At 75.3% G+C, this 57,671-nt stretch carries 40 protein-coding genes (2 of these 40 cut by a window edge); 26 read left to right on the top strand and 14 right to left on the bottom strand.

Annotation, left to right across the window (positions count from 1 at the left end):
- Both ACIQI7_RS03160 and ACIQI7_RS03155 read left to right on the top strand, forming a co-directional pair.
- Window positions 1–7,808, top strand: the 3' end of a protein-coding gene (locus tag ACIQI7_RS03160) for an ADP-ribosyltransferase (RefSeq protein ID WP_401104577.1). Its footprint begins 16,207 nt before the window's first position; 7,808 of the gene's 24,015 nt are visible here — the last part of the coding sequence; its start codon lies off the left edge, out of view; the stop codon is at window positions 7,806–7,808.
- A gap of 27 nt (window positions 7,809–7,835) precedes the next feature.
- Window positions 7,836–8,483 (top strand): type VII secretion system-associated protein, encoded by a 648-nt coding sequence (locus tag ACIQI7_RS03155; protein ID WP_401104430.1) that lies wholly within the window; start codon window positions 7,836–7,838, stop codon window positions 8,481–8,483.
- A gap of 104 nt (window positions 8,484–8,587) precedes the next feature.
- On the opposite strand, the gene eccD is transcribed toward ACIQI7_RS03155, so the two are convergent.
- Window positions 8,588–9,937, bottom strand: coding sequence for a type VII secretion integral membrane protein EccD (eccD, locus tag ACIQI7_RS03150; RefSeq protein ID WP_401104427.1), 1,350 nt, complete (start codon window positions 9,935–9,937; stop codon window positions 8,588–8,590).
- Between the two features lie 294 nt (window positions 9,938–10,231).
- On the opposite strand from eccD, the gene eccCa reads away from it, so the two are divergent.
- The 7 genes from eccCa (at window position 10,232) to ACIQI7_RS03115 (ending at window position 24,841) form a co-directional block, all read left to right on the top strand.
- Entirely contained in the window at window positions 10,232–14,146 is a 3,915-nt protein-coding gene (eccCa, locus tag ACIQI7_RS03145; RefSeq protein ID WP_401104574.1) for a type VII secretion protein EccCa, read from the top strand.
- On the top strand, window positions 14,146–16,548 hold the full coding sequence (locus ACIQI7_RS03140) for a hypothetical protein (RefSeq protein WP_401104424.1): 2,403 nt from the start codon (window positions 14,146–14,148) through the stop codon (window positions 16,546–16,548). Before eccCa ends, ACIQI7_RS03140 begins: the two co-directional genes overlap by 1 nt.
- Before the next feature lie 224 nt (window positions 16,549–16,772).
- Entirely contained in the window at window positions 16,773–17,852 is a 1,080-nt protein-coding gene (locus tag ACIQI7_RS03135; protein ID WP_401104421.1) for a hypothetical protein, read from the top strand.
- A 164-nt stretch (window positions 17,853–18,016) separates the two neighbouring features.
- Window positions 18,017–18,454, top strand: coding sequence for a hypothetical protein (locus ACIQI7_RS03130; protein WP_401104418.1), 438 nt, complete (start codon window positions 18,017–18,019; stop codon window positions 18,452–18,454).
- A 79-nt stretch (window positions 18,455–18,533) separates the two neighbouring features.
- Window positions 18,534–20,015 carry a hypothetical protein gene (locus ACIQI7_RS03125; RefSeq protein WP_401104415.1) on the top strand — a complete coding sequence of 494 codons (1,482 nt, stop codon included), beginning with the start codon at window positions 18,534–18,536 and terminating at the stop codon, window positions 20,013–20,015.
- A gap of 147 nt (window positions 20,016–20,162) precedes the next feature.
- Entirely contained in the window at window positions 20,163–23,528 is a 3,366-nt protein-coding gene (locus ACIQI7_RS03120) for a right-handed parallel beta-helix repeat-containing protein (protein ID WP_401104412.1), read from the top strand.
- Window positions 23,525–24,841 carry a S8 family serine peptidase gene (locus ACIQI7_RS03115; protein WP_401104410.1) on the top strand — a complete coding sequence of 439 codons (1,317 nt, stop codon included), beginning with the start codon at window positions 23,525–23,527 and terminating at the stop codon, window positions 24,839–24,841. Before ACIQI7_RS03120 ends, ACIQI7_RS03115 begins: the two co-directional genes overlap by 4 nt.
- A 109-nt stretch (window positions 24,842–24,950) precedes the next feature.
- Here the strand turns inward: ACIQI7_RS03115 and ACIQI7_RS03110 are convergent, their stop codons facing one another.
- On the bottom strand, window positions 24,951–25,457 hold the full coding sequence (locus tag ACIQI7_RS03110; RefSeq protein ID WP_401104407.1) for an ArsR/SmtB family transcription factor: 507 nt from the start codon (window positions 25,455–25,457) through the stop codon (window positions 24,951–24,953).
- Window positions 25,458–25,514: 57 nt separating this feature from the next.
- Here ACIQI7_RS03110 and ACIQI7_RS03105 point away from each other — a divergent pair, with 57 nt between their 5' ends.
- Complete coding sequence (locus ACIQI7_RS03105; RefSeq protein WP_401104404.1) at window positions 25,515–26,426, top strand: S41 family peptidase; 912 nt, start codon at window positions 25,515–25,517, stop codon at window positions 26,424–26,426.
- 39 nt (window positions 26,427–26,465) lie between these two features.
- On the opposite strand, the gene ACIQI7_RS03100 is transcribed toward ACIQI7_RS03105, so the two are convergent.
- A complete protein-coding gene (locus tag ACIQI7_RS03100) occupies window positions 26,466–27,557 on the bottom strand; it encodes a vWA domain-containing protein (RefSeq protein WP_401104402.1) in 1,092 nt (363 codons plus the stop codon).
- Window positions 27,558–27,776: 219 nt separating this feature from the next.
- On the opposite strand from ACIQI7_RS03100, the gene ACIQI7_RS03095 reads away from it, so the two are divergent.
- From ACIQI7_RS03095 to ACIQI7_RS03080, 4 genes are all read left to right on the top strand, one after another.
- Window positions 27,777–28,358 carry a TetR/AcrR family transcriptional regulator gene (locus ACIQI7_RS03095; protein WP_401104399.1) on the top strand — a complete coding sequence of 194 codons (582 nt, stop codon included), beginning with the start codon at window positions 27,777–27,779 and terminating at the stop codon, window positions 28,356–28,358.
- The gene (locus ACIQI7_RS03090) at window positions 28,355–28,882 is read left to right on the top strand and encodes a dihydrofolate reductase family protein (protein ID WP_401104397.1); all 528 of its coding nucleotides are present in this window, start codon (window positions 28,355–28,357) and stop codon (window positions 28,880–28,882) included. Before ACIQI7_RS03095 ends, ACIQI7_RS03090 begins: the two co-directional genes overlap by 4 nt.
- Before the next feature lie 164 nt (window positions 28,883–29,046).
- The gene (locus ACIQI7_RS03085; protein ID WP_401104572.1) at window positions 29,047–29,790 is read left to right on the top strand and encodes a GNAT family N-acetyltransferase; all 744 of its coding nucleotides are present in this window, start codon (window positions 29,047–29,049) and stop codon (window positions 29,788–29,790) included.
- A 99-nt stretch (window positions 29,791–29,889) separates the two neighbouring features.
- Entirely contained in the window at window positions 29,890–30,372 is a 483-nt protein-coding gene (locus ACIQI7_RS03080; RefSeq protein WP_401104569.1) for a nitroreductase family deazaflavin-dependent oxidoreductase, read from the top strand.
- A gap of 14 nt (window positions 30,373–30,386) precedes the next feature.
- Here ACIQI7_RS03080 and ACIQI7_RS03075 read toward each other — a convergent pair whose 3' ends face one another.
- Window positions 30,387–30,764, bottom strand: coding sequence for a hypothetical protein (locus ACIQI7_RS03075; protein ID WP_401104394.1), 378 nt, complete (start codon window positions 30,762–30,764; stop codon window positions 30,387–30,389).
- A 469-nt stretch (window positions 30,765–31,233) separates the two neighbouring features.
- Between ACIQI7_RS03075 and ACIQI7_RS03070 the strand changes: the two genes are divergently transcribed.
- Entirely contained in the window at window positions 31,234–31,434 is a 201-nt protein-coding gene (locus ACIQI7_RS03070) for a hypothetical protein (RefSeq protein WP_401104391.1), read from the top strand.
- Between the two features lie 626 nt (window positions 31,435–32,060).
- Here the strand turns inward: ACIQI7_RS03070 and ACIQI7_RS03065 are convergent.
- Together ACIQI7_RS03065 and ACIQI7_RS03060 are read right to left on the bottom strand one after the other, a co-directional pair.
- A complete protein-coding gene (locus tag ACIQI7_RS03065) occupies window positions 32,061–33,587 on the bottom strand; it encodes a S8 family serine peptidase (RefSeq protein ID WP_401104389.1) in 1,527 nt (508 codons plus the stop codon).
- Between the two features lie 135 nt (window positions 33,588–33,722).
- Window positions 33,723–34,601: a helix-turn-helix transcriptional regulator gene (locus ACIQI7_RS03060; RefSeq protein ID WP_401104387.1), complete on the bottom strand. Its 879-nt coding sequence runs from the start codon at window positions 34,599–34,601 to the stop codon at window positions 33,723–33,725.
- Between the two features lie 179 nt (window positions 34,602–34,780).
- Here ACIQI7_RS03060 and ACIQI7_RS03055 point away from each other — a divergent pair, with 179 nt between their 5' ends.
- A complete protein-coding gene (locus tag ACIQI7_RS03055) occupies window positions 34,781–35,560 on the top strand; it encodes an NAD(P)H-dependent oxidoreductase (protein WP_401104384.1) in 780 nt (259 codons plus the stop codon).
- Between the two features lie 71 nt (window positions 35,561–35,631).
- Here ACIQI7_RS03055 and ACIQI7_RS03050 read toward each other — a convergent pair whose 3' ends face one another.
- On the bottom strand, window positions 35,632–36,750 hold the full coding sequence (locus ACIQI7_RS03050; protein WP_401104381.1) for a hypothetical protein: 1,119 nt from the start codon (window positions 36,748–36,750) through the stop codon (window positions 35,632–35,634).
- A gap of 272 nt (window positions 36,751–37,022) precedes the next feature.
- Between ACIQI7_RS03050 and ACIQI7_RS03045 the strand changes: the two genes are divergently transcribed.
- Together ACIQI7_RS03045 and ACIQI7_RS03040 are read left to right on the top strand one after the other, a co-directional pair.
- Window positions 37,023–37,400: a hypothetical protein gene (locus ACIQI7_RS03045; protein ID WP_387753720.1), complete on the top strand. Its 378-nt coding sequence runs from the start codon at window positions 37,023–37,025 to the stop codon at window positions 37,398–37,400.
- Window positions 37,401–37,693: 293 nt separating this feature from the next.
- A complete protein-coding gene (locus ACIQI7_RS03040; RefSeq protein ID WP_401104567.1) occupies window positions 37,694–38,323 on the top strand; it encodes a sigma-70 family RNA polymerase sigma factor in 630 nt (209 codons plus the stop codon).
- A gap of 167 nt (window positions 38,324–38,490) precedes the next feature.
- Here the strand turns inward: ACIQI7_RS03040 and ACIQI7_RS03035 are convergent, their stop codons facing one another.
- Entirely contained in the window at window positions 38,491–41,367 is a 2,877-nt protein-coding gene (locus ACIQI7_RS03035; protein ID WP_401104378.1) for a BTAD domain-containing putative transcriptional regulator, read from the bottom strand.
- Window positions 41,368–41,733: 366 nt separating this feature from the next.
- Here ACIQI7_RS03035 and ACIQI7_RS03030 point away from each other — a divergent pair, with 366 nt between their 5' ends.
- Both ACIQI7_RS03030 and ACIQI7_RS03025 read left to right on the top strand, forming a co-directional pair.
- Complete coding sequence (locus tag ACIQI7_RS03030) at window positions 41,734–44,373, top strand: BTAD domain-containing putative transcriptional regulator (protein ID WP_401104375.1); 2,640 nt, start codon at window positions 41,734–41,736, stop codon at window positions 44,371–44,373.
- Between the two features lie 266 nt (window positions 44,374–44,639).
- The gene (locus ACIQI7_RS03025) at window positions 44,640–47,063 is read left to right on the top strand and encodes an ATP-binding protein (protein ID WP_401104372.1); all 2,424 of its coding nucleotides are present in this window, start codon (window positions 44,640–44,642) and stop codon (window positions 47,061–47,063) included.
- Window positions 47,064–47,203: 140 nt separating this feature from the next.
- On the opposite strand, the gene ACIQI7_RS03020 is transcribed toward ACIQI7_RS03025, so the two are convergent.
- Window positions 47,204–48,496, bottom strand: a complete 1,293-nt coding sequence (locus tag ACIQI7_RS03020) for a serine hydrolase domain-containing protein (RefSeq protein ID WP_401104369.1) — start codon at window positions 48,494–48,496, stop codon at window positions 47,204–47,206.
- Window positions 48,497–48,848: 352 nt separating this feature from the next.
- On the opposite strand from ACIQI7_RS03020, the gene ACIQI7_RS03015 reads away from it, so the two are divergent.
- Window positions 48,849–49,745: an alkaline phosphatase family protein gene (locus ACIQI7_RS03015; RefSeq protein WP_401104366.1), complete on the top strand. Its 897-nt coding sequence runs from the start codon at window positions 48,849–48,851 to the stop codon at window positions 49,743–49,745.
- Window positions 49,746–49,755: 10 nt separating this feature from the next.
- On the opposite strand, the gene ACIQI7_RS03010 is transcribed toward ACIQI7_RS03015, so the two are convergent.
- A complete protein-coding gene (locus tag ACIQI7_RS03010; RefSeq protein WP_401104362.1) occupies window positions 49,756–51,105 on the bottom strand; it encodes an MFS transporter in 1,350 nt (449 codons plus the stop codon).
- Between the two features lie 86 nt (window positions 51,106–51,191).
- Here ACIQI7_RS03010 and ACIQI7_RS03005 point away from each other — a divergent pair, with 86 nt between their 5' ends.
- Complete coding sequence (locus ACIQI7_RS03005) at window positions 51,192–51,803, top strand: MarR family winged helix-turn-helix transcriptional regulator (RefSeq protein ID WP_401104358.1); 612 nt, start codon at window positions 51,192–51,194, stop codon at window positions 51,801–51,803.
- Between the two features lie 60 nt (window positions 51,804–51,863).
- Entirely contained in the window at window positions 51,864–52,448 is a 585-nt protein-coding gene (locus tag ACIQI7_RS03000; RefSeq protein WP_401104355.1) for a hypothetical protein, read from the top strand.
- Window positions 52,449–52,574: 126 nt separating this feature from the next.
- Here the strand turns inward: ACIQI7_RS03000 and ACIQI7_RS02995 are convergent, their stop codons facing one another.
- The 3 genes from ACIQI7_RS02995 to ACIQI7_RS02985 form a co-directional block, all read right to left on the bottom strand.
- Complete coding sequence (locus tag ACIQI7_RS02995; RefSeq protein WP_401104352.1) at window positions 52,575–53,642, bottom strand: trypsin-like serine peptidase; 1,068 nt, start codon at window positions 53,640–53,642, stop codon at window positions 52,575–52,577.
- A gap of 131 nt (window positions 53,643–53,773) precedes the next feature.
- A complete protein-coding gene (locus ACIQI7_RS02990) occupies window positions 53,774–54,859 on the bottom strand; it encodes a hypothetical protein (protein ID WP_401104349.1) in 1,086 nt (361 codons plus the stop codon).
- Window positions 54,860–55,009: 150 nt separating this feature from the next.
- Window positions 55,010–55,492, bottom strand: coding sequence for a DUF1348 family protein (locus ACIQI7_RS02985; protein WP_401104346.1), 483 nt, complete (start codon window positions 55,490–55,492; stop codon window positions 55,010–55,012).
- 100 nt (window positions 55,493–55,592) lie between these two features.
- Between ACIQI7_RS02985 and ACIQI7_RS02980 the strand changes: the two genes are divergently transcribed.
- The 3 genes from ACIQI7_RS02980 to ACIQI7_RS02970 all read left to right on the top strand — a co-directional run bounded on the left by ACIQI7_RS02980 (window position 55,593) and on the right by ACIQI7_RS02970 (window position 56,777).
- Window positions 55,593–56,156, top strand: coding sequence for a TetR/AcrR family transcriptional regulator (locus tag ACIQI7_RS02980; RefSeq protein WP_401104343.1), 564 nt, complete (start codon window positions 55,593–55,595; stop codon window positions 56,154–56,156).
- Window positions 56,157–56,425: 269 nt separating this feature from the next.
- The gene (locus tag ACIQI7_RS02975; RefSeq protein ID WP_401104340.1) at window positions 56,426–56,569 is read left to right on the top strand and encodes a hypothetical protein; all 144 of its coding nucleotides are present in this window, start codon (window positions 56,426–56,428) and stop codon (window positions 56,567–56,569) included.
- Window positions 56,562–56,777, top strand: a complete 216-nt coding sequence (locus ACIQI7_RS02970; RefSeq protein ID WP_401104337.1) for a hypothetical protein — start codon at window positions 56,562–56,564, stop codon at window positions 56,775–56,777. The genes ACIQI7_RS02975 and ACIQI7_RS02970 overlap by 8 nt, the downstream gene beginning before the upstream one ends.
- A gap of 4 nt (window positions 56,778–56,781) precedes the next feature.
- On the opposite strand, the gene ACIQI7_RS02965 is transcribed toward ACIQI7_RS02970, so the two are convergent.
- On the bottom strand, window positions 56,782–57,671 hold the 3' portion of the coding sequence (locus tag ACIQI7_RS02965; protein ID WP_401104335.1) for a DUF5685 family protein. 376 nt of this gene lie beyond the right edge of the window; only the last 890 of its 1,266 coding nucleotides appear in the window; its start codon lies beyond the right edge, outside the window — the gene reads right to left on this strand; its stop codon occupies window positions 56,782–56,784.

Genomic DNA, 57,671 nt, shown 5'->3' with positions numbered 1-57,671 from the left:
CGACCCACCCGATCACCGACCAGCGGGACCTCCAGCCCCTCGGCACACCCCGGCAGGCGCTCCACGCGACGCCCGAACACCGCACGCGGGCTGAGGAGTTCGAGGCCAGGCTGGGCGCCTACGCGTTCGCGCATCCGCAGGCCCGGGCCGCGGCTCGCAACGCCGTCGAGCGGCTCTACGAGGCCCTGGTGGCCGCCAACCCGGGCACCCCGGAAGGCGAGCTCTACAAGGTCTTCCTGAACAACGACCCGAAGCCGGAGCAGGGCTCCGCCGGACAGGTCGGTGAACAGCTCGGCCTGGAGGAGTTCCGCACCCTGATGCGGACCGGCAACACCCGGGAGCTGCTGACCGCCTTCTACAACGCGGCCTACGTCAAGGACTCCCCGCTCGGACTCAAGCAGGTGCTCCAGCGCCTGCTGGACGCCCCCGAGGCCGAGGCCGAGGCGCGGGCCGCGGCGATGAAGCTGGACCTGCGCGCGCTCAAGGAGCAGGCGGACTTCATCAGGAGCGGGGCGCGCTCCGTGCTGGAGATGGTGCCGGGCCTCAACACGATGTTCGCCAAGGACCACTTCGGCACGGGCACCGTCATCAAGCAGGGCGCGGAGCCGTTCAAGGCCGGCAAGGAGTACCTGGAGAGCCTGAACGCCCGCCAGGAGCGCGACCCCGCACCGCCGAACGACCTGACCGCGCAGGGGCTCCAGGACCGCGGCATGCCGCTGAGCGACCGGGAACTGGCCTACCAGCAGTCCGTCGGCGACGGCGTGGTGCTGACCTGGAAGCCCGGGCGGGCGCACTTCGTGCTCAACGAGAAGTCCGCCTGGTTCGGCGAGGCCCACCACGACAAGGGCATGCCGCTCAGCACCGGCATCTCGGCCACCACGGCGAAGATGCTGAACGCCTTCCGACTGCTCAAGGTCGAGGGCAGCACCTCGCAGGACATGCTGCTGGCCCTCGTCGGCTGGATGCTCCCGCTGGGCGACCACTCGCTGTACGAGATCCTCAAGGGTGCGCAGCTGCTGGGCGAGCTGCCCCCGGTCCCGTTGAACGCGCTGTCCGACGTGTCGGTGCTGTACCAGCACATCCCGGGCATCCCGCAGGACGTGGTGCGCGCTCAGCTGGGCGAGGGCGGCATGCTGCCGCACGAGGCCGCGTACCATGAGCTGCTGCGGAAGCCGCGTTCCGACGGCGGCTGGCGGGACGAGGTGGTGGGGAACTCGCAGCGCAACCGCGACGGGTTCACGACGGCCGCCAACGACCGCACCCGGGCGTCGAAGGAGGTGTCCGGCTGGCTGGACCGCAACCCGATGACCGCCCAAGAGGTGCTTGACCGGGTGACGCCCGCGCACTTCGACGCGCTGGCGGTCTACACCGGCGCCGCGTACCCGCTGATCAACGTGGCCCTGCGGTTCGGCCCGCTCACCCGGCGCAAGGCACTGGAGTACCAGATCTCGCAGCTGCTGGAATCGCCGGACCCGAACCGCCTGCCGACGATCCTCCGGCGCGACCCGCTGCTCGACCCGCTGCTCGCCAAGCTGCCCCGCGACCGCACCGCCCAGGACCGCAAGGACCTGGCGAAAGCCGTCAAGGAGCGGCTCCCGCAGATCGAGCGGGAGCTGCTGGCCCACGCCGAACTGATCTCCGAGGCCCTGGACAAGCTTCCCCCGTACTCCGGCGACCTCTGGCGCGGGGACCGGGTGGTGGGCCGGCCCGGAGGAGTCGCCAGGCGGCTGTCGCCCTCCTTCGGCGGGGACACCTTCACCAATCCGGACTTCGTGAGCACCAGCACGGAGGAGCGGACGGCGATGATGTTCATGCAGACCCGCAAGGAACTGCCGTTCACCTACCGGGCCCTGCTGCACTTCTCGCTGAGCGGCGGCGGCAGCGCCTTCGACATCCAGCCGTTCTCGGACAAGCAGGGCGAGGCCGAGGTCCTGATCCGGCCCGGCAGCACCTTCGACCTCGGCGAGCGCCTGAACCGCGAGTCCGCGGCGCGGGAGTCGTTCGTCCAGATCGAGGCCACCGAGCGGGTCACACCCCCGCCGTTCCCGAAGACCGAGGACGCCGACCTGCGCCTGCACGCGGCCCTCGCCAAGCTCGCCAACGTCGCCGAGCTGCGCACCCACGACGACCTGTGGCCGCTGGCCCAGTACATCGGGGCGGACCACGGTCGCCCGCTCGCCGACCGGGTCGCCGACCTGGTCTCGGGGGAGGCGGCCCGGCGCGAGGCGAGCATGAACGCCTGGCGCACCGCCAAGCTCGCCCAGGAGCTGCAGCGGGGCACCGAGGGGATCACCCTCCAGCAGCTCACCGAGCTGCGCCGGACGGCCGACGTCGTCCGCGCGGCGCTGCGCCTGCCGGCTGACCACCAGGTGACGGTGGAGAACCTGGCCGCCTACGTCCGGCGGTTGAAGGGGCAGACCGGCGGGACGGTCGGAGCGGACGAGCTGAGGGCCCTGATCGACACGGTCGACCGGCTCAAGCGACCGGGCCGCGCGGTGACCCCCACCGAGGTGGAGCGGGGCTGGCGGGACCCAGGGTACGAGCCCGACCCGGGCCTGACCGAGCTGGCGTCCTCGACGCTGTACTGGGTCGGTGACCGGCACGCCGACTGGCGGACGCTCACCGAGTCGGTGTTCCCGCACCTCCCGCGCGCGAACGACTTCCTCAACCTGGCCATGCACACCACCGACGGCGTGCCCGTGCTGGGCCACGTCGTGGTCGCCCCGGCCGACATCGCCGACGGGCTGCTCAAGCTCCACGAGGAGGGCGGCTGGGACGGCGTGAAGCCGGTGCGCTTCATCGCCTGCGACCTCAACGTCCAGCCGGACCGCTCGTACGTGCGCGAGGTCATGCAGCACGTGTGGACCCGGCTGCCGGAGGCGGTGGCCTACGCCGCCGACGGCCGGGTTTGGTTCGTCCCGCCGGTCGCCGGTGCGGGCGGCACGCCGGGCCACCTGGTGGTCACCTCCCACGTCGGGGTGGACGCGCAGGGCCGACCGAGGATCGTCCAGGGCGGCAGCTGGTTCCGGCTCACCGCGACCAGGACCGAGAACGTCGGAGCCTACCTGGACGGCGACGGCAGCACGGCGTACCCGCAGGCGGCCCCGGCCGCCGTGCACGGCGAGATCGCCGGAGCGGTGAAGTTCGCCACCGACACGCCGCTCGACCAGCTGCCGCACACCGGTGACGGGCCCTCGCACACCGGTGACGGGCCCTCGTCAGCCGTGCCGCCGGACGAGGGGCAGGGGCCGACACCCGGATCCGAGGCCCTCGCACCCTCCGGTCCCCAGCCACCGCCCGCGGCGATGGCCGTCCGGCACGCGGTCTTCGACGAGCCCCGGTACCGGCAGCACGCGGAGGACTTCGAACGCGACCTGGGAGCGTGGACGGCGAGCGATCCCCGGGTGGTCGCCCGGGCCCGCGAGGCGCTGCGGCGGATCGCCGAGGAGACCGGGGCGCAGGGCACCGCCGACCTCGTCGCGGGCGGGAGCCTGCACGAGGTGATGCGGGAGTTCCACCGGCTGGCCGGCGACGAGCGGTTCGGGGCCGGCCGGCCCGGGGCCCCGGAGGGCGGCCCGGCCCTGCACACGGACCTGCGGGAGCGGGGCATCCGTACCGTCGGCGGCACGGCCTCGCACGCCGCGGCCGTGGCGGTGCACGCGTACCGGCTCCTCGGGCAGGCCGACCACGACCTGTTCGCGCGGGCGCTGTACGGCTGGCTGCTGCCGGGCGGCGAGCACTCGCTGCACGAGGTGGTGGCGGGCATGCGGCTCGGCGGCGCCTTCCCCGGGCACCGGTACGAGGACGGTGCCGGGCTGTACCGGAACGTGCCCGGCGTCCCGCCGGCGGAGCTGCGCCCGCCGGTCGAGGGCTGGGCCGGGCCGGTCAGGCCCGCGTTCGACCACCCCGCGCCGGAGTCGCTGACGGCCGGGTTGCCGCACGAGCGCACCTACCTGGAGTGGGCCGCCACCTCGCGGGAGGTGACCGGCGAGGTCCTGGAGGAGGCGCGCGCCCGCTGGGAGGCGCTGACCGGGACCGACCCGCAGGAGGGACTCGGGGCGCCCCCGTACCTGGCGTGGATGGCCCGCAACGGCGTCACCAGGGCGACGGACGTGACCGATCTGCTGGGCCCCGCGCACTTCGCGGCCCTGTACACCTACACCGGCCCGGCCTACTCGCTGATCAACGTGCTGCTGGAGCACCAGGGCGCCGATCCCGTCCCCGCGCTCCGCGGGAAGATCGCGGCGCTGATCGCCAAGAGCTACCGGAACCCGGACACCGCCCTGCCGAGGTCGATCACCGAGCTGCCCGAGCTGCACGAGGGGATGCGGGCGAAGGCCCAGCCGTGGCGCCTCGCCGAGTCGCTGACGGACAGCCAACTCATGGGCATCCAGCGGGAGATGGCACTGCACAGCCATCTGCTGGCGGACGCGCTGGCGCTGCTGCCCGCGGCGCGGGGCACGCTGTACCGAGGCGACGGCATCCTGGAGGACCCGATGCGGCCGACCGGCCGCCCCGGCGGCTCCGGATACGGCGGCGACCTGATCCGGACCCGGACCTTCGCCAGCTTCAGCACCGACGAGGCCACCTCGCTCGGCTTCATGAAACGGCACGACGGCGAGGACGAGCACCGCGTCCTGCTGGAGCTGGAGGCGACCGGCCTGCACGGCCGGGACATCGCGGCGTTCTCCTCGCACATGGCGGAGGACGAGGTCCTCTTCCTGCCCGGAGCCCGGCTCCAGGTCGTCGAGCGGACGCTGACGAGCACCGAGGACGGCGTCAGCTACGTCCGCCTCAGGGCGCGGGAGACGGCGTCCGAGGAGACGGACAACACGGCCTTCGCGACGGTGCCGCAGCGCGCCGGGGCCGGCCCGGACCTCACCGGGCAGCTGCTCGGCCACAGCATCACCGACGGCACCGGCCGGGAGACCGGGCAGGCGCACTTCGACGAGGCCGACTGGTCGAAGCGCTCGGCGCTGTACCCCGAGCTGAGCGAGCTCACCACCTTCGTGCCGCGCTCCGCGGACGGCTTCGCGACCGGGGCGCCGCAGCAGGTGCCGTGGGACGGGAAGCACACCTACTTCTTCGCCGCGCACGCCGGTCCGGACGGGTTCGTCCTCCCGCTGGCCGACGGCACCAAGGTCCACGGGGTCACCGGCACCGAGGTCGGCGCGCTGCTCAAGCGCCGGCTCGCCGACCTCGCGCTGAAGGCGGCCGACGCGCACGTCGACGCACACGACGCGGGCGGCGGCCCAGCCCGCGGGCCTGCCTCGATCACGCTGCTCGGCTGCGAGTCCGCCGAGCACGCCCAGGCCGTCGCCCGGCAGACCGGACTGCCCGTCCACGCGCCGACCGGCCGCACCGGCGTCAGCGGCAGTCCCGCGGGCCCCGACGGCCCGTCGACCGCGAGCCTGTACGTCAAGTCGGGACCGGACGGGTCGCCGGGGCGGTTCCGGACCTTCCACCCGGACGGCCCGGGCGACACCGGGGGAGCGACGCCCCCGCCGTCCGGCCCGGGTCCGGGCCGCGCCGACGGGCCCGCGCCGACGGAGCACGCGCTGGACAACACGGGCAACGGCGAGGGGTCCTCCCAGTCCCGTCCGGAGATCGTCCGGTACGCGACCGGCGAGGAGGTCCACGTCCACCCGGACGGCCGGGAGGTCCACCACCTGGCGGACCGCGTGGTCGACTACCGCGCGAACGGCGACGTGATCGAGAGCTACCCGAACGGCACGGTGGTCGAGACCTACCAGGACGGCGAGGTGGTCGAGCGCTACCGGAACGGCATGGTGATCGAGCGCCACCGGGGCGGCGACGTGACCGAGTACCACCAGGACGGCACGGTGGTCCGCCTCCTCCAGGACGGCACGACGATCCACCGGCTGACGGACGGGAGGGAGATCCGCCGCTTCCCGGACGGCCGGCAGGACACCTACGACCGGGACGGGCGGCTCGTCGAGCGGTACCGCATCCCGGTGGACCACGAGGACCGCGAGCCCGGCGTCCGCCCGCTCGACACCGTGCTCGCCGAGCGGAACGTCGTCCGGAGCACCGGGGCCGACGACCCCCGGCTCCCGTTCGTGCCGACGGACGAGGTCCCGCGCGTCTCCGAGTGGCGGCCCGAACGCCCGGTGGCGACGGACGAGCACGTCGACCTGACGGCGCTGGACGACGCCCAGTCGGTGCCCCTGCTGTGGCGGCACGACCGGGGCCACCTCTACCGCTGGGAGCGGCAGCGCTCCGACCTGGTCGACTACCCGGACGTCTTCGAGTCCGGGCTGCGGCCGAGGCAGGAGGACCGCCACCCGGACCTCCAGGACTACGTGGGGAGCAACGACGCGTCCTCGCTGGTGAGCACGACCCGGTCGCGCACGGCCCAGCACGTGGACTGGGGGACCTGGCACCGCTACGTCATCGACGCGCCGGGAGGCATCGACGTCCGGGAGACCCTGAACCGTCCGGGCCTCTCCGAGGAGGAGCAGGAGGTCGCGTTCCCCGGGGGCATCGACGGCCGGTACATCGTCGGCGTCGAACTGGTGCGGGGCACCGAGCTGGACGGGGCGACCGGCCGGTACACGGAGACGGTCGAGTTCATCCCGAACGAGGACTACTGGCCCGCGCACCGGCCCACGGAGCAGATCGAGACGATGCAGCCTGCGCGGCCCGGCTCGGAGCCCGGCTCGGAGCCCGGCTCGGAGACGGGCGAGCACCCGGCCGACCACTCCGCCGACCGCTGGAGCGACCACTCGGCCGACGACATCGAGAGCGTCCTGAACGGCCTCACCGGCCTGAGCGTCCGGAACGCCGACGACGACTCCTCCGTCGGGTACGACTCCGACAACAGCGCGGTGCCGCCGGGCGGCGGCCACCCGCAGGTGCTGGACCAGACGGACCCGGCCGTCTGGGCCGACCCGGCCACCTGGGCCCACTTCGGCGTCGGCGGCGCCCAGGCCGCCGAGCTGTTCTGGCACTACGACGGCTGGACCATGGACACCGCGGAGTTCGACGCGATGCCGCGGGCGTTCCGGGAACGCCTCGCCCAGCTGGAGCTCTTCGGGCCCGACCACGAGCGGCACGCCCGCGACGCCCACTACGACGGGCCGGGCCTCGAACCGATGGCGGAGCTGGTCCGCGGGCTGAGCGAGGCGGAGCAGCAGGCGCTGGAGTTCTACACGGCCCCCAGCGAGACCGGGGACGGCGAGGTCGCCGAGCAGTTCTCGTACTTCGAGGTCAAGCAGACCCGATGGGGGCTGACCGTCCAGGGGCTGGACCACACCGCGCTGCCGCCGGGCCCGATGCGGCACGTCATCGAGCAGCTCGACAACGCCATCGAGCAGAGCCCGGTGACGGGGGACCTGGTGGTCAGCCGGGGCGCGCCGTACGTCGGGCAGGGCCTGCACCCGGACACCCTGCGGGTGGACCAAGTCGTCGTCGAGCCCACCTACGTCTCGGTCTCGGCGGGCAGCCGGCTGCACGGGGCGTTCGGCCAGCGGCTCATCCGGCTGTACCTGATGCTGCCCGACCGGACCCCGGGGGCCTTCCTCCGCGAGGTCTCGCACAGCCCGGCCGAGAACGAGATCCTGCTCGGCGCCGGGCTGCGCTGGTGGCCGGTTCGGATCATCCCCCCGGAGCACCCGCTGCCGGGGCCGCTGGACGGCGGCGAGGCGGACGTGCCCCCGGAGAGCCAGTGGATCGTCTACGGCAGGGTGGAGGCGCCGGACCACAGCGACGAGGACTCCGACGCGATGGAGGACGTGTCGGGAGCGCCGTTCGCCCCGAACCCCGACTACGGCCTGCCCGCCGACTGACCCCCGCCCACCGCAGGAAGGACCGCCATGACAGCTCCCGGACCGGGCCCCGACGAACCGTCGCCCGCCGTTCCCCCGCCGGCCCCCGAGCCGGTGCCCGAGCGGATCCTGGCCGCCGCCAGGGCCGCGCCGGGCCAGTGGATCGGGCTGGTCGACCCGCACTGGCAGGGCGAGGGGGAGCCGCCGGACTGGGCGGTGATCGGCCGCTGGCGCGCGGGCGAGGACGGCTCCGTCGAGGAGTTCGCGCCGAACGAGGAGTACCGTCCGTCGCCGCTGGCCCTCGACTGGCCCGCGCCGACCGACCCGGTCGACGCCGCCGTCCGGCTGGCCGCGACCGGGTACGGGCCGAGCGGCGAGGTGTACCGCGAACTCGCCTCGGCCCGGGTCGCCGTGCTGCTGGACGACTCCGGCAGCATCGGAGGCTTCGGACTGCCGGACGGCGAACCGGCCGTGGCGGTGTTCTCCGCACGGTCCTGGCTGGAGGCCGCAGGCAGCCCCGCACATGCCGTGGTCGCCCCCGGCACGCTGCTGGAGCGGCTGCCCCCCGGCCTCGGGATCGTCGTCAACCCGGGGGCCCCGGCCGCGATGCGGCTGGAGCCCGGCGGCCTGTGGGAGGCCCTGGAGGACCGGGACCGGGCCGACCACCGGGGCGGCCCGCTCCGCCCGTTCGGCTGACGTCGCGCCGCTCCTGCTCCGGCTCCCGCGCCGCTCCGTACCAGGGCGGACGGCCGCGGGCCCGCCACCGGGGACGGTGACGGGCCCGCGGATCCGCGTCCGGCTCAGCCGGCCAGGCCGCGCAGGCGGTGGTAGACGCCGCAGGCCTGGAGGGCGAGCGGCAGCAGGGACAGCGCGCTGAGGGTGTGCAGGATGTCGGCGGCGCGGCCCCAGTAGGGGAGCAGGCGGCGGCCGGGGACGGTCCAGGCGGCGACGAGGAGGGCGGCGGTGAGGGTCAGCAGGACGGCCACGAGCAGCAGCCGGTCCGTGGTGGTGGCTCCGGTGGCGGCGCGGGCGAGCAGCACCAGGCCGCCGAGGACGCCGGGCAGCAGGACGGCCAGGCGCTGGCGGGTGCTGCCGACGGCCCGTCCGTGCAGCAGGAGCAGCAGGCTCAGCGCGCCGGCCTCGGCGGGGCCGGCCCAGCCGTCGGCGAACGGCAGGACCACCAGGCAGGCGGCGCTGACGGCGCCGATCGCGGTGTGCAGGGCCATCAGGTAGTCGTCGGCGACCAGGGCGCTGGGGAGCACGGCGGCGGCCGGGACCGGGTCGATGTTCTCCTGGAGCTCCTCCGCGTTGCGCGGCAGCATCGGCAGCCGCAGTCCGGACAGCCGGAAGGCCAGCGAGGGCACGAAGGCGCCGACCAGGACGGCCGCCACCGCGACGACCGCGACCAGCTGGGCGAGCGTCAGCCCGGCGAGCACCAGCACCCCCGACAGCACCCCGAGCAGCGCCACCAGCGCCACCCCGAGGAACAGCGGCGCCGCCGCGCCGACCGCCGCCAGGGCCAGCACCGCCGCCCCGGCCCCGGCCGAGGAGGCCGACAGGATCCGGGCACCGAGCAGCTCACCGTCGTCCGGCCCGTTCGGCAGCAGCAGGGCGGCGAGCGCCAGGTACGGCACGGCGGCGGCGCCCAGCGCGGCCCCCGCGCCCGCGTCGGACATCGCCCGCGAGGCGCTGGCCGCGCCGAGCAGCAGCAGGACGGCGACCGCCGCGGCGGCGGCCTGGCGCGGGGCGGCGGCGCCGGGCAGCGCGAGCAGCACCCACCCGGCCGCCAGCGCGGCCAGCGCCAGGGCCAGGGCGAGGACGCGGGTGAGTGCGGGGCGCCAGGTGTCGCCGCGCTCCTCCATGCCGGTGGCGACGCCGTCCACCAGGTCGTCGAAGTGCACGGTCGGCAGTGCCTCGTGACGGGCCCGCAGGTACAGCGCGTCGCCGTCGTGCAGGCCGAGCGCCTCGGGGGTGCGCTCCTCGTCCAGCGGCTCCTCGCCGAGCCGCTGGAGCACCCAGCCGCCGTGCTCCAGGCCCTCCTCGGCCAGTTCGGGGCCGGCGTGCCCGAGGACGGCGGGCAGCAGGTCGGCCAGCGGCACGTCGGCGGGGACGGCCAGCTCGAAGGCCGTCCCCGGTGCGTGGAACCTCAATCGGCACAGTCCTGCCACGACACTGCTGCTCACGCCGGTCCTCCGGTTCGGTGGGGTGGTGCTTTCTACGCCCGGATGAACGGCCTGCCCGGCGCGCCGCGTTCAACCGCCGTCGTGAACCCGGGGACCGGCGCCGTCCGTGGGTGTGAACGGGACGGGCGCCGCGGTGGGGAGCCGCAGGTGCGGCGCCCGTCCTCCCCGAGCAGCCCGGGACGGTGAGCAGCCCGTCCCAGTGAGGAGCCCTGTGTGAGCGTGGAGCTGATCAACCGGACGCCCCGGCGTCCGGGGCCCGAGATGCCGGACGGCGAGATCCAGCTCCAGGAGCCGCCGGGCCTGCCGGAGAAGCAGAGCGGCATGGCGAGCGTGATCGCCATGGCCCCGATGGCACTCGGCTCGCTGTCGATGGTGTTCATGTTCCTGCACCCCGGCGGGGGCGACGGCCGCAGCGGGATGCTCAGCTATGTCGCGATGGGCATGATGGCGCTGTCCGCCGTCGGCATGCTGGTCACCCAGCTGATCCGCGGCTCCAGCGACCGCAAGCAGCAGCTGCGCGCCGAGCGCCGCGACTACCTGCGCTACCTCTCCCAGATGCGCCGCCAGGTGCGCCGCTCGATCGACGCCCAGCGCAAGGCCCTGGCCTGGCGGCACCCGGAGCCGACCGAACTGGGGGCACTGGTCGGTACCACCCGGCTGTGGGAGCGGCGGGCCGCCCACCCCGACTTCAGCGACGTCCGGATCGCACTCGGCGCCCAGCGCCTGGCCACCCCGCTCGCACCGCTGGCCACCAAGCCGGTGGAGGACCTGGAGCCGCTCTGCGCCCACGCGCTGCGCCGCTTCATCCACGCCTACGGCACCCTCGCCGACCAGCCGATGGCGATCCACCTGCGCGGCTTCGCCCACCTGCTGCTGCGCTCGGACGACCCCGAGGCCGCCCGTTCGCTGGTGCGGGCCGTACTCGCCCAGCTCGCCGTGGTGCACGGCCCGGACGAGCTGCGGGTCGCCGTCGTCACCGACACCGAGCGGCGGCCCGCGTGGGAGTGGGCCAAGTGGCTGCCGCACGCCCTGCACCCCACCGACACCGACGGCGCGGGCCCGGTCCGGCTGGTCGCCGGCAGCCTCGGCGAGGTCGAGCAGCTGCTCGGCGAGGAGTTCACCGGCCGTCCCGGCTTCGAGCCCGACGCCGTCCCCGACCGGGACGAGCCGTTCACCGTCCTGGTGCTGGACGGTCCCGGCGCGCACTCCGGCAGCCGTGCCGCGCTGACCGGCTACCGCAACGCCGTCCTGATCGACCTCTGCGACTCCCTGGAGTGGCGCGCGGCCCGGACCACCCTGCGGCTGCGGATCGAGGAGGGCCGGCTCACCATGGTCGGCGCCGACCGCAACCGCAAGGACGTGGTCACCGACCTCGGCCGACCCGACGCGCTCCCCCTGCCCGCGACGACCCGGCTGGCCGCCCGGCTCGCCCGCTACCGGATCGCCGACGGCGTCGACGCCGCCGAGCCGCTCGCCACCGACTTCGACCTGACCGCCCTGCTCGGCATCCCCGACCTGCACGCCCACGACGTCGAGGCGCTCTGGGCCCAGCGCGGCATCCCCCAGCGGCTGCGCGTGCCGCTGGGCCTCGGCCCGGACGGCCGGCCCGTCGACCTGGACCTCAAGGAGTCCGCGCAGGGCGGCATGGGCCCGCACGGCATGCTGATCGGCGCCACCGGCTCCGGCAAGTCCGAGCTGCTGCGCACCCTGGTGCTGGCGCTCGCCGTCACCCACTCCTCCGAGGTGCTCAACTTCGTCCTGGTCGACTTCAAGGGCGGCGCGACCTTCCTCGGCCTGGACACCCTGCCGCACACCTCCGCCGTGATCACCAACCTGGCCGACGAGGCCGCGCTGGTGGACCGCATGCGCGACGCCCTGCACGGCGAACTCGTCCGCCGCCAGGAGGTGCTGCGCGAGGCCGGCTACGCCTCGCTGCTGGACTACGAGACCGCGCGCGCCGCCGGCACCGTGCTGCGGCCGCTGCCCACGCTCTTCGTGGTGGTCGACGAGTTCAGCGAACTGCTGTCCGCGCACCGGGACTTCATGGAGCTGTTCATCATGATCGGCCGACTCGGCCGCTCGCTCGGCGTGCACCTGCTGCTGGCCTCGCAGCGGCTCGACGAGGGCCGGATGAGCGCGCTGGAGTCCCACCTGTCCTACCGGATCGGCCTGCGGACCTTCTCCGCCATGGAGAGCCGCGGCGTGCTCGGCGTCCCGGACGCCTACCAGCTGCCCTCCCAGCCCGGCAACGGCTTCCTGCGCAGCGACATCTCCACCCTCACCCGGTTCAAGGCCGCCTACGTCTCCGGCCCGTACCGCCCCAAGCGCCGCGCCGCCCAGCAGGCGGCCATCGCCGGCCAGGTCGTCGCGTACGGCACCGACTACGTGATGCCCCGGCAGCGGCCGGCGGCGGAGACCGAGCCCGCGGAGGAGCCGGCCTCGGCCGGCTCGCTGCTGGAGATCGCGGCCGACCGTCTGCGCGACGCCGGTCCGCCCGCCCACCGGGTCTGGCTGCCGCCGCTGGACGTCCCGCCCACCCTCGACGAGCTGCTGCCGCCGCTGGTCCCGCACCCCGAGCGCGGCCTCACCACCGAGGACGAGACCCGTCACGGTGCCCTCGACCTGCCGGTCGGCGTGGTCGACCGCCCCTTCCACCAGCTGCGCGACATGCTCGTCGCCGACCTCTCCGGCGCCGGTGGCCACATCGGCATCGCCGGTGCCCCGCAGAGCGGCAAGAGCACCCTGCTGCGCACCCTGATCACCGGCCTGGCACTCACCCACACCCCACGTGAAGTCCAGTTCTACTGCCTGGACTTCGGCGGCGGCACGCTGTCCGCGCTGCGCGGCCTGCCGCACGTCGGCGGGGTCACCGGCCGGCACGACGGCGAGCGGGTGCTGCGGACCGTGGCCGAGGTCAACGGGATCATCACCCGCCGGGAGCAGTACTTCGCCGAGCTGGGCATCGACTCCGTCGCGGCCTTCCGCCGCCGCCGGGCCGCGGGCGGACTGCCCGACGAGGCCCACGGCGACGTCTTCCTGGTGGTCGACGGCTGGAACACCCTGCGCCAGGAGTTCAACGACCTGGTGCAGCCGCTCACCCTGATGTCCCAGCGCGGCCTCAACTACGGCGTCCACCTGGTCATCGGCACCACCCGGTGGGGCGAGATCACCGGCGGTCTGCGCGACCAGCTCCAGACCCGCTTCGAGCTGCGCCTCGGCGACTCCGTCGACTCCATGATCAACATGCGGGCCGCCGCCAAGGTGCCCAAGCTGCCCGGCCGCGGCCTCACCGACGAGCAGCTGCACTTCCTCTCCGCCCTGCCCAGGATCGACGGCTCCGGGCGCACCGACGACCTCGGCGAGGGCGTCGCCGACCTGGTCGACGCGGTCGCCGCGCACTGGACCGGGTCGCGCGCCCCCGAGGTCCGGATGCTCCCGCTCACCCTGGACGCGGCCCGGCTGCCCGCCCCCGAGGGCCGGCTGCGGGTGCCGATCGGCCTGGAGGAGACCGAGGTCTCGCCGCTCTGGCACGACTTCGAGGAGAGCCCGCACCTGCTGGTCGTCGGCGACAGCGAAGCCGGCAAGACCAACCTGCTGCGGCTGATGATCAAGGCCATCACCACCGCCTACACCCCGGCGGAGGCGAGGATCATGCTCGTCGACTACCGGCGCGGCCTGTACGACGCGGTGCCCGAGGAGTACCGCCTCGGCTACGCGGTGGCCGTCGACAAGCTCCGCCAGATCGTGGACGGCGCGTCCCGGGCGATGAAGAACCGGATCCCGCCCGCCGACATCACCCCCGCCCGGCTGCGGCTGCGTGACTGGTGGACCGGCCCCGAGCTCTTCGTCCTCGTCGACGACTACGACCTGGTCGGCTCCAGCAGTGGTGCCCACCCCTTCGCCGCCCTGCTGGAGGACCTCTCCCAGGGCGCCGAGATCGGCCTCCACCTGGTCGTCGCCCGCGGCGCCAACGGCATCGGCCGGTCGCTCGGCGACCCGCTGATCCGCAAGCTCCAGGAGGTCAACTCGCCCACCCTGCTGATGTCCTGCCCGCCGTCCGAGGGCTACCTGTTCGGCAACCTCAAGCCCCGCCAGTACCCGGCCGGCCGCGGCCTGTACATCACCCGGCGGCGGTCCGTGCTGGTGCAGACCGCGCAGCTGGCGGAGGAAGAGTGATGGGTGCCGCGACGCTGCGGGCGCTCGGCCCGCACTACGTGATCGCCCCGCCCGGCGCGGAGGCGGACGGACTGGCCGAGGCGCTGGCGCCGGTGCGGGCGGAGCCGCGGGCGCTGCTGCTGCTCGCCGCCGCCGCGGACGCGGCGCCCGTCCTGCTCGGCTCGCTGGACGAACTCGCCCGAGCGGCGCGTGAGCGTGACGCCGAGGTGCTGGTGCTGGCCGCCTCCGGGCTGGCGGCGGTCGGCCCGGACGGCCGGCGGCCCGCCGAACTGCTCGCCCGGCGCAGCGGGTTGACGGTCGTCGCGCCGGACACCGTGGTCAGCGTCGAGGCGGACGGCACCCTGCCGGCCGTGGACGGGACGTGGTGGCGCTGCCGTCCCGGCGGGGGAGCGGAGCCGCTCGGCGGCCGCTGGCCCGCCGCCGCGACCGTCACCCCGCTGGCCGACGGGGCGTACTGGGTGACCGAGGCGGCGGTCGGGCCGGTCCGGCCCGCCGTGCTGGACCGGGCCGTCGCGCCGGCGGACGGCCTGCTGCTGGTCATCGGCGAGCCGGCCGGGCCGCTGCCCAGCGGAGCCCAACTGGCCGATGCGGCATCCCTGTTGCAGGAGACGGCCGGGCGGGGGGAGCGCCTCGTGCTGAGCGCGCCGTGGGCCGCTCCGGTCGAACTCATCGAACTGGCGGCGGTGCTGGCCGCCTCGCTCGGGCAGGAGGTGCGGGCCGCGGTCGGCGTGCCGGTCGGCACGGCGGGGGCGTCCGGTTTCGGCGCGCGGCACGTCCACCCGGCGGCGGACGGCGGCGAGGGCTGGGAACCGTACCTCACCGAACTGGTCGCCCGCCCGCGCGAGCGCACCGTCACCGCCGTGGGCTGGCGCACCCGCCCCGACCTGCCCGCCGCCCCCGGCGCGGCGCGCTACCCGGCCTTCCCTGGCTGGGAGTTGGAGGCGGTGGCGGCCGGCCTGTGGCTGCGCCCGGCCGCCACCCCGGACCGCGGGCCCCGGCTGCGCCGGCCGGACCCGGCGCAGCCGGTGCTGGTCGTGGGCACGCCGGGCCGGCCGGTGCCGGAGACGGTCTGGGACCACCTCGGTGCGGTGCTGGGCGCGCTGCCGCCCGGGCCGGCACGGCTCGCGCTCGCGGTGGCGGGGGCGCTGGACGTGGGGTCGGCGGCGGTGGGGCGGTTCTGCGCGCGGCTGTACGGGCTTGACTGGGTCGGGGCGGAGGCGGTGGGCGAGGTTGCGTCGGTGGCCGAGGCTGTGGTGGGGCCGGAGGCGGTGGTGGTTTCCGAGCCCGAGCCGATGGTCATACCCGAGCCTGAGCCTGAGCCTGAGCCGGTGGCGGTTCCGGAGGCCGAGCCCGAGCCCGAACCCGTGACGGTTCCGGAGCCCGCCGCGATGGTGGCGACGTCGGGCGGTGCGTTCGTGGCGGAGGCTCCACTGGAGGTCGACGAAGGGCCAATGTTGGTCCCTGAGGCCGTCCCGGAGGAGCCCGCGGCTGAGGAGCCGGTCACCGAGCCCGACCCGGTCACCGAGCCCGACCCGGTTCCTGAGCCCGAGCCGGAGCCGGTTCCCGCCCCCGAGCCTGCGCCGGTCCCGGAACCCGAGCCGGTCCCCGAGCCCGTGGTGCCCGCCGTCACGCCCCCGTCCCTGTCCCCGGCACCGCCGGTGCCCACCACGCCCTCCACCCCCGCCGCGGACGGCGCGGCCCTGGCCGCCCAGCTCGGCCCCGCCTACCAGCGCCTGGCGCGGCGGGCCGAGGACGTCGCCACCCGGCTGCCCGCCCTGCGAGCCCGGGCGGAGGAGGGCGGACAGGGCCCCGAACTGGTCGCCGTCCTGCTGCAGCACGGCGACCCCGGCCCGCTGGCCCCGCGCGCCGAGCTGCTCGCGGCGGCCCGGTCCGGCGCGCCCGGCCCCTACGGTCCGTACCTGCGTTGCCTGGCCGCCGGGCTGCGGCGGCTGCCCAGCCACTACGGCGGCGTGCTGGTCGCCGGCCCGGCGCAGGCCTGCGACCTCGCCGCGTACGCCCCGGGCACGGTGCTGACCGAGCCGGCCCCGGTGACCGGCCTGGCGGCGCCCGGGGTGGACCTGGGGGAGGACGTCGGGATCGAGTTCGCCATCTGGTCCGTCGGCGGCCGCCGCAGCTCGGCCTTCGGCGAGCCGGGCGACCAGCCGACGGTGATCTTCGCTCCGGGCACGGCGTTCGAGGTGGTCGAGGTCGAGCCGGCGGACCCGGACGGCGGCCGCCCGCCCCGGGTGCTGCTCCACGAGATCGGCGGCGTCCGCCCGGGCCCCGACCGGCTGCGCACCTGGCTCGCCCGCCGCGACGCCGTCGCCCCCGCCGACCGGATCCGCCCCGCCGACCCCGCCCGCTACACCCTCGCCCTCGGCGCCGACTCCGGCGCCGGGTGACCGTCGGGACGACGGATCCCGACGCCTCGTCGGTCGGTGCGCGCGGCGCGGCGAGGAGGCGGCGCGGCCCGGTGCGCTGGGGGGCATCCGCCAGTGCGCGCACTGGCAACCACCGTGACCACGACGGACGAGACTCCTCACGCGGAACGCTCCGTACGGAACGTCGAACGCTCCGTACGGAACACCGGACGTCGCAGGTAAACGGCAGGGAGGTCGTTGTGTCCTTGGTTCGTCAGCGTATGGTCCGCGGTTGGCGCGCGGTGCTGGCCGCGTTCGCCGGGGTGGTGCTGGTACTGGCCGGCACGCCCGGTCCGGCGCAGGCCGCGGAGACGGAGTGGATCAGTCTCGACGGAAACCAGTCACGGGTGCTGTCGGCGGTGTACTCGGTGACGATCGGCGGTGCCACGTACGACGTCGCCCGGGGCACGGACAACAACATCTGGTTCCGCTACAACGGCGGGAGCTGGCACCCCCTCGGCGGCGACAACGCGTCCCGGACCACATCGCCGCCGCGGATCATCGAGTACCCTCCGGGGCGCGCGATGGTCGTCATCCGAGGCCTGGACGGGGAGATCTGGTACAGCCAGGCGAACAACGGATCCCTGAACTTCTGGACGAACTGGGTCCGGCTCCCGGCCGGTGCCAACGCGATCGGCAGCCCGATCCTCACCATCAGCTCGGCCACCCGGGACCTCATGATCGAGGTGCCGAACACCTACCGGCGCATCAACATCACGTTCCTGAGGAACTACAACGGGACACTGACGGCCGACGGTTGGGGGGTGACCTCGCACGCGCTCCTCGGTACCAATGCCACGGACATCGAGGGTGACAGCCAGATCGCCGTCTACGGCACCCATTACTACGAGTCGGTGCTGCGCAGCTTCTTCACGGGAACCGACCACCGGGTGTGGCGCGAGACGACGAATCCCACGACCGGCGCGGTCCGGGACCTGTCCGAGGTGAACGGTGGTGCCGAGTGCGCCAGCGGCGTGGGGGCGGCGCGGCTCGGGAACCAGACCACCGTGGTCGGCCCCGGTCAGCCGGGCTACGCCGAGCAGCAGCGCGTCATGATCTCCTGCATCGGGAACGACGGGTACGTGTGGGAGAGCACGTCGAACGACGGCGGCAACACCTTCGACGGCTGGCGCCGCCCGGCCGGTGCGCTCGCCCCGTCGAACTCGACACCGGCGGTGTTCCCGACACCCCTGGGGTACCTCTCGTGGACGATCACGATCAGGTGGAACGGCGCCAGGAGCAGCCTGTTCCCCGACAACGCGGCGGTCTCGAAGCGCATCTGGTAGCTCTGCCGGAGGTCCTTCCGGGAGCACGGCCGGAAGGACCTCCGGCCGTGCTCCCGGTCGTGGTCACGGAACCCCGACGGCGGTCCGCCGCCCCCGGTGAACCCGGCGCCGCCGGCCGTCCGTCGGAGGGTACGTAGGGATGTGGCCGGCGGGAGGAGTGCGGGATGAGCGAGACGGTGCGGGGCGGGTTCCGGCTCGCGGCGGTGTTCGACGCGGTGGATCCGGTGACCGGGCCCGGGTTCGCGCCGGACCGGCCGCGGCTGGCGGCGGGGGCGGAGCGCGAGTCCGTCGCCCGGTACCTGCGGGCCGGGGCGGCGGTGCTGCTGACGCCGATGCTGATGGACGACGTGGTCGACCCGGGCCGGCGCGGCGTCGTGCCGATGGGCTTCCGCACCGACGGCCGGTGGGTCTGGACCGACACCGTCACGTACTACCTGGAGGAGTACGGGCTGGCGCCCGACCCCGAGCTGCTCGCGCACGTGCGCGAGCAGGGTGACGGGCCGTGGGAGGAGCCGTCGGCGGAGGTGCTGGAGCAGGCCGTCTCCTTCGTGCTGACCCCGCCGGAGGCGGCCGAGGAGCCGGTCTGGACGGTCGGGTCCTGAACCGCGCCGATGCGGCTGAACCGGTTCGGGCACGCCGTCCGTACCTCCCCACAGGAGTGTCGTCGAACGCAGGGGATGCATGGTGGGCGAGGAGCAGCGCGGCGAGCCGGAGCGGAGGTCGGGCGGCTTCCGGCTCCCGGCGGTGAACTGGGCGTTGGCGGCCGAGGCGGCGCCCGAGGAGGAGTCCGCGAGCGCCGCGACCGCGGTGCTCCCCGCGCCGCCGGCCGCCGGGCTGGGATCCGGGGCCACGGGCGGCGCGACGACGGGTTCGCGGACCGCGCCGCGGCCCGAGGCCGGGGCGGAGACCGAGGTCACGCCGGAGGCCGAATCCGAGTCCGGGGCGAAGCCGGAGGCCGGGGCGGGGATCGGCCCGGCGACCGTGCCGTCCCCCGCCGCGAACCGGTCCGCCTCGGCGGCCCCCGCGGGGCCCGAGGCGGTGGCGCTCGCCGCCGCCGCGGCCGCCGAGCCCGGCGGTGACGGTGCCGCGGACCCGGGGCCGCGTCCGGGCAAGGTCTCCCGTCCGATGATCGCCGCGGCCGTCGCCGTCGGCCTGGTGCTGGTCGGCACCTCCGTGGTGGTGACCCAGCTCGGCGGCAACGACCCCAAGCACGGGCCCGCGCAGGCCGACGTCCCGCCCGGTTACGGGCAGGGCGGCGACGGCGGCAGCGGTTACGTCCCCGGTTTCGACGCGCACGGCGGCAGCATCGATCCGGTGAACCCCACGCCCGACGGTCAGCCGGGCGCGGTGGTCCCGCCGGTCGACGGTTCGAGTTCACCGCCTCCGGGCGACCAGCCGGCCGCGGCCCCGAACGGGACCGGCGGCGCGGGCGCCGCCGTCCGGCCCGGCGGTGCGGCCAACCCCGCCGGGAGCGCCGGTGGTTCCCCCGGTGGGGTGGACCGGCCCCAGGGCGGTTCGGGCTCCGCCTCGGGCGGTTCGGGCGGTTCGAGCGGCTCCGGTGGTTCCGGCGGCGTGATCCCGGCCCCCAACCAGCCGGCCCCGAACCCGCCTGCCCCGAACCCGCCGGCGCCCCAGCAGCCCGCGCCCCCGGCCGCCAAACCGCCCGCACCGGTCACCATGGTCGCAGGCCCGTACTGCAAGCCCGGCGGCACGTACAAGGCCAACGGCTGGTTCGACCAGGGCGACAAGGGCTGGCGCACCAACTCCGGCGGCTACGGCGGCGACGGCTGCACCGGAAACTTCGTCTCGATGCCGATGTCCGGGGACGCGAACAAGGACGACAACAGCAACTCGGTGGTCTGGACCTTCACCGTGGACAAGGTCACCAGCTGCACCCTGTCCGTCTACATCCCGGCCAGCGGAGACGTGAAGCAGGTCGGCGGCAACCCGAGCTACTACACGGTGCAGAGCGGCGGTGGCCAGATCGGCTCGTTCTCCGTCAACCAGACGGCCAGTCGGGGCAGTTGGGTGAACCAGGGGCCCTTCACCTACCGCGGCCCGATCTCGCTGACGCTGCACAGCCGCGGCCTGGACTTCAAGGGCAGCACCGACACCTACGCCCACCACGCCGCCAGCGCCGTCCGGGCCACCTGCACGGCCTGACCCGCGCCCCGAGCCCACCGACCCGACCCACCGACCCGCACCACCGACCCGAACCACCGAACCCCACCGAACCACCGAACCACCGAACCCCACCGAACCACCGAACCACCGAACCACAACGTCCCACGACGAAGGGAACCCCAGGCAATGTCGCGCCCGGTGCTGACGGTCTGCGCGGAGCAGCGGGAGCCCGGCTCCTACCGCACGATCGGCGAAGCCCTCCAGGCTGCCCGCAGCGGCGCGGTGATCTCGGTCCGCCCCGGCCGGTACGACGAGAACCTGGTGCTCACCAAGGTGGTGAGCATCACCGCCGAGGACGTCCGGGGCAGCGTGCGGATCAGCCCGCGGCGCGGCTCGGTGGTCCAGGTGCTCACCGAGGCCGTCCAGCTCACCGGCCTGGTGCTCCAGGGGCAGGACGACGACCTGCCCGCCGTGGACGTCCCGCGCGGCCAACTCGCCATGCAGGACTGCGAGGTGATCGGCAACGCGTGGACCGCCGTGCTCACCCGCCAGCAGGGCGAACTCGCCATGCGCGGCAGCCGGGTGACCAACCCGGCCGGCGCCGGGCTGGTCGAGACCTCCACCGGTGCCAGCGTGATCGAGGACAGCGTCATCGAACACCTCGGCACCTCGGCCGTGGTGATCGGCGAGCGGGCCAACCCGACCGTACGGCGCTGCGTGCTGCGCGACGCGCGCGGCAACGGCCTGTGCGCCAACGGCGAGTCCCGCGGCCTGGTCGAGGACTGCGAGATCTCCGCCACCGACAAGCCCGCCGTCGCCCTGGAGGAGCAGAGCACCACCCGCCTGCTGCGCACCGAGGTCCGGGACAGCGCGCTCGGCGTCTTCGTCGGCTCCACCGCCCGGGTCGTCCTGGAGGACGTCACCGTCACCGCCGTGCGCGGCCACGGCTACGTCCTCACCAACGGCACCGACCCGCTGCTGCGCCGCTGCCGGGCCGTCCGCCCCCAGGGCCACGGCCTGCACATCGCCGGCCGGGCCCGGGGCACCCTGGAGGACTGCGAGGTCACCGCCCCCGCCCAGGCCGGCATCCACGTCGGCGAGTCGGCCGGGCCCAGCCTGGTGCGGGCGGTGGTGCGCGACGCCGGGACCGACGGCGTCGAACTCACCGGGGAGAGCGCCGCCGAGTTCGACCGGCTGGAGGTCCGCGACGCGGCCGGCGTCGGCATCGTGGTGCGCGAGGGCGCCAACCCGCTGCTGCGCCGCAGCACCGTCACCGCCGCCGGCGGCCACGGGATCGAGGCGCTGCACGACGGGCGCGGCCGACTGGAGGACGTCACCGTCATCGACGCCGGCCGGCACGGCGTGCGGATCGCCGACGGCGCCAACACCTACCTCGGCGGCAGCCTGGTGCGCGGCAGCGGATCCTGCGGGATCTCGGTCGGCCCCGAGGGCATCGCCACCCTGCGCGACGTCGAGTCCACCGACAACGCCCTCGACGGGGCGGGCGTCGAGGACGGCGGCGAACTGACCGCCACCCGCACCCGGCTGCGGACCAACCGGCGGCACGGGCTGCACCTGCTGCCCGGCGCCCGCGCCACCCTGACCTCCTGCCAGCTCGTCGACAACACCGTGGACGGGCTGCGCTCCGAGTCCACCGAGCCGGTCCGGCTCACCGACTGCGTGGCCGCCGAGAACCAGGGCGCCGGGCTGCGGCAGACCGAGCCGACCGAGCGCCTCGCGCTGGAGAACCTCGACAGCCGCGACAACCGCTCGCCGGACGCCCACGGCACCGCCGCCGTCGCCACCACCGAGCCCGGTGCCGTCCCCGCCGTCGACGGCGCGGACGCCCCGGCCGAGGGGACCGCCGGGCCCGGCTCGGCCCCCGCCGAACCGCAGGGCCCGCAGGCCGTCCTGCAGACCCTGGTCGGCCTGAAGGGCGTCAAGGAGCAGGTCGCCACCCTGGTCAACCTCAACAAGCTGGCCCGCCGCCGCGAACAGGCCGGGCTGCCCGCCCTGCCGATGAGCCGGCACCTCGTCTTCGCCGGCCCGCCCGGCACCGGCAAGACCACCGTCGCCCGGCTCTACGGCGCGATCCTCGCCGAGCTCGGCGTGCTGCGCAGCGGCCACCTGGTCGAGGTCGCCCGGGCCGACCTGGTCGCCTCGATCATCGGCGGGACGGCCCTGAAGACCACCGAGGTGGTCAAGGAGGCGCTCGGCGGGGTGCTGTTCATCGACGAGGCGTACACCCTGTCGGCGGGCTCCGGCGGCACCGGGCCGGACTTCGGCCGGGAGGCCATCGACACCCTGGTCAAGCTGATGGAGGACCACCGCGACGACCTGGTCGTGATCGTCGCCGGGTACGAGGCGGAGATCCGCGAGTTCCTGGCCTCCAACCCGGGCCTGGCCTCCCGGTTCAGCCGCACCGTCGAGTTCGCCAACTACAGCGACGACGAGCTCACCACGATCGTCGAGCACGCCGCCGGCGGCCACGGCTACGAACTCGCCGAGGGCACCCGCGAGGCACTCGCCGCGCACTTCGAGCGGATGCCCAAGGGCGCCGACTTCGGCAACGGCCGGGCCGCCCGCAAGGTGTTCGAGGAGATGGTCGACCGGCAGGCCTCCCGGCTCGCCGAGCTGGAGCACTTCGACAACGAGGCGCTCACCCGGCTGCTGCCCGCCGACGTCGGCGAGGAGGCCGCCGCGGCCGCCGCCGGCGAGGAACGGGCCGAGCAACCCGGCCTGCTCGACCGGCTGCGCGCCATGGTCGGCCTCGCCGCCGCCAAGGAGCAGGTCGAGGACCTGGTCAACCTGACCAAGCAGACCAGGCGCCGGATCGAGGCCGGACTGCCCGCCGCCACGATCAGCCACCACCTGGTGTTCTCCGGCCCGCCCGGCACCGGCAAGACCACCGTCGCCCGGCTCTACGGCGAACTCCTCGCCGAACTCGACGTGCTGCCCTCCGGCCAGCTGATCGAGACCGCCCGCGCCGACCTGGTCGGCCGCTACATCGGCCACACCGCCCAGCTCACCCGGGACGCCTTCGAACGCGCCCGCGGCGGCGTGCTGTTCATCGACGAGGCGTACACCCTGACGCCCCGCAACGGCTCCGGCGGGGACTTCGGCCAGGAGGCCGTCGACACCCTGATGAAGCTGATGGAGGACCACCGCGACGAGGTCGTGGTGATCGTGGCCGGTTACCAGGAGGAGATGCGCGGCTTCCTCGCCTCCAACCCCGGCCTGGCCTCCCGGTTCTCCCGGGAGATCACCTTCGACCACTACGCGGACGAGGAACTCGTCACCATCGTCCGGGTGCAGGCCGAGACCGCCGGCTACACCTGCGCTCCGGAGACCCTGGCCGCGCTCGGCACCCTGTTCGGCGCCGTCCCGCGCGACCGCTCCTTCGGCAACGGGCGGTTCGCCCGGCAGGTGCTGGAAGCGATGATCACCCGGCAGGCGGGCCGACTGTCCCGGCTCGACGTGGCGGACCTCGACGAGCTCAGCCTGCTGCTGCCGCAGGACATCCCGGTCGAGCGGATCGGCAGCTTCGCATGAGGACGGCGCCCCGGGCCCGGGCGGTGGCCGGGCTGCCGGCCGGTCGGCTGTCGGCTGGTCGGCTCACGTCCGTCGGCCGTTCGGCCGTCCGGCTCACGGCCGTCGGGCTGCTGACCGCCGGGACGCTGGCCTCCGGGCTGGTCCCGGCGGGCACCGCCGCCGCCGACGCCCCCGACGCCCTGCCCGGCGTCAGCCAGCAGCGGCGCGACGCGAGCGGACGGTCGGCCGGCTGCCTGCCGCCCTCCACCAAGGGCACCCAGCTCACCCCCTGGCCGCAGACCTTCCTGCGGCCCGAGCGGGTCTGGCCGCTCAGCCGCGGCGAGGGCGTCACCGTCGCCGTCCTCGGCTCCGGGGTCAAGGACGGCAGCGGCCTGCTGGCCGGCCGGCTCGACCTGGCCCCGCTGCCCGGCGGCCCCGACCCCGCCCAGGACTGCGTCGGCCACGGCACCTTCCTGGCCGGCCTGATCGCCGCCGACCAGCGCGAGGGAGCGGGCTTCGCCGGCCTGGCGCCGCGCGCCCGGATCCTCGCCGTCTCCGTCACCAACGACGCCGGAACCGCCTCGGCGGACCTGCTGGCCCAGGGCATCACCACCGCCGCCGACCGGGGCGCGCGGGTCATCGCGGTCGCCGTGGCGCTGCCCACCGGCACCGACGCCCTCGCCGCCGCGGTCCGTACGGCGCGCGCCAAGGGGGCGCTGGTCGTCGCCCCGGCCGCCCCCGACACCGCCCCGACCGACGCCTCCGGAACGGTCAAGCCCGGCCCGGCCTACCCCGCGGCCTACCCCGAAGTGCTCGCCGTCCGGGACCTCGCGCCCGGCGGCGCGCTCCCGGACGGCCCCTCGGCCGTCCCGGTCGGCGGCCGGATCGACCTGGCCGCCCCCGGCGACGCCGTCACCGGCCCCGGTCCGGCCCCCGGCGGCTACTACACCGGCGCGGGCCCCAGCTTCGCCACCGCCTTCGTGGCCGGCACCGCCGCCCTCGTCCTCGGCTACCGCCCCGACCTGACCGCCGACCAGCTGGCCCAGCGCCTGGAGACCACCGCCTACCGCGGCCCCGGCCCCCAGTACGGCCACGGCACCGTCGACCCCGTCGCCGCCGTCAGCCGCCTCGCCGCCCCCGCGGCCCCGGCCCCGCCCACCCCGGCGGCCGCCCCCACCATGCCCCCCGCCCCGCCCCCGAGCGACACCGGCACCCAGGCGAGCCTCATCGCGCTCTCCTCCCTCGCCGTCATCGCCCTGGTCGCGGCGGCCGGCGCCGTTGCCCCCCGGGCCCGCGCCCGAGGCTGGCGCCCGGGCCGGGCGGAGGAGAGCTGACGGGGCGCCGCTCCCACGCCCGGCCCCGTCCGGCGTGGTGGCCCGCCCACCGGCTTCGCGGCTCCGAGGCTCACCAGCCCCACCGCAGAGCGGAGTTCGGCAGGCCGGCCTATGCCCCTGCCTGCCGGTAGAGCGTCACCAGGACGCCGTGCACCGGCTCGCCCTCCGGATCCTCCTCCGTCTCGTCGACCAGTGCGGCCAGCGCCTCGGCGAGCCGCGCCGCCTTGGCCGGGCTGAGCCGGAGGTGGCGCAGTGACAGGAGGTGGTCGGCGGGCGAGCGGTCCAACTCCTGGGCGACGGCGCCGAGCAGCGCGGCGGTGCCCTCGGCCTGCGGTTCGGCGACGAGGAGCCGCTCGGTGGTCCGCCGGTAGTACTTCTCGGTGCCGCCGCGCACCCGCCGCGTTCCCGCGTCCTGGACCAGTCCCGCCTCGCACAGCACCCTCAGGTGGTGGGAGACGCTGCCCTTGTTCACCCCCAGCTGCGCGGCGAGCCGACTGATCGTCGACGGACGGCCGCCCAGGGCGAACAGCAGGCGCTGGCGCAGGGGGTGGGCGAGTGCGGTGTGCTGCGGGGACGTGTCGATCTGCTGGACGGTCTCGTCTGGTCGGTGGCTCACCCGATCAAGCGTTAAGTACGTTTGACGCTTTGGCAAGCCGCTGGTCTACTCCCTCCCATGACCTCCACCACATCGCCGTCCGCGCTGGACACCGCCGCCGTCGTCGAGTCGATCGCCGACCTGGTCGCCGAGAACTACGTCTTCCCCGATGTCGCCCGGGAGTTGGCGGCCCTGCTGCGGAGCCGCAGCGCCGGGGGCGGCTACGGGGCCGGATCCGCCGAGGAGTTGGCCGAAGCGGTCACCGCGGACCTGCGGTCCGTCAACGGCGACCTGCACCTGGCCCTCAAGCACCACGAGGCGCCGGTGCCGACCGAGCGGGGCGCGGCGGTACTCGCCGCGATGCGCAGGGACTTCGAGGCCTCCCTGGGCGGCGTGCCGCGCGTGGAACTCCTTGACCGTGGCGTCGCGGTGCTGGAGATCGGACCCAAGATGTTCCCGCTGGACTGGGCGGCGCAACCGCTGGCCGCGGCGCTCTCCCTGGTGGCCCCTGCCCGCGCCCTCATCCTGGACCTGCGCCGCAACACCGGTGGCGACCCGGGCACGGTCGCCTTCGTCTGCGGCTACCTGCTCGACGGCCGCACCCACCTCAACACCCTGCTCTCCCGGCAGGGCCAGGTGGCCGAGCAGTCCTGGACGCCCCCGTTCGTGCCGGGCGCCCGCTTCGGCGGCGGCAAGCCGCTCTACGTGCTGACGAGCGGGAACACCTTCTCCGCGGGCGAGGAACTCGCCTACGACCTGCAGCAGCTCGGGCGCGCCGAGATCGTGGGGGAGGCCACCCGGGGCGGTGCGCACCCGCGCGAGGGCTGGACGGTGCACCCGCACCTGGAGCTCAGCGTGCCCGTCGCCCGCGCGGTCAACCCGGTCTCCGGCACCAACTGGGAGGGCACCGGCGTCCAGCCCGACGTGCGGTGCGACGCCGCCGCGGCGCTCGACCGCGCGCTGTCCCTGGCCGTGGCGCGCCTGGCCTGAGCCCCGGCCGCCCGTCGTCGCTCCGCTCGGGCCGGGGGGCTACAGGACGACGAGCAGCTTCGTCCCCGGCACCAACTTCCGGTTGACGGAGGTCGACTGGACGAACACGGTGTACGACGGGTTGTCGCCCGGCTTCACCGTGGCCTCCGACGCCGGCAGGCCGAGCAGCTGCCGGGCCGCGGGGCCCGAGAACACCCTGCCCGTCATCCGGCCGGTGGCCGGGTCCTTCTCCGCCACGGCGAGCTGCTTGCCGCCCTGGATCTTCTCGCGCTTGGAGAGCTCGTAGAAGGCGCAGCCGGTCTTGTACGCGTGCCCGGCGGTGGTGACGAAGTCGCGGATCGGCATCGGCTGGTCGACCGGGATCAGGATGTACCTGCCGGTGTCCAGGGCGTCGAGGTTCGCCTTGACGTCGGCGGTGCTGAGGTCCTGGCCCATGGCGAACAGGTTCCTGGTGCCGCGAACGCCCTGCTCGCGGCCCCGCAGGAAGCTCGTGGCGGCCGACTTGACGGTGCCGATGGCCTCCTCGACGCCCTTGGTGGAGTCCGCGTCCCAGATCGCGATGTTGCCCGCCGGGAAGCCGTACTCCTGGGCGGTGCGCTTGGCCAGGGAGTTCGGGACCAGGATCGCCGAGGTCCAGTGGTCGGGGAGGTCGTCCATGGCGCCCCGGATGCGCTCCATCCACCCGCGCAGGACGGCGGAGCCCCGGCCGGCACCCATGCGGGTGTGCATCTGGCCGCTCTCCGAGCAGCCGGAGGCGTTCTCCTCGCCGTCGGTGACGACGACCTGGAGGAACGAGTGCTCCCCGTACCCCTCCCAGATGTTCTTCAGGTCGTCGACGGACTTCACGGCCGCCTCGATCAGCGCCGTCGCGCCGTTGTCGACCTTGTAGAGGCCCCGCAGGGACGGCAGGTGCTTGACGTCCATGTCCCAGACCAGGTTCTGCACCTCGTGGTCGAAGGCGTAGAGGCTGATGCGGGTCTCGTGGCCGAGCCGGTCGGACTCCTCCTGCAGGCCCTTCACGAACTCGTCCACCACCCGGACGAGTTGCGCCTCGTGCTGGCGCATCGAGCCGGACTTGTCGACCACCAGCGAGACGTGGTTGACCTTGTGCTTGATCCTGTTCGCAGACATTGCTTCCCGCCCCTTCTCCGACGCCCGTACGGCGTCACCGGCGCCTCCCCGGCGCCCCCTCCAACGTTGGTCCCACAGTACGAGGAGGCACTGACACCCCGGCCCGGCCCGGGGCCTGCGGATACCGACCACCGCTCGCCTCGGGCCGGTGGCGGCGGGCCTTAATAAATGATCCACCATTTACTAACGTGCTACAGTCGGTCCCGAGAGGAGGGATCGATGCCACGACCCCGCGTCACCAGCGACACCGACATCCTTGCCGCCACCGGGCGCGCCATCGGCGCCCACGGTCCCGGCAGGCTCACCCTGGCGCAGGTCGGCGCCGAGGCGGGCGTCTCCCCGGCGACCCTGTCGCAGCGCTTCGGGTCCAAGCGGGGCCTGTTGCTGGCGTTCGCCGCGAACGCCGCCGCGGACGCCGCCGCGCCGTACCGGAGGGCGCGGGCCGAGCACGACTCGCCCCTGGCGGCGCTGCACGCGGTCGCCGCGGAGCTCGCCGGCCTGATGTCCACCCCCGAGGAGCTGGCCAATCACCTCGGCATGCTCCAACTCGACCTGTCCGACCCGGAGTTCCGCGTCCATGCCGCCGCGCACACCCGCGCGGTGGAAACGGCGCTGCGGGAGCTGCTCGCCGAAGCCGTCGCCAAGGGCGAGCTCCCGTCCGGCACCGACGTGCCGCGCCTCGCCCGCGCCGTCAAGATCACCACGGACGGCTCCCTGCTGCGGTGGGCCCTCACCGGCGACGGCGATCCCGCCGCGCTGCTCCGCGACGACCTCGACCACCTGCTCGGGAGGACCTCATGACCTTCACCGCCACCGTCTTCATCGGCACCAGCCTCGACGGTTACATCGCCCGCCCCGACGACGACATCGAATGGCTGACCTCGCGCGGCGAGAAGGCCGGCGACCTGGGCTTCTTCGAGTTCCTCGACTCGGTCGACGCCGTGGTCATGGGCCGCAACACCTACGAGAAGGTGATCGGCTTCGGCGAGGAGAACTGGCACTACGGCGACCGCCACGTGGGCGTCCTGAGCACCACCCTTCCCGAGGAAGCCGACCCGCGCGTCACCGTCTACCGCGACCTGGACACCCTCTTCGCCGACCTCGACCGGCGCGGGACCGAGCACGTCTACCCCGACGGCGGACGCCTCGTCCAGAGCTTCCTCCGCGCCGGTCGCGTCGACGCGTTCGTCATCAGCGTCGCCCCGGTCCTGATCGGAGCCGGCCACCGGCTCTTCGGCGAGCTGACCCAGGACGTCCCGCTCCGCCTCGACTCGACTGCCGCCGTCGGAGGCTTCGCCCAACTGCGCTACACCGTGGAGAAGTAGCGGCTCGTCCGGCGCCCGGTCGAACCCACCCGCCGGGTAGGGTACGTACCTGCCGATCCCGGCAAGTTCCCTCCTCCGCTACCACCTTGACGTTTGGGGCTACGGTGACCCACCTTCCGGATTCCATCGAATCGGCCCGGCAGCTCGCCGTGGGCTGGCGCGCCATGGTGCTCGACCGCGACGCCGGCGCGGACGTGCGGGACCTCCCCGGCATAGCCGTGCGCTGGGCCGACTGCCGGTTCGCGTTCTGGAACTGCGTCACGCTGACCGACGTCGGCGCGGATGCGGAGCTCGTCGGGAAACGGCTGCGGCAGGCCGCGGACATCATGCGCGGCAAGGAACACCCGGGCTTCCTCTGGCTGTTCGAGGACCTGCTCACCGACGAGGCCCGCGCGGCGCTGCCCACGGCCGCCGACGAGGCGGGCCTGCAGTTCGCCTTCCCGGGGACGGGCATGGCGGGGGACATCCTGCCCGTCCCGGAGCCCGCCCACCCCGAGCTGACCTTCGTCCGGGTGACGACCGACGAACACCTGCGGGCCTACGCGGACATCAACTCCCGCGGCTACGGCTTCCCCCTGGAGGACGGCCGCGACGGACTCCTCGGATCCGCCCTGTGGACGAAGGACGTCCACGCCTACCTGGCCCTGCGCGACGGCGTCCCGGTCGCCTGCGCCGGCACCGTGGAAACGGACGGCCGCCTCTTCGTCGTCCTGGTCGCCACCGACCCGCGGTGGCAGCGCCGGGGCTACGGCGAGGCGGTCACCCGCAAGGCCCTCCACGAGGGCGCCCGCGCCACCGGCCTGACCCGCGCCACCCTGCACGCGACCGTCGCCGGAACACCCGTCTACCCGCGCATCGGGTTCGAGGCGAACTCGCCGATCCACTTCTACGCCCTGAAGGCCTCCTGAGCACCTGACCTGCGGGGACGTACAGCCGGGTGCGACGTCGGGAGCCTGTTGTCACACTTGGTCCCGACACGAGCCGTCCACGGAAGCGGGGTGAACGCGATGCCTGTCGAGGGCGAGTACGAGCCGAGCCCGGCGCGGTGGGTGCGCGAACAGGTCGAGCTGTACGAGAGGTCGGGTGGCACTCAGGGCACGACGCTCTGGGAGACGGGCCTGCCGGTCGTCGTCGTCACGATGCGCGGCGCGAGGAGCGGCAGGATCCGCAAGGTTCCGCTGATGCGCGTGGAGCACCAGGGGCGGTACGCGGCGGTGGCGTCGAAGGGCGGCTTTCCGCGCCACCCGGCCTGGTACTTCAACCTCAAGGCCGATCCGCGGGTGGACCTCCAGGACGGCCCGGAGCGCCGGGCCATGACGGCCCGTGAGCTCGCGGGGGAGGAGAGGGAGCGGTGGTGGCGGCGCGCGGTCGCCGCGTATCCGCCGTACGCCGAGTACCAGGAGATGGCCCACCGGGTGATCCCGGTCTTCGTGCTCGAACCCGGGCACCCGGCCGGGCCGGCGAAGGCTCCGGCGCCGACGGGGGACTGAGCCTCGGAGCCCGCCTACTCTCCGGCCGACGACCGCCTGGCAGAGCCGCCCGGCCGCACCGTGGTGCCGAACTCGGGGCGCACCGGCCGTCCCGTCCGCAGGGGAAGGGGGTCGTGCAGCCTGGCCACGTACCGCCGGTACGCCCGCGCCTCGGCCGAGGCGGTGCCGACGGCGGCGAGGCGGTCGGGGAACATCGCTCCTCCCGCGTGCAGTCGGGCACTGGTCCCGAACCGGTTGCCGTGCAGTCGGCCGGTCACCAGTCGGCCCCGGTTCCGGGGAAGCAGCCTGGACCGGCCGGCGACCACCGGGCCGCGGTTGACCTGGAACCAGACCTCCCGCCGGTTGCCGAACCGCACGACACTCTCGCGGAGGTCGCGCACGTCGGTGTACACGTCGAAGTCCCAGTCGCCCGGGGCGCCCCCCCGAACCGTAGTTCCCGCGAAGGTGGTGCAGGAACCGGGGCAGGCCGACCGGGGCGCCGAACGGAATGACCGCGTCGCCGTAGGGCTCCCCGGCGACGAAATGGATCCTGAACTCCAGGCCGTACAGCCGTCCGCGGACCTTCCTCCGGACACAGAGCGAGAACGTGTCCGCGTCGCCGTAGCCGGAACGGTTCTCGGCTCGGACGTGCCGACTCAGGTGCTCGAACGACAGCGTCTCCCGGTCGACCAGCAGACCAGGGATCCGGTCGACCGAGCCGTGCAGCAGGTAGAGGCACATCAGGTCCACCGGATGCGCGTCGTGCGCCAGCCGCGTCAGGAATCCATCGGAAAAACCGTCCCGCAAGGGTGTCTCCAGCCGTCCCGCCCTCCGCCGTGTCGTGGGGCATCGGCCAATCTACGGCCTTCGGGCCCCCTGCGGTTGCCCCCGACCCTGGTCTTCGACCACCCGACCCCGCCGCGCTGGCCGGGGCGGAACGGGCCGGGGCGCGCCAGGCTGGAGCAGCTGCTCGACCGGCTGGGCGACGCCGACGTGCCGCCGGCGGAGCACGGCGACAGCGACCTCGAGTCGGCGACGGCGGAGGACGGCTTCGCGCTGATCGACGATGAGTCGGGGAGCTGACGGGAGGCCCCTGGACCGGGGACGGGCCGCCCCCTGCGGGACGGCCCGTCTCAGGTCACCAGGCAGCGCCGGAACGCCTCGCCGGCCGCGCCCGCCCGGTCGCGCACGCCGAGCTTGTCGTAGACCCGCGGCAGGTGCGTCTTCACGCCGGCCTCGGTGATGAAGAGCTCGCCGGGTGACCTCCTTGTGGGAGGAGCCGTGGGCGACCAGCCGCATCACGTCCAGCTCGCGCGCTCAGCACGCCGAGACCGGGCCTGCGCACCCGGTCCATCAGCCGCTTGGTGATGATGGGGGAGAGCATCGCGTCGCCCCGCGCCGCCACCCGGGCCGCCCGCAGCAGCTCCTTTGTGGGCGCGTCCTTGAGCAGGTAGCCGGTGGCGCCCCGCCTCGATCGCGGGCAGCACGTCGTTGTCGGTGTCGAAGGTGGTCAGCACCAGCACCAGCACCCGGACCTCGGGCGCGTTCTCGCCGAGCCGCCGGCCCATCCCCGGAGGGCGAGGGGAGAGAGGACGACGGAGTCGAGTGAGCGGCGCGAGGAAGCGCCCCCGGCCGAGTGGTCGGGGGCGCTTCGTCCAGGGGCGGAGCAGCGGGGCCGGGACGCGGCCGCGGGGCCCGTGCGGTGTCGGCTACTCGACCGCGCGCAGGGCGTTGACGATGCCGAAGCCGTAGAAGCCGTTCACGCGCTCGCCGCCCGCGCAGGTGGCGTCCACGACGCCGTCGCCGTTCCCGTCGTACGGGGTGGCCGGGCATCCCGGGTTGTCCGCCTGGGCCTTGAGCATTGCCCGCAACTGGGCCGGGGTCGCCCGCGGGTGGGCGGACTTCAGCAGTGCGGCCACGCCGGAGACGTGGGGCGTGGCCATGGACGTGCCCTGCTGGTAGCCGTACTGGTTGTTCGGCAGCGTCGACAGGATGCCGCCCTCCTTGGACGGGGTGTCGGCGGCCTGGTACATGTCGCCGCCCGGCGCCGCGACGTCGATCACGCCGAGGCCGTAGCTGGAGTAGTACGACTTCGTGTTCTTGGCGCTGGTCGCGCTGACCGTGACCACGCCGGGCAGTTGTGCGGGCAGTTGCCGGCACGTGTGCGGGTCGATCGTCCGGTTCGTCGGGGTGGAGTCGTTGGGGCTGCGGCGGTCGGTGACGGCGGCGGAGTCCAGGTCGTGGTTGGAGTTGCCGGCCCCGGCGACGTTGAGGGTGCCCTGGCGCTGCGCGTAGAGCTGGGCGCGGTCGACCGCGTCGACGACGGCCTTCTGGTCGGGGTCGTCCAGGCAGTTGTACTGCCACGGGTCCACGTAGTAGCTGTTGTTGGTGATCTGCACGCCGTGGTCGGCGGCGAACACGAAGGCGCAGACGACGCTCTCGGCGTAGATCAGCTGGCGCGGGGTGGGCTGGGAGACCGTGATGCCGGAGACCCGCACGCCGGGCGCCACGCCCGCGACGCCGACGCCGTTGCGGGCCGCGGCTATCGTGCCCGCCACGTGCGTGCCGTGGAAGTGGTCCGGGCTCGCCGGCCGCCAGGATCCGTAGCCGGTGTCGGCCTTGCCGCTGACGCAACTCGCGGACTGCGCCGGGGAGAAGTTCGCGGCGAGGTCCGGGTGGGTGTCGTCGACGCCGGTGTCGATCACCGCGACCGTGACGTCCCTGCTGCCGGCGTTGACCTCCGCGGCCTTGTCCGCGCCGATCGTCCGCAGGTCCCACTGGTCGGCTTCGAGGGGCTCGGTGCCGGCGCCGGACGCCTGCTCGATCCTCGCGGCCCCGGCCTCGGAGAGGTACCGCACCGCACCGTCGCCGGTCGTCCCCGCCGCGCTCAGCGGCGCGGTCCGGGTGGCACCCGCCGACCGAACTCCGCGCACCGCGCGCAGCCGCTCGCCGAAGCCGGGGGCGGCCGAGTGGGCGACGATGACGCCGATCCTGTCGTAGGTGACGACGACGGTGCCGCCGGCCGCGGTGACGGCCCGCTGCACCGCCGCGATCGTGTGAGGGTCGGTCTCGGTGTTGATGACGTACGCCAGCGAGTTCGGGTCCTCGACCTGCGCGGCGGACGGTATTCGGGGCGTTGCCGAGGCCGGCGCGGGGAGGAGCCCGAGCGAGGCGGTCAGCGACAGCGCGATCGGTGCGGCCAGGCCGAGTCGGAGTAAGGAGCGTCGTCGAGCCATGTGGTCTCCACATCATCCGTGTGCGGGACCCACCCGAGGACAGAGTGGCTGCCGGGCAGGGAGAGGACGGGTGGTGCAGGAGTGAAGCTATCCCGCCGCCTCGCCAACCATCAATGACCCGGTGGGACTTGATCCCTACCTGACGGGGTTGGTGGCGGCGCGCGGACCGCCCGCGCCCACACCGGCGCCGATGCCCACATCCGCGCCCGCGTCCGCGTCCAGGCCCGCGAGCAGGCGGAGCCCTTCCTCGGCGGGGCTGCCGGGGGCGGCGGACAGCACCAGGAGTTCGATGCCCGATTCGTCCGGCAGCGCGAAGTTCTCCTGGTGCAGTTCCAGCAGCCCGACCATCGGGTGCCGGTAGGCCTTGCGCCCGTGGGTGCGGGCGCGCACGTCCGCGCGGGCCCAGAGGCGCCGGAAGCGTTCGCTGCCCATCGCCAACTCCCCGATGAGGGAGGCAAGTCGGGGGTCGTCGGGGTACTGGCCGGCGGCCAGGCGCAGGTGGCCGACCACGTCGAGGGTGCAGGCCTCCCAGTCCGCGTAGAGGCCGCGTTCGGCTTCCTCGAGGAAGATGTGCCGGGCGGTGTTCAGGCCCGGTGTCGGGCGGCCGAGGAGGAGTCCGGCGAGGCGGTTCGCGGCGAGGACGTCCAGGCGGTGGTTCATGATCAGCGCGGGGGCGCCGGCGACCAGGTCGAGGACGCGCAGCAGCTCCGGCCGGACCCGGCCGCCCGGGGTCTTCGCGCGGCGGCGGCGCTGCCGCGCGAGGCGGTAGAGGTGCCCGCGTTCGGTCTCGTCGAGGTCGAGGACGCGGGCGAGCGCGTCGAGCACCTGCTCGGAGGGCTGGGTCGCGCGGCCCTGCTCCAGCCGTACGTAGTAGTCGACGCTGACGCCGGATAGGTGCGCGACCTCCTCGCGGCGCAGCCCGTCGACCCGTCGGCGGCTGTCGGTGGGAATGCCGACGGCCGACGGATCGACCCGGGAACGCCGGGTGCGCAGGAAGCCCGCAAGATCGTCCATGCCCTCCAGTATGGCCTCGGCCGTGCCCACGAGGGTGGTCCTGCCGGTACCAGGAAGTCCGGTCCGACGGAAGCGGCGCCCCTGAACGCCGGGCGCCGCGGCCTCCAGGATCGAAGGCATCCGATGCGGAGGATCCGATCCGAAGCGTCCTTCGAAGCACCCGATCCCGAGGAGTTCCCGTGAAGACCCTGATCGTCCACGCCCACCCGGAGCCGAAGTCGCTCAACGGCTCGTTGAAGGACCTCGCGGTCTCCACCCTGGAGGGCGCCGGACACGAGGTGCGGGTGAGCGACCTGTACGCGATGAACTGGAAGGCGGTCGTGGACGCCGCGGACTACGGCCCCCAGGCCTCGAACCCGCTGAAGGTCGCCCGGGACTCGGGCCGGGCCTTCGAGGCCGGCACGCTCTCCCCGGACGTCCTCGCCGAGCAGGAGAAGCTGCTGTGGGCCGACACGGTCGTCTTCCAGTTCCCGCTGTGGTGGTACACGATGCCCGCGATCCTCAAGGGCTGGGTGGACCGGGTGTTCACCTACCGCTTCGCGTACGGCGTCGGCGAGCACAGCGACACCAAGTACGGCGAGCGCTTCGGCGAGGGCACCCTCGCGGGCAGGAGGGCCCTGCTGTCGGTGACCGTCGGCGGCCCGCGGTCGCACTACGCCGCTCGCGGGATCAACGGCCCCATCGACGACCTGCTGTTCCCGTTCCAGCACGGCATCCTCTACTACCCGGGCGTCGAGGTGCTGCCGCCGTTCGTGCTCTACGGCACCGACCGGCTGACCGAGGAGGACTACCCGGAGATCGCCAAGGCCTGGGAGCGGCGCCTGCTCACCCTGGAGACGGCCGAGCCGATCGCCTTCCGGCGGCAGAACTTCGGCGACTACGAGATCCCCTCGCTGCACCTGAAGGAGGGACTGGAGCCCGCGGGCCGCACGGGGTTCGGGCTGCACGTGCGGGGTTGACCGCGGCCGGCCCGTCTCACGGGTCGGCACGCCCCGGCCGTCAGGTGGCCGCTGTCGTCGCGCCGGGCCGCTCAGCCCTGGCGGTCGGCCATGGCGTCGCCGACGAGGGCGGCGAGTTCGAGGTAGTCGAGGAGGGCGCGCGGGCGGAGGCCGGCGGGGGTCGCCCGGGGGTGGGCGGGGAGGGTGAGGGCACCGCGGCAGCGGGTGCGGAAGTGCGGGAGGAGGTCGCGGTCGGCGATCGGGCGGTCGGTGGGCGGGGCGGGGGTGAAGGCGGCGGCGGCCCCGCGGACCAGGCCGTCGTGGCCGAGGGCGGTGAGGTGGTCGAGGAGGGTGTCGGCGGTGCGGGCCCCGGTGGCGGAGGCCTGGGCGCAGAGGACGAGGTGGTCGGCCTGGTCCGCGGCGGCGAGCTGGACCTCGGCCGGGGCGCCGGTGGTGTCGGCGAGGACGACCGGGTAGTGGCCGGCGGCCTCGCCGAGGGCCTCCCGCAGGGCCGACGGGTCCGGCCGTACGGACCGCAGGACGAGCCGGCCGCCGGTGCGGCACTCGCTGCCGGCGGGCCCGGTGGTGGAGAGCACGAGGACCGGGTCGGCGCGGTGTTCCGCGAGCAGGGCGCCGAGGACGGCGGCGACCCCTTCGGCGGTGCCGCCGAGGACGGCGGTCCGGTGGTGGTCCCGTAGCGGCACCCGGATGCGTTCGAGCAGGCGTTGCCGCCGGCTCTCCCCGCCGCCGGGGAGGGCGAGCCGCCGGGCGCGCCGGTCCGGGCCGGGGCGCTGTACGGGCGGAGCGAGCGGCGCGGACAGAACGGGCTGTGCCGGTAGTACGGGCGGTGCCGGAGGTGCGGGCGGCGCGGACAGAACGGGCTGTGCCGGTAGTACGGGCGGTGCCGGAGGTGCGGGCGGCGCAGGCGGTACGGCCGGTACGGGCGGCGGGCCGGGGGCCGTCCGGGTGCCACCGAGGCGGGCGGGCGGCTCCGTCGCGGGGGCGGCCGGTCGCGGCGCCGTCGACAGCGCTTCGGCGGTCGACACCCTGGTGAACAGCTGCCGTTCGGCGGCCGGGATCAGCACGGTGCCCAGCGGGTCGAGCGGGCGCCGGGGCAGGAGGGCGACCGGCTCGGGCCAGGCGGCCGGCGAGTAGTCGGGTGCGGCCGGGGCGGTGCAGCCCGTGCCCGCGGTGCCGTCGGAGAAAGCCATCGGATGACCTCCCGGTCCAGGGTGCGTCGGACCGGTGCCTCCGGTTCGGCCGGCCCGTACAGCCGGGACTACGGCTGAAGGAGTCCTTCCGGTTCACTGAACCGCTCGCGGTGGAGGGCCCGTTGAGCGGGGCAGGGCGCACCGGGCGCCCCCTGAGATCGGGAGGGGCCGCATCGAAAAACCCTCCGCCCGAGCGGCTACCGATCGGTACCGTCGTTCGGTGGCACCCGGCGCCCGTCGAGTGCCACCGAGTCGGAAGGAGCGTGAGTCCCGTGAACGGGACGGGGGAGGGACGCGGTACGGCCGCGGACGAGCCGGAGGCGCGGGAGTTCATCGCGGCCCTGGTGCGGTCCGGGGCACCGAGCGTCGCCGGGCCGGCCGGGCTGGCGGTGCCGGAGGCGGCGGCGGACGAGGTGATCGCGCTCGCTCGACGGCTGGCGCTGCGCGCCGTGCCGGAGGGGCGGTTGTGGCCGCGGCCCGCGCCGGGGCTGCTGGGCATGGCGACGGCGCTGGTGGTGGACGAGCACCCGTCCGCGCCGCGCTGGTCGGCGGCGGAGCGGCAACGGCTGGCGACCTGGGTCGCGATGCTGATCGAGCACCGCGGCGAGGACGGGGTGCGGGAGCTGCTCCGGGCGCTCGCCGGGGACTGACGCCGGTGGGCCGTAGGGCGCCCGGCGGGGGGCCGGGCGCCGTCGCGGCGGTGCCGGGAGGGGCCGCGGCTCACGGCCGCTAACGGCCGGCCAACAGTCGTCGGCGCCCGCCAACGGTGGCACCCGGAGCCGGGCCGAGTGCTCCGGACGGGGGCGTTGGCGGATCCTTGGTGCGGACTTGGCGGCCTCCGGCAGTGTGTTCTCCGCAGCCACCGCCGGGGTGTCCGGTCGGTGCCCAGCATGTCCCTGCCCGTGCTGCGCCCCCTGCCCGACCTGAGAGGTAGCGCGTGTCGATGCCGTCCGTCGCCCAGCCCACGTCCGTCACTCCGCCGTCCGAGGGTCCGGCGGCCGCGCCGGAGGCCGCCGCCCCGGCCCGTCCGACCCTGGACCCGGACACGCTCGCCGAGATCCACCGGCTGCACGGCGGCTACCTGCTTCGCGCGCTGCTGCGGGCCACCGGCGGGGACCGCGGCAAGGCCGAGGACATCCTCCAGGAGACGCTGCTGCGCGCCTGGCAGCACCCGGAGGCGCTGGCCGCCGGGCCGGAGGCGAGCCGGCCGTGGCTGTTCACGGTCGCCCGGCGGATCGCGATCGACCACTACCGGATGGCCGCCGCCCGCGCCAAGGAAGTGATCGGCGAGCCGGTGGAGGACAAGCCGGTCGCCGACGACCCGTACGAGCGGGTCGTGGTGGCCCGGGACATCGCGCTGGCGCTGCGCCGGGTGCAGAAGCACCACCGCGAGGTGCTGGTCGAGCTGCACCTCAAGGACCGCTCGGTGCTGGAGGCCTCGGCCCGCCTGGGGGTGCCGCCGGGGACGGTCAAGTCCCGCAACTTCTACGCGATCCGGGCGCTGCGGCCGGTGCTGGCGGCGGAGCACGGGTACGCCCCGGCGGAGCGCGGGGCCGCCTCGGCCGCCGGCTGACGGTACGGCGGCTCGGCGGGTACGGCGGTACGGCGGTACGGCGGACGGAGGCTCGGCGGTACCGCGGCACGGCAGGCTCCGGCTGTCCGTTCGCCGGCGGCCGGGTCCGTTCCGGGCCGGCCGCCCCGGCCGCCCGCCCGTCCGGGCCCGTCCGGACCCGCGCCGGCTCAGCCGTCCACCGGCCGCTGACCGGTGCGGAGGTCGAGCGACTCCTCCAGGCTGGTGGTGAACCCGCTGACGTACCCCGCCTGGCGGTCGTGCGAGCGGAAGCGGTCGAGCGCCGTGCGCAGCCTGCCGCGCACCTCCGTCTCCCGCCCCCGCGCCAACAGGTGGGCGGCGTAGGACTGTTCGGCCAACGCGTGCAGGTACAGCAGGCCGGCCTCCTCGCACGCGGCGAGCAGCCGGTGCCAGACGAGATCGGCGGCGTCGTCGCGGACGGCCGGCGGGAGGGCCTGCGCCTCGGTCAGCAGCGACCAGAGGTGGACCTGGGTGACGGGCCTGGGCGGCAGCAGCTCCCGCGCCTCGCGGGACCGCCGCTGGGCGCCCTCCCGGTCCCCGACGGCCAGGCTCACCCAGCCCTGGTGCACCTTGGCGTCGACCAGCCGGCGGCGGTCGCCGGACTCCAGCGCGAGCGCGGTGGCGGAGGCCGCCAGCCGCTCGGCCTCGGCGGAGTGGCCGAGCATCGCGGTGACCAGCGCCAGCGTGGCGAGCGCCCGGACGCGCGCGGACGCGGCCGCGGGCCCGGCCGCGGACTCGGCGGCGGCCACCGCCCTGCGGGCCGCCTCCGCGGACTCCTGCCGGCGTTCCAGCGCGACCAGCGCCTGCGCCCGGCAGTTGAGCAGCAGCGCCACCGCGACCGGGTCGCCGCACCGTTCGGCCGCCGCCTGTCCCAGCCGGGCGCAGGCGAGCCAGTCGGTGAAGCGGCTGGCGCCGTAGTAGAGCGAGCCGCAGGTCAGTGCGAGCCGCCAGGCGCGGTCCGGGTCGGTGTCGGGGGACGCGATCAGCGCGGAGACCGCCGGTTCCTCGGCGTCGAACCAGTCGAGCGCGGTGCGGATGTCGACGGCGGCCGGTACGGCCTGGTCCGGACCGGCGGGCGGGGCGGTGTCCTCCTGGCCGGGGTCGAGGAAGGCGCCGCAGTGCCGCAGGGCGGCGAGGTAGTGGTCGGCCAGCCGTTCGCGGAGCAGCCGCCGGTGCCGTCCGGGCCGCTCGGCGAGCAGTCCGGCGCCGTACAGCCGGACCAGGTCGGTGCGGGCGTGGCGGCCGGGGGCGGTGCCGGTGACCAGGTGGTGGGAGGCCAGTTCGCCGAGCGCCCGGTGGGCGGTGGCGGCGGCGCCGCCCAGCAGCGCGGCGCTGGCCGGGGTGTCCACCTCGCGGCAGGGGTGGGCGGCCAGCGCGGTGAGCAGTTCGGCGGCGGGTGCGGAGAGCCGGCGGTGGGTCAGCCGGAGCCGGGCCGTGACGGAGAGGGTGCCGTCGGCGTCCAGGACGGCCAGCCTGGTCCGCTCGTCGGCGAGTTCGGCGACCAGCTCGGCGATCGTCCAGTCCGGCCGGGCGGCCAGCCGGGCGGCGGCGATCCGCAGGGCGAGCGGCAGGTGGTCGCAGAGCCCGGCGAGCCGGGCGGCGGCCTCGGGCTCCGCGCGCACCCGCTCGGGCGTCAGGGCGCGTTCCAGCAGGTGCAGGGCGTCGTCCTCGGGCAGTGCGGCCAGGCGCAGCAGGGTGGCGCCCTCCATCGCGACCAGGCCCTCCAGGGGGCCCCGGCCGGTGACCACGGCGGTGCCGGCCGGGCCTGCGGGCAGCAGGTCGGCGACCTGGTCGGCGTCGTCGGCGTCGTCCAGCAGGACCAGCAGCCGCCGGCCCCGGGTGCGCTCGCGGTAGAGCGCGGCCCGGTCGGCGCGTCCGGCGGGGATGCCGTCCTCCGGGACGCCGAGCGCGCGCAGGAAGCCGGCCAGCACGGCTCCGGGCCGGGCCGGGCCGCCGGGGCCGCCCCGGCCGCCGCCGGGTCCGATCGGTCCGTCCGGTCGCTCCGGGGTGAGGCCGTGCAACCGGGCGTGGAGCAGGCCGTCCGGGAAGCGGTCGGCGGCCCGGTGCGCCCAGGCGGTGACCAGCGCGCTCTTGCCGACCCCGGCCGGGCCCACCACCAGCACCGGCCCGTCCCCGGCGCGGCCGGTCCCGCAGGCCCGGTCCAGGCGGGCGAGGTCGGCGGTGCGCCCGACGAAGTCCGGGTGGCGGCGCGGCAGTTGGCGCGGCACCGACGGAGGCTGCGGCGCCGGTCCAGGGGCCGGGGCGGCGAGCGGCGGGGGCTCCGCCGTACGGTCGTCGGCCAGCACCTCGGCGAGCGCCGCCCGCAGCGCCGGGCCGGGGTGGATGCCCAGTTCCTCGTCCAACCGCACCCGGGCCTGGTGGTAGGCGGTCAGCGCCTCGGCGGGCCGGCCGGCCTGGTGCAGGCAGCGCATCAGCAGCGCCACCAGTTCCTCGCGCAGCCCGTCCGCCCGGACGCCCTGCTCCAGCACCGGCACGGCCGCCGCCCCGGTGCCCTGGCCGAGCCGCAGCTCGGCCCAGCGGAGCAGGGCGGCGGTGCGGGACCGCTCCAGCCGGTCCACCGCGGCGGTGCGGAGCGGGGTGCCGGGCAGGTCGGCCAGCGCCTCGCCGCGCCACAGCCGCAGCGCCTCCTCCAGCAGCGCGACCGCCGCGGCGCGGTCGCCGAGCCCGGCCTGCCGGTCGGCCGTGCCGGTGAGCTCCTCGAAGCGCAGCGCGTCCACCGCGCCGGCCGGCCCGGCCAGCAGGTAGCCGGAGTCCCGGGTGTGCAGCTCGAACGGGGTGCCGGCGAGCACCTTGCGCAGCGCGGCGACGTGCCCCTGCACGGCCGCCCGCGCGCTCGGCGGCGGCTGCTCGTCCCACAGCAGCTCGCACAGCTGGTCCACGGTGACGAGGTGCCCCAGCCGCAGCGCCAGCAGCGCCAGCACCGCCCGCCGCTGCGCGCCCGCCACACTAGCGAAGCCCGCCGCCCCGACCCGCAGCTCCACCGGCCCGAGCAGCCGAATTCGCACCAGTACCCCCACCTCACCGCAAACCGCGCATCGCACCCGAAGCGGCCTCGGGCCTCGGGGTGGAGCAGTGTAGTGCGAGAACATGTCCGGTCCGCGCGGACCGGCTGCTCCTGCCCTAGATGGACGTGCGCGGGGCGGCCGGAGGTTGCACCCGCGGACGTGCGGGCCGACGTCAGAGCGTGCCGCCCGGCGGCCTCGTCGGCGTGCGGCCGGCCGGTGGACCGGAAGGCCCTGTCGGACCGCCCCGCTACGGTTCCCGAGGAAGCGCCCGGCCCGGTGGGCAGGCCCCGGCCGGGCGAGGAACGCCTGGTCGGACCTATCCTCGATCAGGCCGGGCAGTCGAGGGTGGGGGAGGGGAACGGGCGCGTGCACATCGATCTGCTCGGACCGGTGGTGGTGAGACGGGAGGACGGGACGGCGGTGACGCCCTCGGCGCCCAAGCGCCGGGCGCTGCTGAGCGCGCTCGCCGTCCAGCTGAACCGGACGGTGACCACCGAGGAGCTGATCGAGCTGGTCTGGGAGGGCTGCGCGCCGCCCACCGCGCGGGCCGCCCTGCAGGGCCACGTCGCGGCGCTGCGCCAACTGCTGGACGGCACCGGGCTGGAGCTGGACACCCGTGGGTCCGGCTACCTGCTGGCCGGCGAGCCCGACCGGATCGACGTGCTGCGCTTCGGCCGGCTCTGCGAGGAGGCGGGCGTGCTGCTCCCCGACCCCGCCGCCCCGCCCGGCCCGCCGGACGGCGCCTCGCCGGACCCGGCGCTGCCGCTGCTGCGCACCGCGCTGGACCTGTGGCGCGGCCCGGCGCTCGCCGACTGCGGCTCCGCCCTGCTGCGCGAGCGGACGCTCCCGTACCTGACCGACCTGCGGCTGCGTGCCCTGGAACGGCTGGCCGACGGCCTGCTGCTGGCCGGCCGGGGCGGCGAGCTGGCCGCCGAACTCGCCGGGGCGGCCGACGACCACCCCGCCCGGCAGGCGTTGGCCGCCCGACTGGTGCGCTGCCTGGAACAGGACGGGCGCGGCGCCGAGGCGCGGGAGCGCTACGAGCGCGCGGTGGCCCGGCTCGGCCGGCCGCCCGGCCCGGAGCTGCGCCGGGCCGGCGAGCAGTCCGGCGCCCGGCTCGCCGCCGACCGCCGGTTCGTCGGCCGGAGCGCCGAACTCGCCCGCCTGGACCAGGCGTTGCCAGCGGCGCGGGACGGCCGCCCGATCCTGGTCACCGGGCCCGCCGGGGTCGGCAAGACCAGCCTGGTCCGGCAGTGGACGGCCCTGCGCGGCGACGCCTACTTCCCGGACGGCATCCTCCGCGCCGAGCTGAACGGCTTCGGCCCGGACGGCCCGCGCGAACCCGCCGAGGTGCTGGGCGGGTTCCTCACCGCGCTCGGTGTCGCCCCGGACGCGCTGCCCGCCGAACCCGAGGACCGCGCCCGCCGCTACCGCGAACTGGTCGGCGGCCGCCGGATGCTGGTCGTCCTGGACGATGCCGCCTGCTACGAGCAGCTCGCCCCGCTGCTGCCCGACCCGCCCGCCACCGACAGCGAGCCCGCCCCGGTCACCGTCGTCACCAGCCGCAGCCGACTGCGCCACGTGCTGGTCCGCACCGGCGGCATCCCGCTGCCGCTGGGCGTGCTCGGCCCCGAGGAGGCCGCCGCCCTGCTCGCCCGCACCCTCGGCGCGGAGCGCACGGCCGGCGAGCCGGAGGCCGTCGCCGAACTCGCCGAGCGCTGCGACCGCCTGCCGCTCGCGCTGCGGCTGGCCGCCGCCCGGCTGGCCGCCCGGCCCGACTGGTCCGCGGCCGACCTCGCGGCCGAACTCGCCGACGAGCAGACCGGCCTGACCGCCCTCTCCGGCACCGGCACCGCCCGCGGCCCGCTCGGCCTCACCACCGCGCTGGACCGGACCCACCGCACGCTGGCACCGGACGCCGCCCGGCTGTTCACCCTGCTCGGCCTGCACCCCGGCGCGGAGATCGGCGCCGACACCGCCGCCGCCCTCGCCGACCTCCCGGCCGCCGCCACCCGCACCCTGCTGACCCGCCTCGACGCCGTCCACCTGCTGGAGGAGACCAGCCCCGGCCGGTACGCCCGGCGCGAGCTGGTCCGCCGCCACGCCGCCGCGCAGGCAGCCGAACTCCCCTGCGACGACCGGTACCTGGCCCTCGACCGGCTGATCGCCCACTACCTCGACGTCACCGCCGGCTGGACGGCCGGGGACGGCACCGCGGCCGGCGGCGAGGCGCGGGCGGCGGTCTGGTTCCGCCGCGAGGAGAGCGCCCTGCGGGCCGTGGTGCTCTGCGCCGAGCAGAAGGGCCGGGCCGCCGCGGCCTGGAAGCTCGCCCACCGGACCAGCCTGTTGTACGAGGCCACCGGCCACGACCGGGCGCACTGGCGGGCCGTGGTGGAGGCCGGGCTGAGCGCCGCGCACGCGGAACGGGACGAGGCGGCGGTCGCCCGGCTCGCCACCGACCTCGCCGTCCTGCACGTCGACCGCGCGGCCCACCGCACCGCCGCCGACACCCTGGAGCGGGCGGTCGAGGCCGCCGACCGGGCCGGCGACGCGGTGCTGCGCCACCACTGCCGCAGCCGGGTGGCCGCCGCCCTGCTGCGGGCCGGCCGGTACGAGCGGGCGCTGCCCATGCTGGGCGACCTGGTGGCCGCCGCCCGTACCCCGGCCACCGACCACCTGCTGGTCCGCTCGCTCACCGACCTCGCCGACGCGCTGGTCCTGGCCGGGGAGCCCGCGCCCGCCCTGCGCCACGCCGACGAGGCGGTGCGCGCCGCCGCCACCCGCTCCGGCGGCGCCGAGGCCGTCCTCGCCACCCACAGCCGGGCCCGCGCGCTGCACGCCCTCGGCAACCGGGACGCCGCGCTCTCCTCGGCCCGGCTCGCCGTCGCCCTCGGCCGCACCGTCGGCGACCCGGCCCTCGAAGCGCGCTCCCACGGCCTGCTCGCCGACCTGCTGGACGCCCTCGGGCGCACGGCGGAGGGAGCGGAAGCGAGGCGGCTGGCATGAGCGCCCGTCGGCCGCCGGTGGCGGAAAACCGCTGTTCGACCAGCGGAACCACAGGCGGAACAATCGGCGGTTCGACGCCCGCGGAACCGCACCCGGCCGGCCGTCCCGCCCGGGTGCGGCCCTCCTGACCTGGGCGGATACCCTGGGGGAGGGCCGGGTACGAGGACGGTGTCCGGCCGGGCATACTTCTGCCTGGGACGAACCGCCGGTGGCGGCTCCAGGCAGAAGTGCGGAACTGCGCAGGACCGAACGAGTGGGGGCGGGGCATGACGGCCGGGGGCGGCACGGACACGGACACCAACGGGTTCAGCCGTCTGCTGGCCGGGCACCGGGTGGCGGCGGGCCTGACCCAGGAGGAGCTTGCTGCGTCCGCCGGGGTCAGCCTGCGCGCCCTCGGGGACATGGAGCGCGGCCGCACCCGCGGGCCGCAGCGGCGCACCGTACGGGCCCTGGCCGAGGCGCTCGGGCTGGACGGCCCGCAGGCGGAGGCGCTGGACCGGGCCGCCCAGTCCGGCCGCCCGCGCGGGGTGCGGCCCGGCCCGGCGCTCGCCGGGAGCCCGGTCCGGCCCCGCGGCTCCGCCCCGCGCGAGAGCGTCGTCGGGGACACCGCCGGCCGGGAACCGGTGGGACAGAACGCCGCCGACCGGGATGCCGGCCCGGACGCGCCGCGCGCCGAGGCCTCGTCGGCGGCCCCCGACGAGGCCGGTCAGAGCGCCCTCGCGCTGCCCCGCGACATCGCCGACTTCACCGCCCGCGAGGAGGCCCTCGCCCTGCTCGCCGAGATGGCCGAGGACGAGCGTCCGACCCATCCGCGCGTGGTGCTGATCAGCGGCCAACCCGGCCTCGGCAAGACCTCCTTCGCCCTGCACGCCGCCCACGCCCTGGCCGAGCGCTTCCCGGACGGTCAGCTCTCCCTGGACCTCGGCGGCATGTCCCCGCAGCCGCTGCCCGCCCGCGACGCGCTCGGCCAGGTGTTGCGCGCGCTGGGCGTCGCCGACGCCGCGGTGCCCGCCGGGACGGAGGAGCGGGCCGGGCTCTACCGGGCGCTGGTCCGCGAACGGCGGCTCGTGCTGGTGCTGGACAACGCCGCCGACGAGGGCCAGGTGCGCCCGCTGCTGCCCGGCTCCGGCCCGGCCGTGACCATCGTGACCAGCCGCAACGTGCTGCCCGGCCTGGAGTCGGTGCACCGGCTGAACCTGGACGTGCTCTCCCCGGCCGAGGCGGCCGGCCTGCTGGCCCGGATCGCCGGCCGGGAGCGGATCGAGGCCGCGCCCGACGCCACCGCCGAGCTGGCCAGGCTCTGCGGCTACCTGCCGCTCGCGCTGCGGATCGCCGGGCAGCGGCTGGTCGCCCGCCCGCAGCAGCCGGTCGCCCACCTGGTGCGCCAGCTCGCCGCCGAGGAGAACCGGCTGGACCTGCTGGAGACCGGCGACCTGGCCGTCCGCCCGGCCTTCGAGCTGTCCTACCGGCGCCTGCCCGTCGAGTCCCGACTCGTCCTCCGGCGCTGCGCGTTGACCGCGGGGAAGGACTTCACCGCGGAGATCGCCGCGGCCTACGCCGGCCGGTCGGCGGCCCGCACCGAGCTGGTGCTGGAGCAGCTCGTCGACGCCGGACTGATGCAGGCCGCCACCCCGGACCGCTACCGGCTGCACGACCTGGTGCGGCTCTACGCGGGCGAACGGCTGGCCGCCGACGAGACCGCCGAGGAGCTGGCCGAGGCCCGCACCCGGGCCGGGCGCTGGATCCTCGGCCGGGCGGCCGAGTTCGGACTGCGGTTCGACCCCGACCACGCCACGGACGGCACCGGCACCGGCGGCTCCGCACCCCCGCACCTCACCGAGGCCGCCGCCTGGCTGGAGTACGAGCACCCGGAGTGGCTGGCCGCCCTGCACCAGGCGCAGCGGGCCGGCCGGTACCGGGAGGTGGTGGACACCGCCGAGGCGATGCACTGGTTCTCCGACCGGCTGCTGAGCTGGGGCATCTGGGCCGAGGTGTTCCAGCTCTCGGTGGACGCCGCCCGCGCGATCGGGGACACCCGGGTCGAGGCGGTGCACGTCAACTACCTGGCCTGGACGCACGTCACCTGCCTGCACCGCTACCAGCGCGGCATCGAACTGGCCACCGAGGGGCTGGAGTTGGCCCGTGCGGTCGGGGACCGGGAACAGCAGGGCTGGGCGCTCACCTACCTCGCCTCGGGCCTGCGCTACCTCCAGCGGCACCGCGAGGCGACCGACGCCTTCCACCGGGCGGCGGACGCCTTCGCCGACGTCGCCAACCGCTCGGCGATGATCGGCCGGCTGGTCACCCTCCGGGGCGCCGCCAACTGCCTGCGGGAGTCCGGCCGGGCGGAGGAGGCGGTGGAGTCGCGCAGGCGGGCCCTGGCCGGGGCGCTGGAACTGGTGGAGCGCTGGTCCTCGCCGCTGATCCACCTGCTGGCGGCCATGACCGCGCACGAACTCGGCCTGGACCGCGCGGCGCTGAAGCGCTGGCCGGCCGCCGAGAAGGCCTACCGGCAGGCCCTGGTGCACTTCGAGGCGGTGGGCCGCCCGGACAGCATGACCAAGACGCTGACCGAACTGGGCACCGCGCTGATCGAGCAGGGCCGCGCCGAGGAGGCCCGCGAGCTGCTCACCGAGGCGCTCACCGACCTGAGCGCGGAGGGCCCCCGCTCGGCGGGCGCCCGGCACTGACCGGCGTCGCACGGGGCCCGGTCCGCACGGGGGCCGCTCCGCACGGGGGCCGCTCCGCACGAGGAGTGCCCCGTACGGGGACCGCGCCCGCCCCCGGTCGGGACCGGGAACGGGCGCGGCGGGGAAGGCCGTACGGCCGGTCAGATCCGAGTGTCCTCGACCACCGGCAGCGAGTTCACCGGCAGTGAGTCGGCCGGCGGCGAGTCGACCGGGGCCGAGGACGGCGCGAAGGCCGTCTTCGGGGCGACGGCGGGCTGCTTGCCGCAGAAGGCCGGCTCCAGGGTGTTCATCAGCCCCTGCGTCACCGCGCCGTTGTTGGAGGCGTTGGCGAAGACCACCACGCTGCGCCGCCCGTCCGGGGTGGTGAAGGACTGGCTGTTGAAGCCCTGGACGATGCCGCCGTGGCCGTAGACGTCCCCGCAGGAGAGCGAGATGCGGCGCAGGCCCAGGCCGTAGGAGATCTTCGCGGTGGGCGTGGGCAGGGCGGCGGTCATCTGCTGCAGCGAGGCGTCCGAGACCAGCCCGCCGTTGCCGCCGGCCATCAGCGCGGAGAGGAAGCGGTCCATGTCCTCGGCGGTGGAGATGACGGCCCCGGCGCTCCACACCCAGGAGCCGGTCTGCTCGGTGGAGTCCAGCAGCGGCTTGGTGCGGTCGTCGTTGGTGAGGTAGCCGGTGACGTGGGCGCCGCGGATCTCCCGGTCGGGCACGACGAAGGAGGTCTTGCGCAGGCCGAGCGGCTGGATGATCCGCTCGTTCAGCACCTCCGGGAACGGCTGGCCGGTGAGGTGCTCGACCGCCAGGCCCATCAGCACGTAGTCGGTGTTGGAGTAGGAGTAGCGGCTGCCGGGGGTGTACTGCAGGCCGTGCCTGACCGACATCGCCACCAGCTCGCGCGGGTCGTACACCGTGTTGCGGATGCGCGCCTCGAACGCGCTGGTGGTCTCCTCGCCGGCCTGCTCCAGCAGGTCGTTGGTATGGTCGAAGATCCCGGCCCGGTGCTCCAGCACCTGGCGGCCGGTCATCGTCCAGCCCTCCGGCAGGGTGCCCTCGGGCAGGTACTCCCGCAGCGGCCGGTCGAGGTCGATCCGGCCCTCCTGCGCCAGCTGCATCACGAGAACGGCGGCGAACATCTTGCTGTTGCTGCCGACCCGGAACCTCCACGAGGAGTTCATCGGGGTCCCGTCCAGGTCGGCCAGGCCGACGCTGACCGAGCGGGTCCGCTCGACGGCACCGTGGTCGCGGATCACCGCGAAGGCGCCCGGGGCGCCGGCCGTGGCGGTGGCCTGGAGGGCGGCGCGCACACCGGCGAGGTCGGGGGCGGCCGCGTCGATGGTGTCCTGGCCGGCGGCCGCGGCGGGCAGTGCGCCGGTCGCCACCAGGACGGCGCCGGCGGCGGCCACCGCGAGCGGGCGCAGAAGGCTGGTCTTCGCCATGTTCCTCGGTTCTCTCGTCAGCTGACGCGGTGTCGGACCGCGCCGTTCGAAGATCACTATCACCGGCCGGGGCGGGGATGGCAATGTGAACCGGTTCGCCCGCATTTCCCGTTGTCGGTGGTGGTTTCGACGGTCCCACCGTCCGTTTTCCGCTCCGGGGCCAAGGTTTCACCTTCCGACGGCTACCCGCGTCAGGCGGCACGCCCCATGCTGTTCGGGCGCCGCCGCGCACTCCGGTGCGCTCGACCCACCGGCTTCCCCCTCACCGACCACGGAGCTTCCCCTCCCGACGGCAGGCACCTCCGCTCCCGCACCCCGGCTCGCCGGGCCGTCTCCTACCCGAGGAATTGTCATGACTTCGTCCACGAAGCCCCTGAACCCCCGCTCCCGCCGGACCGCGACCGCGATCGGCTCCGCCGTCGCCCTGGTCGCCGCCTCCGCCGGCCTCTGGGCCGCCACCGCCACCACCGCCACGGCCGCCGCGCTGCCCACGCCCGACCACATCGTCGTCGTGGTGATGGAGAACCACGCCTACACCCAGGTCATCGGCAGCAGCAGCGCCCCGTACATCAACAACACCCTGAAGGCGGGCGGCGCCAACCTCACCCAGTCCTACGGCATCACCCACCCGAGCGAGCCGAACTACTACGCGCTGTTCTCCGGCTCCACCCAGGGCCGCGTCGACGACAGCTGCGTGAAGGTCGGCGGCTTCCAGGGCGCCAACCTCGCCTCCGAGGTCATCGCCGCGGGCAAGACCTGGGCCAGCTACAACGAGTCCCTGCCCGGCGAGGGCAGCACCGTGTGCAGCAGCGGCAGCTACGCCCAGAAGCACAACCCGTGGTTCGGCTTCGGCAACGTCCCGCTCAGCTCGGCGAAGACCTTCGCCCAGTTCCCGACCGACTACTCCACCCTGCCGAACGTCTCCTTCGTGGTGCCGAACCTCTGCAGCGACATGCACGACTGCTCGGTCGGCACCGGCGACACCTGGATCAAGAACAACCTGGGCGGGTACGCCGGCTGGGCCCAGACCCACAACAGCCTGCTGGTCGTCACCTTCGACGAGGACAACAAGCTGTCCGGCAACCGCATCCCGACCGTGGTCTACGGCGCCCACGTGACGCCCGGCAGCAGCAGCGCCACCACCTACAACCACTACAACGTGCTGCGCACCCTGGAGGACCTGGCCGGCGCCACCGGCCACGCGGGCAACGCGGCCTCCGCCGCCGACATCACCGGCATCTGGAACTGAGCCGCGGTGATCAGGCCCTGATCCCGGTCTGATCCTGGTTCGGATCCTCGGCCGGGGCCCGGTCCGGGGCCTGATCCGGGGCCTGAGCGCGGGCCCGGGCCGGTGGCCGTTCGGTCACCGGCCCGGGTGCCGTCCCGGCTCCGGCTCCGGCTTCGGCCGCGGTCGCCGGGCGGCCGCCGTACCGCCGGACGCCGGGCACCGCCGCCGTGCCCGCGCAGACCAGCGTCACCAGCCCCGCCGTGACCAGCAGCGGCGCCCGGCTGCCCCAGGCGTCGGCGGCCAGCGGCGCCAGGACGTACCCGAGCGGGGCGCCGGCCAGCGAGAGCAGCCAGTCGTACGACGTGACCCGGGCCAGCACCCCGGGCGCGAACTCCTGCTGGACCACCGTCTGCCAGACCGGGTTGAGGAAGCCCAGCCCGGCCAGCGCCACCGCGTTGGCGGCCACCACGAGCGGCGCCGGGGCCGGCAGGGCGAGTGCGAGCAGCGGCAGCCCGTACAGCGCGAGGGCGAGGTTGCCGGCCAGCACCGGGCGGCGGGGCCGCAGCCGTCCGGCGACCAGCGAGCCGGCCAGCAGGCCCACCGCGCCCGCCTGGGTCAGCGCCACCCAGACACCGTCACCGCCGAGCCGGGTGGCGGCGATCAGCGGGCCGAGGGTGAGCAGAACCGCGTTCGCGGCGTTCCACGTCCCGTGGGCGATCAGGCTGGTCCAGTACCAGTTCCGGGAGCGCACCTCGCTCCAGCCCTCGGCGAGGTTGCGGCGCAGCGAACGCGGTTCGACGGGGACGCGGTCGACCCGGAGCCGGGTGAGCAGGGCGGCGCTCAGCACGAAGGTGGCGCCGTCCAGCACGAACGCCCAGCCGGGACCGGCGGTGTACACCAGCAGTCCGGCGAGCGCCGGGCCGCCGAACCGGGCGGCGGCGGTCGCGGAGCCGAGCAGGGCGTTGGCGCGCAGCCGCAGCTCGCCCTGGACGGTGGCCGCGACGAGCGGCGCGGCGGTGGGCATGGCGAAGGCGGAGGCGATGCCGCCGACCGCCGAGGCGATCGCGATGTGCGGCAGGCTCGGGTGCCCGCCGAGCAGCTCCAGGCCGACCAGCAGCTGGGCGACGGCCCGGACCAGGTCGGTGACGAGGGCGACCAGGCGCGGGTCGAAGCGGTCCCCGACCACGCCGCCGAGCGGCAGCAGGAACAGCCTCGGCACCATCGCGCAGCCCAGGACGAGGCCGAGCGCGCCGGCGGAGCCGGTGGCGCGGGTGATGGCGATGGCCAGGGCGGCGGGGACGACGGCGTCGCCGAGAGTGGAGAGCGTCCGGCCGATGAAGAGCAGGCGGAAGCCGCTCAGGCCCAAGGGGTGTCGTGTCACGGACCGCAGCTTATTTCGGTGACGAAATTTCGACAACGAATATTTTGGTGGCGTCATTTCTGCCATCGGGTTTGTACACTCCTCCCATGGCCGAGCACCCTTCCGAGCAGCGCACTCCGTCCCGCGACCGGACGGAGCGCCGCGGTCGGGGGGAGCCCGGCGACCGGACGGAGCCCGGCGACCGGACGGGGCCCCGTGGTCAGGCGGAGCGCCGGGACTGGACGGACGGCCACGTCGAGCGCTGGCAACCGGTGCTGCCCGGCCTGGACCCCGACATCGAGGCCGCCGTCACCCGGATGTCCCGGCTCACCCGCCACCTCGGCCGGGTCCGCGAACAGGGCGTCGCCGACTACGACCTGCACAAGCACGAGTTCGACACCCTGCACGTGCTCGCCGGCCGCGGCGGCCACGCCGCCCCCTCCGACCTCCGGGCCGACCTCGACCTCGCCCCGGCCTCGGTCACCGGCCGGCTGGAGACCCTGGAGCGGCGCGGCTTCGTCCTGCGCTCGCCGTCCACGGAGGACCGCCGGAAGGTCGACATCGTGCTGACCGAGGCCGGGCGCGCCGCCTGGCGGGAGGCCCTGGACGTGGTCGGCCGGGAGGAGCGGCGGCTGCTGGGCGTGCTGTCCGCGGACGAGCGGCGCACGCTGGCCGACCTGCTGCGGAAGGTGATGCTCGCTCAGGACGACGTGGGGTAGCCCCGTCCGTCCCGGCGGCCGGGTCGACCCGCGGCGCCCGTCCCTGGTATCGATAGGGGCGTGCGATTCGAACTTGTGCCGGTGCCGGACGGCGTGGGGGCTCGGCCCCGGGACGGGCGGGGCTACCCGGTGCCGGCGATCACCCCGTGGCAGGACGACGTGCCGCAGTTCGCGCTGACCGACCACGGGCGCAGCGCGGACTGCGCGCTGGAACGCCGGTGCTCGGTGTGCGGGCGGTTCATGGAGCGCGGCCCGGTGTGGCGGGTGGTCGGCGCGGCCGAGAGCGCGGCGATCGCCGGGGCGCTCGCGGCGGGGCAGCCGTACCGCAACCTGGCGCCCACCATGGAGGGCCCCGGCCACCGGTCCTGCATGCTCTACGCCGCCATGGTCTGCCCGTACCTGGCGCGCCCCAACGCCCGGCGGCGGACGAGCGCCGGGGACGCGGCCGACGAGCTGACCTCGGCCGCCGTCCGGGGTGCGGCGCGCGGCGGTACGGGAGCGGTGGTCGGGTTCGGCGACTACGAGTACGCGGTCACCGAGACGCGGGTGCTGTTCCGTTTCCTGGACCTGGTCGAGTTCCTGCCGCACGAGTCGGCCGACGAGCACCTGGCGGAGCTGCGCGCCGAGTTGGCGAAGACCTCGTAGGCCGGGTGGGCGCCGTGGCCCCGGCGGCCCGGGCCGGGGCGGACCGCGCGGCCCGCCCGGCCCGGACCGCCCGGGCCGGACTACCGGGGCGGACCGCGCGGCCCGCCCCGGTTCGGACCGGCCGGGTCAGACCGCCCGGGTCTGCGCCCAGTCGTGGAGCCGGTGGGCGCTGTCACCGAGGCGGGTGGCGTACAGGGTGCCCGCCGGGCCGCCGGCGAGCTCGTCGGTGGTGGTGGTGACGCCGACGACGGTGCCCGTCCCGGTGACGGGGTCGAAACGGGCGAAGTGGGGGCCGCCGCTGGCCCCGTGCGACATGTCGCAGGGCCCGCCCCACAGCAGCGGGGCCTTGGGCCCGGGCCGGGCCGGACCGGCGCAGTGGATCATGCGCGAGCCGGTGTACCTGCCGCGGGGATCGTTCAGCCGGTCCTTGGGGTACCCGAAGGCGTGGGTGAACCCGCCCTCGGCAGGCGGGGCGAACGCGATCCGCTGGCTCCCGGTGACGTCCGCGACCCGCCGCCCGTCGGCCGACCGGTTCGCCACCAGCACGCCGGTGTCGAAGCCGGCCACGGCGACGTCGTCCGACCCGGTCCCGCCCGGATCGGCGTCCCAGCGGGAGGAGGTGGCCATGGACCTGATGGTGAAGCCGCCGAGCGGCTTGGTGCCGTTGCGGTAGCCGGGCACGAAGTAGAGGTTGTGGTTCCAGGTGCCGTCGGTCGCGGGCGCCCCGACGCCCCGCAGGCAGTGCGCCGCCGTGACGAGGGTGCTGCGGTTCGCGCCGGTGACGACCGTCGCGGTGCAGCTGCCGTCGTAGCCGTCGGAGAAGGTGAAGAAGAGCCGCCCGACGCTCCGGTCCACCGCTCCGCCGTGGGTCCAGACGGACCCGGGGTCCGGGGTGTCGGCGGGCAGCGGCCGGGGGTCGTCGGGCGTGTCGTCGTCCTCGGGCACGGGGGTGATCTCGGGGACCATGGCGCCCGCGAGCTTCATCCGGACGGGCGTCCAGTAGGCGTCGATCCGGTCGCGCTCCTGCGCGGTGGTGGCACCGGAGTGCGTCGTGACGGTGTCCCGCTCCGCGGCGACGGCGGCGCTCGGCAGCAGCACCGCCGCCGTGGTCGCACTCAGCAGGAGGGCTCCCGCGGCGGCGAGCCCGCGGGGCAGGGCGCGGCCGGTGGCTGGTGTTCCGGGTTTCTTCGGCATGTGCGGCACGGTAGGCGCGGGACGTCAGGATCGCGTGTGGACCGCGTCTCGGCCCGCCGTCGGAAGGATCAGCTTCCGGTAACGGCGTCTCGGCCGTGTATCGGCCACCGTCGCCGGTGACCGACCGTCCGTCAGGGGCGGTAGGAGGGCAGGCCCTTGATGGTGGAGACCTGGGTCGGCGCGGCCGAGCCGTCGGCGGGCAGGGTGCTGACGCCGTCCGGGGTGCGGACCGCGATGGTCTTCCCGTCGGGGGACCAGGCGGGCTGGGTGTAGTCGGTGGCGGCCGCCGGGGTGAGGTCCTTCTCGGCCTTCTGGTCGCCCTGGGTGGAGCGGGTGAACAGGTGGTCGTGCCCGTTCACCGAGCGGACGAAGACGACGTGCTCGCCGTCCGGGGAGAGGGCCGGCTGGGAGCCCCTGCCCAGGTCGCGGGTCACGGGCCGGATGTAGTCGTCGTAGAGGTACACCTCGTTGGCCGGGGTGTTGGCGTAGACGATCTCGCCCCGGTGGCCGCCCGCGTTGGCCCAGGTGTTGCCGGTCTGCGGCGGCTGCGGCACCGGGTCGCCGCCGCCGTCGGAGGTGCCCGGGGTGAGCACCTGGGGGGTGGCGCCGGGGGACTTGGTGAGCACCTTCTCCAGTCGCAGCGTGCCGCCCTTCTCGGAGGTGAAGACGACGGCCGCGTAGCGCTCCAGCGCCTCGGCTCCGGCGGTGACGCTCGGGTCCGCGGTGGCGTGCTGCCAGGTGGGGTGGGACCAGGTCTCGCCGCCGGGGTTCTTGGCGAGGACGACCTTGCCGGTGCCGTCCGGGTTGGCGGTCATCAGGTCGCCGTTGCCGCTGACGAAGGCGGCCTTCCTGCCGTCGGGGGACCACGCCAGGTCGCGGACGACGGTGCCGAAGTCGACGGTGGTGCCGTTCAGCGCGACGCTCTTCGTGCCGGTGGAGATGGTCAGGTGGTTGGCGGCCGAGGTGCCGTTGACCTCCTTGCCGCCGGGCGCGGCGCTGCCGGAGGCGGCGGGCGCGCCGGGCGCGGCCGTGCCTGGGGCCGCCGCCCCGGGGGCGGTGCCGGCCGGGGCGGCGGTGGGAGCGGCCGTGGGGGCGGCGGTGGGGGCGGAATCGCCGTTCTCCGGTCCGCAGGCGGAGAGCAGGACGGCGCCGACGCTGACCGTCAGGGCGATCGCCGCGGTGGTGCCGAACCGGTTTCGCACGGAGCTGTCGCGCACGGTCATCTTCCAGGTCCCCCTCGAATGCAGTTCGCTTTCCGACGAGGAGCCTCGCAGCGCGAGGTCAGCGGCGGATGCGTGCCGTGTCACAGCCGTGGAACAGCGCCGGCGGCCCGTGCCCCGGCGGTGGTCCCGGACCGGCGTCCGGGATCAGAGGCCGAGTTCGGTGAGGCCGGGGTGGTCGTCGGGGCGGCGGCCGAGCGGCCAGTGGAACAGCCGCTCGTCGGGGGTGATCGGCAGGTCGTTGATCGAGGCGTGCCGGTGGGCCATCAGACCGTCGCGGTCGAACTCCCAGTTCTCGTTGCCGTAGGAGCGGAACCAGCGGCCGGCCCCGTCGTGCCACTCGTAGGCGAAGCGGACCGCGATGCGGTCGCCGCCGTACGCCCAGAGCTCCTTGACCAGGCGGTAGTCCAGCTCGCGCTGCCACTTGCGGGTGAGGAAGTCGGCGATCCGCTCGCGGCCGGTGACGAACTCGGAGCGGTTGCGCCAGCGGCTGTCCGGCGTGTAGGCGAGGGCGACCCGCCGGGGGTCGCGGGTGTTCCAGGCGTCCTCGGCGGCCCGGACCTTCAGGCGGGCGGTCTCGTCGGTGAACGGGGGCAGGGGCGGGCGCTGCGCGGTGCCGGTCTCGGGCATGGGTGCTCCTCGGAAGGGGTGTTCCGCCGGTGAGAACGATCGTTCTCACCGCTGTGGCTACGATAGGAGAACCATCGTTCTCACGCAAAGGGCAAGGAAGATGGAGCAGGAAGACCCCCGGACCCGGATCCTCGACGCGGCCGAGGAGCTGTTCTACGGCCAGGGCATCCAGGCCGTCGGCATGGACGCCGTCCGGGCCGCCTCCGGCATGACCATGCGCCGCCTATACCAGCACTTCCCGTCCAAGGGCGAGCTCGTCGAGGCCTACCTGCTGCGCCGCGACGGCCGCTGGCGGGCGAGCCTCGCCGCGTACGTCTCGCGCACCGGGGGCTCCCCCCGGGAGCAGCTGCTCGCGGTCTTCGACTGGCTCGGCCGGTGGTTCGCCGAACCCGGTTTCCGGGGCTGCGCCTTCGTCAACTCGCTCGGGGAACTGGGTGCCGTCAGCCCCGCGGTGGCGGCCGCCGCCCGGCACCACAAGGCAGAGTTCGGCGGCTACCTCGCGGCCCTGGCCGAAGCCGCCGGAGCCCCGCCCGCCACGGCCGTCCACCTGACCCTGCTGGCCGAGGGCGCGATCACCAGCGCCGCCGTGCACGGCGATCCGACGGCCGCGGCCGACGCCCGGGAGGCCGCCCGGGTGCTGCTGGACGCGCTGCCCGCCCGGTAGTGCGGTACCGGTGGTGCGGCAGCAGGGCGACGCCCCGGAGGCCGCGAGCCGTCCGGCGGTCCCGGTGCCGGTGCCGACCGTCCGGCCCACCCCGGTCAGCAGGGCCACCAGGGCCACCGGGGCCACCGGGCGGGGGAGTTCCGGTGTCGGGTGGTGCTGATGGGGCGTCATGGAGTGCGACCGTCGCGGGCCGGACCGCAGGCGGCACGTGCTTTTCGCCCGAACGCGCGTTTATCGCCCATTGATCGACAGCGCCTAGCCTCGGGCGCATGGACGAGAGAGTGGCCGAGCGGCCGGGGGCGTTGCCCGAGGGTCGGATGACGGAGCAGGACACCGAGCGGTTCCGGCAGTTGCTGGCGCGGCTGGAGGACTCGCTGGCGGTGGACCGGAAGGTGGCGGGGCGTGATGCCTGAGTGCGTCGAGCTGTGCCCGCCGGCGGTGCTGCCGGTGCCGGTGCTGCCGCTGTGGCGGCGCGCCGAGGCCGAGGGGTGCCGGGACGCGGACCGGCCCGGGGTGCTGCGGGGGCACCCCGGGCCGGTGGTGGCCGGTCGGGTCGGGCAGATCGGCCGGCTCGGCCGGTCCGGTCAGGACGGGAGCGTCGGCGCGGAGCCTGCGGGCTGACCGGTCAGCAGCCGCAGTCGCAGCAGCAGCCGTCGCAGCAGTCGCACCCGTCGCAGCAGTTGCAGCAGTCGCCGCAGCCGCTGCAGTCGGGGCAGTTGCCGCACTCGCAGCAGTCGTGCCGTTCGCAGAAGCCTTGGCGGCGCTCGCGGGAGAACGGGTCCTCGTGGTCGCAGCAGAGCAGCTGGCAGGTGCAGGCCATCAGCGCCCACATCGCGCACCCGGCCAGCAGGTTGCGCGGGTTCGGCGGCTTCTGGCCGGGCGGGGTGAAGCCGGGGCCCTGCGGCACCCACGGCGGGACCGGCGCCTGGTTCGGGTCCGGGCCGGGCGGTGCGTGGTGCGGCGGCGCCTGGTGCGGGTGCTCGCCGGTGGCGGTGCCCGGCGCGTCCGGGCGGCGGCAGCTCGCGGTGTGCCGGGCCTGGCCGAAGACCCGGTCGACGGCCCGCTCGGTCTCGTGCGCGAGCAGCACGTGCACCAGGGCGCGGTCGGTCAGCTCGACCTCGCGCAGCGCGAGCCGGATGCCGTGGACGGCGTCGCGGCAGAGCCGCTCGGCCTCGGCGCGGTCGGTGCCGGTGGCGGTCAGCGGGTTCCAGGCGCCCGAGGCCGCGTCGGCCGCCTGGTCCTCGGCGGCGTCGAGGAGGTGGGCGAGCCGGCCGAACAGCCGCCCGGCCTCGGCGAGCGGGGCGGCGTTGCCGGGGCGCCCGGCGATCACGGCGGTGTGCGCGAAGGCGGCCGAGGTGGCGGTCTCGGTGGGCTCGGTGACCAGCAGGACGGAGCCGCCGGGCCGCAGCGAGCGCTCCAACTCGCCCTGCCGGGAGGCCGCGTCGAGCAGCACGGCGGTGTCGAAGCCGATGGCCGAGGCGCTGCCCGCGCTCTGCCGGTCCCAGCGCCGGGTGA

Origin of the sequence: Kitasatospora sp. NPDC092039, assembly GCF_044756065.1 — a bacterium.
Classification (GTDB): domain Bacteria; phylum Actinomycetota; class Actinomycetes; order Streptomycetales; family Streptomycetaceae; genus Kitasatospora.
This window is presented reverse-complemented; position numbering and strand designations above follow the sequence as displayed.

Bases quoted from the DNA above. Each gene is read 5' to 3' on its own strand.
- ACIQI7_RS03155 (WP_401104430.1), top strand. From the start codon at position 7,836: ATGACAGCTCCCGGACCGGGCCCCGACGAACCGTCGCCCGCCGTTCCC.
- eccCa (WP_401104574.1), top strand. From the start codon at position 10,232: ATGCCGGACGGCGAGATCCAGCTCCAGGAGCCGCCGGGCCTGCCGGAG.
- ACIQI7_RS03140 (WP_401104424.1), top strand. From the start codon at position 14,146: ATGGGTGCCGCGACGCTGCGGGCGCTCGGCCCGCACTACGTGATCGCC.
- ACIQI7_RS03130 (WP_401104418.1), top strand. From the start codon at position 18,017: ATGAGCGAGACGGTGCGGGGCGGGTTCCGGCTCGCGGCGGTGTTCGAC.
- ACIQI7_RS03125 (WP_401104415.1), top strand. From the start codon at position 18,534: ATGGTGGGCGAGGAGCAGCGCGGCGAGCCGGAGCGGAGGTCGGGCGGC.
- ACIQI7_RS03120 (WP_401104412.1), top strand. From the start codon at position 20,163: ATGTCGCGCCCGGTGCTGACGGTCTGCGCGGAGCAGCGGGAGCCCGGC.
- ACIQI7_RS03115 (WP_401104410.1), top strand. From the start codon at position 23,525: ATGAGGACGGCGCCCCGGGCCCGGGCGGTGGCCGGGCTGCCGGCCGGT.
- ACIQI7_RS03105 (WP_401104404.1), top strand. From the start codon at position 25,515: ATGACCTCCACCACATCGCCGTCCGCGCTGGACACCGCCGCCGTCGTC.
- ACIQI7_RS03100 (WP_401104402.1), bottom strand. From the start codon at position 27,557: ATGTCTGCGAACAGGATCAAGCACAAGGTCAACCACGTCTCGCTGGTG.
- ACIQI7_RS03095 (WP_401104399.1), top strand. From the start codon at position 27,777: ATGCCACGACCCCGCGTCACCAGCGACACCGACATCCTTGCCGCCACC.
- ACIQI7_RS03090 (WP_401104397.1), top strand. From the start codon at position 28,355: ATGACCTTCACCGCCACCGTCTTCATCGGCACCAGCCTCGACGGTTAC.
- ACIQI7_RS03085 (WP_401104572.1), top strand. From the start codon at position 29,047: ATGGTGCTCGACCGCGACGCCGGCGCGGACGTGCGGGACCTCCCCGGC.
- ACIQI7_RS03080 (WP_401104569.1), top strand. From the start codon at position 29,890: ATGCCTGTCGAGGGCGAGTACGAGCCGAGCCCGGCGCGGTGGGTGCGC.
- ACIQI7_RS03065 (WP_401104389.1), bottom strand. From the start codon at position 33,587: ATGGCTCGACGACGCTCCTTACTCCGACTCGGCCTGGCCGCACCGATC.
- ACIQI7_RS03060 (WP_401104387.1), bottom strand. From the start codon at position 34,601: ATGGACGATCTTGCGGGCTTCCTGCGCACCCGGCGTTCCCGGGTCGAT.
- ACIQI7_RS03050 (WP_401104381.1), bottom strand. From the start codon at position 36,750: ATGGCTTTCTCCGACGGCACCGCGGGCACGGGCTGCACCGCCCCGGCC.
- ACIQI7_RS03040 (WP_401104567.1), top strand. From the start codon at position 37,694: ATGCCGTCCGTCGCCCAGCCCACGTCCGTCACTCCGCCGTCCGAGGGT.
- ACIQI7_RS03025 (WP_401104372.1), top strand. From the start codon at position 44,640: ATGACGGCCGGGGGCGGCACGGACACGGACACCAACGGGTTCAGCCGT.
- ACIQI7_RS03020 (WP_401104369.1), bottom strand. From the start codon at position 48,496: ATGGCGAAGACCAGCCTTCTGCGCCCGCTCGCGGTGGCCGCCGCCGGC.
- ACIQI7_RS03015 (WP_401104366.1), top strand. From the start codon at position 48,849: ATGACTTCGTCCACGAAGCCCCTGAACCCCCGCTCCCGCCGGACCGCG.
- ACIQI7_RS03005 (WP_401104358.1), top strand. From the start codon at position 51,192: ATGGCCGAGCACCCTTCCGAGCAGCGCACTCCGTCCCGCGACCGGACG.
- ACIQI7_RS02995 (WP_401104352.1), bottom strand. From the start codon at position 53,642: ATGCCGAAGAAACCCGGAACACCAGCCACCGGCCGCGCCCTGCCCCGC.
- ACIQI7_RS02985 (WP_401104346.1), bottom strand. From the start codon at position 55,492: ATGCCCGAGACCGGCACCGCGCAGCGCCCGCCCCTGCCCCCGTTCACC.
- ACIQI7_RS02980 (WP_401104343.1), top strand. From the start codon at position 55,593: ATGGAGCAGGAAGACCCCCGGACCCGGATCCTCGACGCGGCCGAGGAG.
- ACIQI7_RS02975 (WP_401104340.1), top strand. From the start codon at position 56,426: ATGGACGAGAGAGTGGCCGAGCGGCCGGGGGCGTTGCCCGAGGGTCGG.
- ACIQI7_RS02970 (WP_401104337.1), top strand. From the start codon at position 56,562: ATGCCTGAGTGCGTCGAGCTGTGCCCGCCGGCGGTGCTGCCGGTGCCG.